Annotated in this window: 43 protein-coding genes and 1 pseudogene; 33 read left to right on the top strand and 11 right to left on the bottom strand. The window is 50.4% G+C overall.

Annotated features, from left to right (window positions below; genetic code table 11):
- Positions 1-111 precede the first annotated feature (111 nt).
- The 5 genes from F4Z13_07195 to F4Z13_07175 all read left to right on the top strand — a co-directional run bounded on the left by F4Z13_07195 (position 112) and on the right by F4Z13_07175 (position 4,954).
- Positions 112-909, top strand: coding sequence for a hypothetical protein (locus F4Z13_07195; protein MXZ49011.1), 798 nt, complete (start codon positions 112-114; stop codon positions 907-909).
- Complete coding sequence (locus F4Z13_07190; protein ID MXZ49010.1) at positions 906-1,829, top strand: nucleotidyl transferase AbiEii/AbiGii toxin family protein; 924 nt, start codon at positions 906-908, stop codon at positions 1,827-1,829. Before F4Z13_07195 ends, F4Z13_07190 begins: the two co-directional genes overlap by 4 nt.
- A 126-nt stretch (positions 1,830-1,955) precedes the next feature.
- On the top strand, positions 1,956-2,957 hold the full coding sequence (locus tag F4Z13_07185; GenBank protein MXZ49009.1) for an ABC transporter permease: 1,002 nt from the start codon (positions 1,956-1,958) through the stop codon (positions 2,955-2,957).
- A complete protein-coding gene (locus tag F4Z13_07180) occupies positions 2,954-3,952 on the top strand; it encodes an ABC transporter permease (protein ID MXZ49008.1) in 999 nt (332 codons plus the stop codon). Before F4Z13_07185 ends, F4Z13_07180 begins: the two co-directional genes overlap by 4 nt.
- A gap of 24 nt (positions 3,953-3,976) precedes the next feature.
- On the top strand, positions 3,977-4,954 hold the full coding sequence (locus F4Z13_07175; protein ID MXZ49007.1) for an ABC transporter ATP-binding protein: 978 nt from the start codon (positions 3,977-3,979) through the stop codon (positions 4,952-4,954).
- A 205-nt stretch (positions 4,955-5,159) separates the two neighbouring features.
- Here F4Z13_07175 and F4Z13_07170 read toward each other — a convergent pair whose 3' ends face one another.
- From F4Z13_07170 to F4Z13_07160, 3 genes are read right to left on the bottom strand one after another with little or no spacing between them, the layout of a single operon-like run.
- Positions 5,160-5,891 (bottom strand): restriction endonuclease, encoded by a 732-nt coding sequence (locus tag F4Z13_07170; protein ID MXZ49006.1) that lies wholly within the window; start codon positions 5,889-5,891, stop codon positions 5,160-5,162.
- On the bottom strand, positions 5,888-6,505 hold the full coding sequence (locus tag F4Z13_07165; GenBank protein MXZ49005.1) for an S-adenosylmethionine-binding protein: 618 nt from the start codon (positions 6,503-6,505) through the stop codon (positions 5,888-5,890). Before F4Z13_07165 ends, F4Z13_07170 begins: the two co-directional genes overlap by 4 nt.
- On the bottom strand, positions 6,502-7,008 hold the full coding sequence (locus F4Z13_07160; protein MXZ49004.1) for a transposase: 507 nt from the start codon (positions 7,006-7,008) through the stop codon (positions 6,502-6,504). The genes F4Z13_07165 and F4Z13_07160 overlap by 4 nt, the downstream gene beginning before the upstream one ends.
- A gap of 569 nt (positions 7,009-7,577) precedes the next feature.
- On the opposite strand from F4Z13_07160, the gene F4Z13_07155 reads away from it, so the two are divergent.
- Entirely contained in the window at positions 7,578-8,465 is an 888-nt protein-coding gene (locus tag F4Z13_07155; protein ID MXZ49003.1) for an IS1595 family transposase, read from the top strand.
- Between the two features lie 2 nt (positions 8,466-8,467).
- Here F4Z13_07155 and F4Z13_07150 read toward each other — a convergent pair whose 3' ends face one another.
- Together F4Z13_07150 and F4Z13_07145 are read right to left on the bottom strand one after the other, a co-directional pair.
- The gene (locus F4Z13_07150; protein MXZ49002.1) at positions 8,468-8,800 is read right to left on the bottom strand and encodes a hypothetical protein; all 333 of its coding nucleotides are present in this window, start codon (positions 8,798-8,800) and stop codon (positions 8,468-8,470) included.
- Positions 8,801-8,805: 5 nt separating this feature from the next.
- On the bottom strand, positions 8,806-9,177 hold the full coding sequence (locus F4Z13_07145) for a hypothetical protein (protein ID MXZ49001.1): 372 nt from the start codon (positions 9,175-9,177) through the stop codon (positions 8,806-8,808).
- Between the two features lie 119 nt (positions 9,178-9,296).
- Between F4Z13_07145 and F4Z13_07140 the strand changes: the two genes are divergently transcribed.
- The 11 genes from F4Z13_07140 (at position 9,297) to fabF (ending at position 17,675) form a co-directional block, all read left to right on the top strand.
- Positions 9,297-9,950, top strand: a complete 654-nt coding sequence (locus F4Z13_07140) for a restriction endonuclease (GenBank protein MXZ49000.1) — start codon at positions 9,297-9,299, stop codon at positions 9,948-9,950.
- Between the two features lie 155 nt (positions 9,951-10,105).
- Complete coding sequence (locus tag F4Z13_07135) at positions 10,106-10,393, top strand: HigA family addiction module antidote protein (protein MXZ48999.1); 288 nt, start codon at positions 10,106-10,108, stop codon at positions 10,391-10,393.
- A 34-nt stretch (positions 10,394-10,427) separates the two neighbouring features.
- Positions 10,428-11,402: an ATP-binding cassette domain-containing protein gene (locus F4Z13_07130; protein MXZ48998.1), complete on the top strand. Its 975-nt coding sequence runs from the start codon at positions 10,428-10,430 to the stop codon at positions 11,400-11,402.
- Between the two features lie 69 nt (positions 11,403-11,471).
- Positions 11,472-12,536 carry a methyltransferase domain-containing protein gene (locus F4Z13_07125; protein ID MXZ48997.1) on the top strand — a complete coding sequence of 355 codons (1,065 nt, stop codon included), beginning with the start codon at positions 11,472-11,474 and terminating at the stop codon, positions 12,534-12,536.
- Positions 12,537-12,815: 279 nt separating this feature from the next.
- Positions 12,816-13,643: a hypothetical protein gene (locus tag F4Z13_07120; protein MXZ48996.1), complete on the top strand. Its 828-nt coding sequence runs from the start codon at positions 12,816-12,818 to the stop codon at positions 13,641-13,643.
- 91 nt (positions 13,644-13,734) lie between these two features.
- Complete coding sequence (locus F4Z13_07115; protein ID MXZ48995.1) at positions 13,735-14,244, top strand: DUF177 domain-containing protein; 510 nt, start codon at positions 13,735-13,737, stop codon at positions 14,242-14,244.
- Between the two features lie 19 nt (positions 14,245-14,263).
- Positions 14,264-14,467: a 50S ribosomal protein L32 gene (locus F4Z13_07110; protein MXZ48994.1), complete on the top strand. Its 204-nt coding sequence runs from the start codon at positions 14,264-14,266 to the stop codon at positions 14,465-14,467.
- A gap of 15 nt (positions 14,468-14,482) precedes the next feature.
- Complete coding sequence (gene fabD / locus F4Z13_07105) at positions 14,483-15,418, top strand: ACP S-malonyltransferase (GenBank protein MXZ48993.1); 936 nt, start codon at positions 14,483-14,485, stop codon at positions 15,416-15,418.
- Positions 15,405-16,148 carry a 3-oxoacyl-[acyl-carrier-protein] reductase gene (fabG, locus tag F4Z13_07100; protein MXZ48992.1) on the top strand — a complete coding sequence of 248 codons (744 nt, stop codon included), beginning with the start codon at positions 15,405-15,407 and terminating at the stop codon, positions 16,146-16,148. Before fabD ends, fabG begins: the two co-directional genes overlap by 14 nt.
- A gap of 21 nt (positions 16,149-16,169) precedes the next feature.
- On the top strand, positions 16,170-16,436 hold the full coding sequence (acpP, locus tag F4Z13_07095) for an acyl carrier protein (GenBank protein MXZ48991.1): 267 nt from the start codon (positions 16,170-16,172) through the stop codon (positions 16,434-16,436).
- A gap of 6 nt (positions 16,437-16,442) precedes the next feature.
- Positions 16,443-17,675: a beta-ketoacyl-ACP synthase II gene (fabF, locus tag F4Z13_07090; GenBank protein MXZ48990.1), complete on the top strand. Its 1,233-nt coding sequence runs from the start codon at positions 16,443-16,445 to the stop codon at positions 17,673-17,675.
- A gap of 163 nt (positions 17,676-17,838) precedes the next feature.
- Here the strand turns inward: fabF and F4Z13_07085 are convergent, their stop codons facing one another.
- Positions 17,839-19,059 carry a type II toxin-antitoxin system HipA family toxin gene (locus F4Z13_07085; protein ID MXZ48989.1) on the bottom strand — a complete coding sequence of 407 codons (1,221 nt, stop codon included), beginning with the start codon at positions 19,057-19,059 and terminating at the stop codon, positions 17,839-17,841.
- Positions 19,052-19,366, bottom strand: coding sequence for a helix-turn-helix transcriptional regulator (locus F4Z13_07080; GenBank protein ID MXZ48988.1), 315 nt, complete (start codon positions 19,364-19,366; stop codon positions 19,052-19,054). Before F4Z13_07080 ends, F4Z13_07085 begins: the two co-directional genes overlap by 8 nt.
- A 732-nt stretch (positions 19,367-20,098) precedes the next feature.
- Here F4Z13_07080 and acnA point away from each other — a divergent pair.
- The 11 genes and pseudogenes from acnA to F4Z13_07025 all read left to right on the top strand — a co-directional run bounded on the left by acnA (position 20,099) and on the right by F4Z13_07025 (position 37,439).
- Positions 20,099-22,765 (top strand): aconitate hydratase AcnA, encoded by a 2,667-nt coding sequence (gene acnA / locus F4Z13_07075; GenBank protein MXZ48987.1) that lies wholly within the window; start codon positions 20,099-20,101, stop codon positions 22,763-22,765.
- 86 nt (positions 22,766-22,851) lie between these two features.
- On the top strand, positions 22,852-24,096 hold the full coding sequence (icd, locus tag F4Z13_07070) for an isocitrate dehydrogenase (NADP(+)) (GenBank protein ID MXZ48986.1): 1,245 nt from the start codon (positions 22,852-22,854) through the stop codon (positions 24,094-24,096).
- Between the two features lie 39 nt (positions 24,097-24,135).
- Positions 24,136-25,086, top strand: a complete 951-nt coding sequence (mdh, locus tag F4Z13_07065; GenBank protein ID MXZ48985.1) for a malate dehydrogenase — start codon at positions 24,136-24,138, stop codon at positions 25,084-25,086.
- A 115-nt stretch (positions 25,087-25,201) separates the two neighbouring features.
- Entirely contained in the window at positions 25,202-25,900 is a 699-nt protein-coding gene (locus F4Z13_07060) for a succinate dehydrogenase (GenBank protein MXZ48984.1), read from the top strand.
- Positions 25,897-27,621 carry an FAD-binding protein gene (locus F4Z13_07055; GenBank protein ID MXZ48983.1) on the top strand — a complete coding sequence of 575 codons (1,725 nt, stop codon included), beginning with the start codon at positions 25,897-25,899 and terminating at the stop codon, positions 27,619-27,621. Before F4Z13_07060 ends, F4Z13_07055 begins: the two co-directional genes overlap by 4 nt.
- Entirely contained in the window at positions 27,621-28,352 is a 732-nt protein-coding gene (locus tag F4Z13_07050) for a succinate dehydrogenase/fumarate reductase iron-sulfur subunit (GenBank protein MXZ48982.1), read from the top strand. The genes F4Z13_07055 and F4Z13_07050 overlap by 1 nt, the downstream gene beginning before the upstream one ends.
- Positions 28,353-28,366: 14 nt before the next feature.
- Positions 28,367-29,533 carry an ADP-forming succinate--CoA ligase subunit beta gene (gene sucC / locus F4Z13_07045; GenBank protein MXZ48981.1) on the top strand — a complete coding sequence of 389 codons (1,167 nt, stop codon included), beginning with the start codon at positions 28,367-28,369 and terminating at the stop codon, positions 29,531-29,533.
- Between the two features lie 238 nt (positions 29,534-29,771).
- Positions 29,772-32,912 (top strand): annotated as a pseudogene (locus F4Z13_07040) (helicase).
- Positions 32,905-34,662, top strand: a complete 1,758-nt coding sequence (locus F4Z13_07035; protein ID MXZ48980.1) for a hypothetical protein — start codon at positions 32,905-32,907, stop codon at positions 34,660-34,662. Before F4Z13_07040 ends, F4Z13_07035 begins: the two are co-directional and overlap by 8 nt.
- A complete protein-coding gene (locus F4Z13_07030; protein ID MXZ48979.1) occupies positions 34,663-35,826 on the top strand; it encodes a hypothetical protein in 1,164 nt (387 codons plus the stop codon).
- A complete protein-coding gene (locus F4Z13_07025; GenBank protein MXZ48978.1) occupies positions 35,823-37,439 on the top strand; it encodes a hypothetical protein in 1,617 nt (538 codons plus the stop codon). The genes F4Z13_07030 and F4Z13_07025 overlap by 4 nt, the downstream gene beginning before the upstream one ends.
- A 370-nt stretch (positions 37,440-37,809) precedes the next feature.
- Here the strand turns inward: F4Z13_07025 and F4Z13_07020 are convergent, their stop codons facing one another.
- Together F4Z13_07020 and F4Z13_07015 are read right to left on the bottom strand one after the other, a co-directional pair.
- Positions 37,810-39,399 (bottom strand): hypothetical protein, encoded by a 1,590-nt coding sequence (locus F4Z13_07020; GenBank protein MXZ48977.1) that lies wholly within the window; start codon positions 39,397-39,399, stop codon positions 37,810-37,812.
- 17 nt (positions 39,400-39,416) lie between these two features.
- Positions 39,417-40,328 carry a patatin-like phospholipase family protein gene (locus tag F4Z13_07015; GenBank protein ID MXZ48976.1) on the bottom strand — a complete coding sequence of 304 codons (912 nt, stop codon included), beginning with the start codon at positions 40,326-40,328 and terminating at the stop codon, positions 39,417-39,419.
- Between the two features lie 140 nt (positions 40,329-40,468).
- Here F4Z13_07015 and F4Z13_07010 point away from each other — a divergent pair, with 140 nt between their 5' ends.
- The 5 genes from F4Z13_07010 to F4Z13_06990 all read left to right on the top strand — a co-directional run bounded on the left by F4Z13_07010 (position 40,469) and on the right by F4Z13_06990 (position 46,657).
- A complete protein-coding gene (locus F4Z13_07010) occupies positions 40,469-40,789 on the top strand; it encodes a helix-turn-helix transcriptional regulator (protein ID MXZ48975.1) in 321 nt (106 codons plus the stop codon).
- On the top strand, positions 40,790-41,698 hold the full coding sequence (locus tag F4Z13_07005) for an ImmA/IrrE family metallo-endopeptidase (protein MXZ48974.1): 909 nt from the start codon (positions 40,790-40,792) through the stop codon (positions 41,696-41,698). It abuts the gene before it with no gap.
- Positions 41,699-41,878: 180 nt separating this feature from the next.
- On the top strand, positions 41,879-42,739 hold the full coding sequence (locus tag F4Z13_07000) for a sigma-70 family RNA polymerase sigma factor (GenBank protein MXZ48973.1): 861 nt from the start codon (positions 41,879-41,881) through the stop codon (positions 42,737-42,739).
- Positions 42,740-42,765: 26 nt separating this feature from the next.
- Complete coding sequence (gene dnaK, locus F4Z13_06995) at positions 42,766-44,685, top strand: molecular chaperone DnaK (protein MXZ48972.1); 1,920 nt, start codon at positions 42,766-42,768, stop codon at positions 44,683-44,685.
- 184 nt (positions 44,686-44,869) lie between these two features.
- The gene (locus F4Z13_06990; protein ID MXZ48971.1) at positions 44,870-46,657 is read left to right on the top strand and encodes an AAA family ATPase; all 1,788 of its coding nucleotides are present in this window, start codon (positions 44,870-44,872) and stop codon (positions 46,655-46,657) included.
- A gap of 299 nt (positions 46,658-46,956) precedes the next feature.
- On the opposite strand, the gene F4Z13_06985 is transcribed toward F4Z13_06990, so the two are convergent.
- Both F4Z13_06985 and F4Z13_06980 read right to left on the bottom strand, forming a co-directional pair.
- Positions 46,957-48,252 carry a hypothetical protein gene (locus tag F4Z13_06985; protein ID MXZ48970.1) on the bottom strand — a complete coding sequence of 432 codons (1,296 nt, stop codon included), beginning with the start codon at positions 48,250-48,252 and terminating at the stop codon, positions 46,957-46,959.
- Between the two features lie 95 nt (positions 48,253-48,347).
- Entirely contained in the window at positions 48,348-49,646 is a 1,299-nt protein-coding gene (locus tag F4Z13_06980; protein MXZ48969.1) for a 26S protease regulatory subunit, read from the bottom strand.
- Positions 49,647-49,978: the final 332 nt, after the last annotated feature.

The raw sequence follows: 49,978 nt of genomic DNA, 5'->3' as shown, positions 1-49,978 counted from the left end.
AAACATTTTCAGTAAACTGTTTTTATATTTTCTTAAAAATATAGTATACTTGTATTTATATTCTAAATAATAAATAAAAACTTTAATCAAAGGCAGGCCGAGAACATTGATATGAGCTACGTAGAAACACAGTATGAAACGCCACGGGGAACCAGAATCAATCGCGTGCTTGCCCAGAATCCCCCGGGTGTTCCCATGACCAGCGGGTGGCTAGCCTTGCAACGGGTTTCCCCCCAGCTGCTGCAGGGCTACAAGAGCAGCGGGTGGCTGAGTCCTATTGGCAGAGGGGCATGGATGAGGGCTGGAACGGAACCTACCTTGTCAGGATCCATCTACGCTTTGCAACGGCAGCGTTCCGTGACCGTTTACCCCGCGGCGTGTACGGCGCTTGGGTATCAGGGGCGACTGCATTACCTGCCGCTTGGAGCAAGCCCCGTTCTACAGCTAGCCGTCGGGTCCGAAAGGAAACTGCCCCAGTGGTTTACGCGTCAGCCGTTTGCCGCAAACCTGTGCATTCTTAACGCCGATGCGCTGTTTGACCCGGTTTCAGCGGGCGTGACCAACTGGCGTGCCGGGGAGTTCTCGCTCGAAATAAGCTCTCCCGAACGGGCCATGCTTGAGTACTGCTACCTGCTGCCGAACCACGCGGATTTCGAGGAAGCCAGGCAGCTTATGGAAGGCCTAGCGACATTGCGCCCTGAGATGGTGCAAAGCATCCTGCTTGCGTGCAGGTCGGTAAAGGCAAAGCGGCTGTTTCTTGCCTTGGCGGAGATTGTCAGTCACGAATGGTACCGTGAACTGAACCTGGGGTCCGTTAATCTCGGTTCAGGGAGCCGACATGTTGTAAGCGGCGGACTCTGGAACTCGAGATTCAAGATAACGGTTCCCGAAATCTGGATGGATTCATGACGGAAGCGTATCGAAGGCAATCGGACTTGCTGCTTGAGACGTTGCGGATTGCCGCCGGACAGGAGGTGTTCGCTCTCAAGGGAGGCACGGCCATCAATTTCTTCTTCCGGAATTGCCCGAGGCTTTCCGTGGACATCGATCTCTGCTACCTGCCGCTTAACGGCCGCGACGAAGCGTTTCGCGATATCCGTGAGAACATGGAAGCGATCGGGTCTGAGATCAGAAAATTCTTGTCCGGGGCGGAAGTGGACATCCAGGAGAATTTTAAGGCCTTGGTAAGAAAAGACGGCATGCTGGTTAAGATCGAAGTTAACGAAGTGGTGCGAGGAACCTTGCTGCCGCCGGTCAGGATGCCCTTGTGTCCGTTGCTTGAAAAAGAGTTCGGCGGGAGCATGAAGATAAACTGCCTCTCGGAGGCGGAGCTTTACGCGGGCAAATTCTGCGCGGCCCTGCAGAGACAGCATCCGCGGGACATATTCGATGTTTGGTTGTTTTTTAAAAGAGGCGGAGAGCTTACTCGTGAGATACTTGACGCTTTTGTCGTTTATCTGGTCAGCCATCGCAAGCCGACTCATGAGGTGCTTGATCCCAGAATTCAGGACATAAGGAACCTTTATCATCATCGTTTTGCGGGGATGGCGAGAATCGATGTGAGCCTTGAGAACCTGCTCGAAACCCAGCTTGCGCTGCCGGGGAGAATTCTAAGTGCCCTCACGGAGCGCCACAGGGCTTTTCTCGTCGGGTTTAATGAAGGGGAGCCGGACTGGAACCTGCTTCCTTTTCCCGATGCGAGGAACTTGCCCGCGATTCTCTGGAAGCGGATCAATCTTGACAGAATGAGTCGTGGTAAACGAGGCGAAGTCGTAAGGAAACTGGTACGGGTACTCAGGGACAATCCATATATCCACGATACCATCTGAGTTCCTGACCGACCCTAAGAGCTTGTTTTTGGAAGCATATGAAGTAAATTTCGGCATGGCGAGTATACTTTCCGTTCGGTTTATAATAAAAAATCCAACTCTTGAAGGATATTCTTTTTTTCCCCAATGAAGGACTATATCCTGAAAAGACTTCTGCTGATGATTCCCACGCTGTTCGGGATCACCCTTATCACTTTCCTGGTGATACAGCTTGCCCCGGGGAGCCCCGTTGAGAGCAGGATGTCGCTTGATCAGGGAATAAAAAGCGATCAGGTGACCAAGGAGATAGTCGAGCAGACCAAAAAGCTCTACGGTCTCGATAAGCCCGTTCACCAGAGGTATTTCATCTGGCTCGGCCAGATCGTGACGCTTGATTTCGGAAATTCCTACAAGGACCACCGCCCGGTAATAGACAAGATAGCGGAAAGACTTCCGATCACTCTCATACTGAACGCTCTTTCGATCTTCCTCGTGTACCTGCTAGCCATACCGATCGGGGCCTGGTCAGCCGTTAGGCAGTGGAGCTTTGCGGAGCGCGCAACGACTTTCGTTCTTTTTCTTCTCTACTCGATTCCGAGCTTCTGGATGGCCGTGGTGCTTATCTATTTCTTCGGCGGCGGGGGAGCTTTTGATATCTTTCCCATATACGGCGTGCACTCGAGGGGCTATGAGGACCTTCCTTTTCTCGAGAGAACCCTCGATTTCCTTTGGCACCTTGTTCTCCCCGTCTTCTGCCTTACCTACGCCTCCCTCGCATCGCTTTCGCGCTACCAGAAGGGAAGCCTTCTTGAGGTGCTCAGGGAGGACTACATAAGGACAGCCAGGGCCAAGGGGCTTGCGCCAAACAGGGTGCTTTTCAAGCACGCCCTAAGGAATTCGCTTATCCCGATAGTTACGATAATCGCCTCGATTCTTCCCGCCATGATAGGGGGAAGCGTTATCATAGAGACCATCTTTTCGATCCCTGGGATAGGAAGGCTGGGATTTGAGTCCGTGCTTTCAAGGGACTACCCAGTCATAATGGCCGTCGCCACCATCTCCGCTCTCCTTACCCTGATCGGCATTCTTATATCGGATTTAACCTACGCCGTGGTTGACCCCAGGATCGGCTTTGAGAGGAAATCATGAAGCAGGGCTCAGGCATCGGGTACTGGGACAGGGTGTGGATCGAGTTCAAGAAGGACTCCCTCGCGTACGTCTCGTTTTTCTTCATAGTTCTCCTCGCGGTGACGGCGCTTTTTGAAAGTTTCCTCGCGGGCAACAGGCCCATAGTGCTCGTTGAGGAGGGCAAGTACTATTTCCCCGTGGTTATCGATTATCCCGAGTTTCGCGGAGAGGACCTTCGGGGCATGTATCTTGACGACCCGGATTCGTTCGCGATTTTCCCCCCCGTGAAGTACAGCCCCACGGAAAGCGATTTCTTCTCCGTTCTCTCGGCTCCCGACGGGAACCATTTTCTTGGCACGGACGACAGGGGAAGGGATGTTCTCAGCAGGATGATTCACGGGGCGAGGATATCGCTTTCAATAGGGGTGGTTGCCGTAGGGATAGCCATGGTGATAGGAATAATACTGGGAGCGATCGCGGGTTATTACGGCGGCTGGATCGATTTTGCGATTTCACGGCTGATAGAGGTGATGATCACCTTTCCCGTTTTCTTTCTGATTCTCACCATCCTCGCCTTTACGGAGCCCAGTATCTATAACATCATGATAGTGATAGGCATAACGGGCTGGACGGGCGTGGCGAGGCTCGTTCGCGGAGAGTTTCTGAAACTTCGCCAGACGAACTACGTCGAGGCGGCGTGGGCCCTTGGAAGCGGCGACCGCAGGATTATACTAAAGCACATGCTTCCAAACGCTCTTGCGCCCGTTCTGGTGAGCGCCACCTTCGGAGTGGCGGGAGCTATACTGGTTGAATCGAGTCTCAGCTTTCTCGGGTTCGGGGTGACGCCCCCGGAACCCAGCTGGGGAGAGATAATCTCGCAGTCCCAGAAGTACGTGGATTTCGCGTGGTGGCTTGTTCTTTTCCCCGGGCTTGCGATTTTCGTGACGGTTACGGCTCTTAATCTGGTGGGGGAAGGATTCAGAAACGCGATAGACCCCAAACTAAAGGAAAGATAATATTACGTGATGGCGAATTCAGAGCTGCTTGAGATAAAAAACCTTAACGTGTCCTTTCCCTCAGAAGGCGGGGAGCTTGAGGTCCTGGGAGACGTGAGCCTCAGTATAGGAGAGGGGAGGATAGTCGGGGTCGTAGGGGAAAGCGGCTGCGGAAAAACCCTCACCGCTCTTTCCGTCATGGGGCTTCTGCCCGTGCCGCCTGCCAGGGTGAACTCGGGGGAAGTTATATACAAGGGAGAAAACCTCCTTTCGCTCACCGAGCGGGAACTCAGGCATTACCGCGGAAACAGGATCTCCATGATATTCCAGGAACCGATGAGTTCCCTTAATCCCGTTTACACCGTGGGGGACCAGATAGGCGAGGTCATAAGGGTTCACGAGAACGTCTCGAGAAAAGAGGAAAAGAGAAGAGTAGTTGATCTGCTCGACACAGTCGGCATTCCCTCTCCCGCGGAGAGATACTCGAGCTACCCGCACGAGCTGAGCGGGGGAATGTGCCAGAGGGTAATGATCGCGATGGCCCTTGCTTGCAGCCCCGAACTGCTGATAGCCGATGAGCCGACGACCGCCCTTGACGTGACCATCCAGGCGGGGATTTTGTCCCTTATAAAAAGTCTTCGGGACAGGATGGGGATGGCGGTCATGCTTATATCCCATGACCTCGGGGTTATCTCAAACGTTGCCGACGACATCTACGTTCTTTACGCGGGGAAGGTGGTTGAGCAGGGAAGCGTTGAGCAGCTTTTTTCCGCCCCCGCGCATCCCTACACCATAGGGCTTATAAATTCGATTCCCGGCCAGTCGGCGGGCGAGGAGCTTCACTCGATCAGGGGTACGATTCCATCTCCGGGCGAGTTCCCCGAAGGGTGCAGGTTCAACAACCGCTGCGAGTATGCGGAAGGAAAATGTTTTGAGGCGCAGCCGGACCTTTACAGCGTTTCTGATTTTCACGGTTCAGCCTGTTTCCGCTACGAGATGTTTTTGGAAAACGGGGTGGAATAATGCGTTGGAAAGATATACTCATCCGAACTCCTATTTCACTTCTCTTTTCTTCCAACTCCAAATTTCCGTGCCTGATTTCGCTTTAGGTAATCCCATTCCTTCTTAGGCTTATTCATCATAATAGCCTTGGCTACGTTCTCTGGTGTGTCAGGTATGGGTGGGATAATTTCCGTCCGCCCGTCAGATTTCTCTTGGTCTTCGCTCACTATAATTCTCCCTCGTATACTACGGATGCCGGAATTCCTATGAGAAGTAGCGGGCATGGATTTCCAACACCTCTTTCAATACGGTCCTGCAGCTTGTCCCAGTGTGTCGTAGCCCTTCCAAATTTATCCCGTACGAAAACAGGCGCCCAATCTTTTATGAAATCATCACCTGTGGTTTTCACCATGTCACGTTGTCGTTTTGTCGGACTTACTCCGAATACGGATAAGTCCTCAAATCCTCTGATGTTGTAGCGTGAAGCGCAGTCAGCCACAATTTTGACCAAGCTATCTTGAAGTGACTTGCCGCGAGTCACTATCACGCCTGCGCTAATCACCCCATCTTTATGTATACGCTGGAAACTTTCGAGATCGCGATCAAAAAACGGGTCTTTGTTATTCCACTCTATTTCAAGAGCGATTGTCCCATTCTCAGTTCTTCTGACATGGTCAATTTCGTGCGTTACTGAAAACTTTTCCAGCTCGTCCACTGTCTTTCTGATAGTGATCCTGCGCTTCTCCCAGTTTTTATTAGTCAGATCTCTGCGTAGTCTCTGAGTGGAACTTGCTTCGCCCCCTCCACCCTGTATCAGTTCCACATCCGCAATCCTTATGCCCGTTAACACTTCACATAATTCTTTAAATGGTACAGGAAAATCCCTAGCAAGAACTGCTAAGGCGTGGTTTTTGTGGATAATATCAAATCCCGCATCCGTCAGTAAAGATAAGCTCACTCGGCACCCGTCGAATTGTATTTGTATGTAGGCCAGTCAGGTTGATAGTCTCCATTAGCCTGATTGCCCCACACTACCCATTTCTCCCTGCCGCCACGTCCAAACAGTTCAAGATACGGTCCCCGGCTACAGCTCTCTATAAGATCATATTGCTCATCAGGTTTACGTGAATGCTCTCTTTTGCGGCTGGCTATCAAATTAACCTGGCTTCTGCCCGGGGCAAGGGTTCTGGCGTTTTTCCCCCTAACGCCGAATAACAGGATTTCTGTCACATTTCGGAAGTAAAATCCTACGCCCCTTCCATCCGACCCGCCGTCTTTACGTATTTTGTGCCAGATCAGGTTTGTTTTGTATTCAAAGCCCCAAGCGTCCAATATGTCTAAACCATAAGGGAGCAACGCATTCGGTATCCATAGATAACAATGAGAAATGTCGGCAACATGGTCCTTTACAGGGAGTGCCGCTATCTCCTCGAATGTCATGGTGTCATATCTCGACAATCTGCGGTGTTCCGGGGCAACCTTGCCGGTTCTGTTATGAAATCTCCAAGGAGGGTCGGCTAGTACAGTTCCGAATTTCCTGCCATTAAGATACCGTGATAATTCTTCATTCATGAGATCAGTCCTTGATAGGGAAGGTGTTGGCTACCCGTAAAGGTTTCATCAAGTTCTAAAGCCCCAGAAAACATGTCTTCATTATCTTTCCAAGTCTCTCTTATGCGGTGAGCCAAGTGCCATGCGCTCTTTTGAGTGATATCCAGACCTCTATGGAGTTTGATGCTGGAAACACCTTTGAGGTTGGTAACAAGAAGATATATGGCTATCGCCCAAACCTGAAGTCCAAGCCTAGAATGATGCATCAGCGTCCCTGTTTTGACGGAGAAATCCTTGCGACAATCACGGCAACGGTAAGGTTGAGGCTTACGGGTTTTTCTTTCCTGGATATTTTTCGCTCCGCAGCACGGGCAGTGTATCCCGTCTGGCCAGCGGTTTTCAACAAACCATTTTTCAGCCGTAGCGTTATCAGGGAACGTCCTCATTATCTCTGTTAGCGATGTTCCCTCAGGAAGTGACTCGACGACCCCGTTTTTCTTGCTCGGTATTATCTTTTCTTCCATTAAACTTCGGGAAGTAATTTACCCAAGAATTAAGGAGATGTCGAGGGTTCCTACGATCTTTTTTGCTAATCCGTTTAGCTCTGGTATGTTCATAAGGCTGATCAAATCTATATATGCATGTTTGCCTCCTTCCTGATTCTTCTCGCCTTCTGATCCGTGGGAGTTGACTAATCAATATGCAACCGAAATGTTTTCTGTATTCTTCCGAAAGGGCGACCTGAATGATCTTCATTCTCTGGGTGCATATTCCAATTCTGATACTGGATTCGCAGAACCGGATCTGGTATTTTCCCATCTCGTATCTGGTTTCTATGCCGCAAAACCGGAGGAGGTTGTCGATGCAGATTAAATCCGTAATTATGCATTTGACAAAGTAGTGTACAACATGTAGAATTATCTACATGAGAAATTCAGTATTAATTTCAAGCTTTTCCTTCGGTTCTTCCGAAGTGATTTTGTCCAGTTCCTTCATTACTCGTTTCCCGAAGATACACTCCATGAGGTATCTATCGCCTCGTTCAAATGCGTCTTTGGGAAGTTTCTTTCTTTTTCCAGGGGATTTTTGAACCATGATCAATCTCGTCTCCTTAATGGATAAGTTTCAAACAGATGATCAGTGCCGTAAGGCACTTGAAAACATCCGCTGGCCGCATGGTATTCACTGCGCCCGTTGCGGGTCTGTCGAAGTTCTTCCACTTCCAAAACAGAAGCGTTTTGAGTGCAAGGGTTGCGGTTACCAGTTCTCGGTAACCAGTGGAACTATTATGCATGATTCCCATTTGCCCCTGAGAAAATGGTTTATCGCCATCTATCTTATGTGTGAGTCCAAGAAAGGAATCTCGGCCAACCAGATAAAACGAACTCTCGGAATTAACTACAGGACAGCATGGTATCTCTGCCACCGGATCCGTGAGGCTATGGGTAATGAACCGTTTGAAGGTCCTACCCTCATAGGAATCGTGGAGGTGGACGAAACACTGATAGGTGGAAAAACAAAGGGCAAAGGCAGGGCTTACAAGGGCAATAAAACATGGGTTGCCGGAGCCATCCAGCGAGGCGGGAAGGTTCGTATTGAACGAATCCCCGACACCAAGCGGGAGACTCTTCACGGATTCATCAAGCGGGCTGTGAAAGACGAAGCTGAAGCCATATATACCGATGAATGGAAAGCCTATCTCGGAATTGAAGATCATAATACCCGCCATGAAACCGTTACCCACTCCGAAGAGGAATGGGTAAGAGGTGATGTTCATATCAACAGCATCGAGGGAGTCTGGAGCCTGTTCAAGCGTTCCATCATTGGAGCATTCCATAAGATGTCCGTCAAGCACATGGACCGCTACATAGAAGAGCTTGAATGGCGGCTTAATAACCGGGATAACCCTCACATCTTCATTGATACGCTTAGGCGCATTATGAACACGGAAACTCTTACTTACAAGAAGTTGACTGCGTAAGCTCACTTGAACTCCTTGCATGTTCCTTTATGGCAGAAAGCAATACGTTGTTTGGTATTACTTGGCATACCTGTATATCTCATATAATATGTCAGATTGTCTTCACATGTAATCTTGTAGGTAATAGCATAGCCGGGAGCGCTGCGGGGGCCGAAATCGAAAGAACCATTGTCTAAACGTTGAATTTCGTTGCATTTCCAGCCGAAGGATTGTATTGCGTAGGCAGAGAATCTAAGAAACTCGCTAAGCTCTGCTTCATGTTCTTCTGCTTCCGCACCCGCTGAAACAGAAGTAAATAAGGTAAGCAACAAACTAAGAACTAGTATCTTTCGCATTTTCTTCAATTCTTATATGCCGCGACTTCGCTAACTAAAAACGAATACCAAGTAATCACCGATTCAGGATTATCCGCAGTGATTAACGGGGGTATTTTTTCTTTTCCGTGACTTTTAACTAATTTAGGTCTTATGTTTAAAGTTTTCTCCATCGCTTCCATTCTTAATTGAAAAAGATCAGGCCCAGATTCAGTTGATGGGAGAATGTTCAAAGTCGGAGAATGCCAAGTTGCCAATAGATTCCTCACGGACGAAAGAACCTCTTCAAGATCCTCAAGATAAACTTTTCTTATCGCTTTTTTTACCGAAAAATAACCGCCGACAAGAGCACAGACACCAAAGAGTAATAAGGTAATAGGGAGAACTTCAAGTGCCATTTGTTTTTTCCTCGTAAAAAAAGCCCCCCATGTTCCAATAGCAGGAATTCCCAAGAAGTAAAAAAGGTGTTCTTCGACAAAAACCCGAAAAGCCCATTTCAAAATTTTCACTATAAGGCATGATTCTATATCTTGTATTTTGCTTTGTCAAATGCATAATTACGATTAAATCTAGTCATTCACACTTAAACGGCGAGGAATGTATGCTGGTTCGCTACGGGGAGCTATGGATGGACATACGGACTGTGATAGAGAGCGTTGACGCCGAGGCTTGCCGAGTCAGGGTCTTTACGGAAAAAGATGGACAGCAGGAAAATCTGCTGGTTTCCCCTGAAGAAATCAGCAAACGGTTCAAAGATGGCTTTGAAAGCAGAGGGTGGCAACAGCGAAGGGCGGCATTCTGGGTAATGCGCAACGGAAATCTTCTTCGCAATGTACGCGAGATGTCTGGAGATGAGAAAGGATGTGGAATCAAAAGATCCGAACATGAAGCGATAAGATATTATAACCGGCCCTGTTTTGCAAAAGGTCGGGTGGCGGTGGAATTGCAGTTTGACGATTACGCTTTTACCTCCCGTGAACTGTTTGCCGAGCATCTCAGTTCCTATGTTTCTGACATGATTGACGTGGGGATTGAGATACTTCCTGTGAAGGATCTGGAGCGGAAAATGTCCTCTGGCGTTCCTTGCTATGAACGAGGAGTGCTGAATCTGCTTAAGCAAGGGCGAGGAGTGCCGCCAGTTCCCCTAGTACTGATCGGCATAGGTTCCTGAGTAATGAGGACCAATCTTCTGGCTTTATTTGTGAGGACGCTGTAAAGATGGAATTATACAACCGTTTTCCCGTATACTGTTCTGGTTAAACCTATTATCGACCCTGCTGTTTGGGGCTAAACAAGGGAGAGCAGAGAATGAACCCTGTAAACGGAATGAGGCCGGTGCATCCGGGTGAGATACTTAGCCAGGAACTTGACGCGCTGGGGCTGTCAATCGACGAGTTATCAAAAAAATTAAGGGTGCCGAAAGACCGGATCACGAAGATTCTTAACAGCCATTGTGACGTGAGAGAGGACATGGCACTACGCTTGTCCGGTTATTTTTGTACGACTCCGAGGCTCTGGCTTAACCTGCAGAGGTCATGGGAACTTAGACGGGCACGGATCAGGTCGGGTTGCGAAACTGCTCAAAGCCTTGGACCTGAAAAGAATGCGGCGTAACGCGGAACTGATTTATGTCTGTTCAGTTATGAAAATGAATGAATCAATATTAAATGTAAGAGAACTTAAAAAGTACTTTCCGATCCGAAAAGGTATTTTATCAAGAATTTCAAGCTATGTACGTGCCGTTGATGAAGTAGAACTTGAAATTGAAAGGGGCAGTACAGTGGGTCTTGTGGGAGAGAGCGGCAGCGGCAAGACGACGCTTGGAAAAACGGTGCTGAGACTTCTTGCTCCCACCGCCGGGAAGATATTCTTTGAGGGAGAGGACATCACCGAACTTGACCCGGCTCGGCTTCGCTCCCTGAGAAGGGAAATGCAGATGATATTCCAGAACCCCTACGGTTCCCTTAACCCCAGGATGAACGTGGGCTCGCTTGTCTCTGAGGGAATAAGCATTCACAACACGGTAAAAAAGGAAGAACGCCACGAGTTCGTGGTCCGGCTTCTCGGCGAGGTAGGTCTTGGAGCCGACGTCATGGGTCGCTATCCTCACGAGTTCAGCGGGGGACAGCGCCAGAGGATAGCAATAGCGCGCGCGATCTCTCTTCGCCCGAAATTTGTTGTCTGCGATGAGCCCGTCTCGGCGCTTGACGTGTCAGTGCAGGCGCAGATAATAAACCTGCTTAAGGATCTTCAGAAAAAACACGGTCTTTCCTACCTTTTCATATCCCATGACCTCCGCGTCGTAAAGCACGTAAGCGACCTTGTGGCCGTAATGTACCTTGGGAAAATAGTCGAAATTGCCTCAAGCGACGATATCTACTCAAACCCCGCGCATCCCTACACCAGGATGCTTATCTCCGCAATCCCCGAGATAAGGACAACCGGGAGCGAAAACGGCAGCGAAGCGTCCGTATCGGGAGAAATAAGGAATCTCGCGGATATTCCCTCGGGCTGCAGTTTTCATCCGAGATGTCCTCTGGCTACGGAGGTATGCTCAAGGGAGACTCCGCGGCTGGAAAAAAAAGGAGCCGACGGACGCAGCGTCGCCTGTCATAACGTCTGAGCCGTCCGTTTCCCCGTCCCCAGTGCGGGATGTTCCTTGAAAGCGGACCGGAGTTTTGATTTTCGGGGCATGGACGGTTATATTCCGGGCGTATCAATCGGGACTTTGATTATGGGATCGAACCTCACCGACATCTTCAAAAGCGGAAAATCAGGCGACGTCGCCACGCGCATCGAGGGTTTCAAAAGTCGCCCTAGCGGCGCGGCGCACGAAGGTACGGGCGAGAGCAAGACGGATTCCCGGAATCCCGTAATAACCTGGTACGACCTCGCCACCGACTTTATCGAGTACGGCTGGGGGCAGTCCATCCATTTCGCTTCGCGGGCGGCTAATGAAAGCTTTGCCGCGTCGATTGCCCGGCACGAACACTATATCGCCCTCAGGCTCGGCCTCAGGCCCGGAATGACGGCTATAGATCTGGGCTGCGGAGTCGGCGGCCCGTTGATCGAGATTGCGCGTTTCTCCGGCGCCCGTATCCTGGGCGTCAACATCAATGCGCTGCAGCTCGAACGGGCCGAGAAGCGCTGCGAGGCGGCGGGTCTTGGCCATCTGGCCGACTGGCTGCATTGCGATTTCATGGAAATCGACGCACCGGACGCATCCTTCGACGCCGCTTATTCCATTGAGGGGACCTGTCACGCACCGGACAGGACTGGGGTTTACGCCGAAATTTTCCGCCTGCTAAAGCCCGGCGGATCTCTGGCGGTCTACGAATGTTGCATGACTGACCTGTTTAACCCTGATGACCCGGATCACCGACGGCTCAAGACCGATATGGAGTATGCCAGCGCTCTTCCGGATATCCCCATGACGCACGAGGTGGACGACATCCTGCGGAAAGTCGGATTCGAACTCGTGGAGGCCCGCGATATAGCGGCCGACGCCCCGCCGGGCATTCCATGGTATCAGCCCATGGTCGGATCGGGCCTTTCATTTGCAAATTTTCGCAGTTCCGCGGTGGGGCGCCGACTGACCCACGGTCTGCTCTGGCTGCTTGAACGGCTGAGAATCGTGCCGCGCGGAACAACCGAGGTTTCCAACCTTCTGAGCTTTACTGCGGCAACCTTCGCCGAAGCGGGGCGCCTCGGGATATTCACCCCGATGTATTTCTTCCACGCCCGCAAGCCGGAATAGGAGGATTCGGACCTGCAATGGGCGGCAATTCTGGCAGGGCGCATTCCCCGTCTTCGGAACAAACCAGAAAGCTTGGAACGAAGACAGCGAAAAAGTCTGATGATTGCGCAATATTGACTACTGGCTACTACCGTAGTATGTTCTAGAACCCAAGAGATGTCCGACAACTATTCAACCTCTTTTGCTTCATGGCCCGATTGTACATTCACTTGGGAACCTGAGGACCAAGATTATCTTCCTGGTTCGCATTGGGATCCGTTTTACGAAAACATTGACAGCTTGGTTGATGAATTGCCCACAATCATCGGGAGCTCGCTAGGCACTGTTTCATATAGCGACGGTCGTCCTGTTCCACGCAAGGTTCCGGCAGAGTGGCCAAAAGGCGTTCACCTTTGCTGGCCAAATAATAATAGAGGTTTAATAACCACGTTCACTGGTATACTTCGGAGTTCAAGTAGTGTAGACAAAGAAGGCGGCGAGTTGCTCAGCTTGTATCCCTTCTTCAGCGAAGGTATTCAAGCTAGTATTGAGATTAGACAGGTTTTTGTCCTGAACCGAGCAGAGACCCTAATTGAGGGAAGCTGGGGCCAATCACACATTTCATTCTTTGATACCCAATTTTTCAGCAACTGTGCATGGTATAAGGCAGGAGAGGCTTACGACTTCATTCTGTCAGGCATCGCCTACGAGGCAAAACCAGCTGAGGTCAGAGAAATTTCCATAACACCTGAGACAAGGCAAATACTGGCTTTAGAAGAGTCGGCACCTCCTGTGATAAGTATGGAAGATGCAGCCATGTTTCTGCCCATTACCGAGTGGAATCAGGATGACTACTGGTTTCACGGTCCCGTGCTTGAGGTAAAACCCTTCTCAAAAGAACGATTTGGCGATATGCTCGGTCAATCCGGCTGGCAGATAAGGGTTATAGTCATGAGGTTTGATGAAGAATATGAAGATGCCGAACTGAAAATTGTTGTGACCCAACGCGCCTGGTCAGGCAGTGAGCCTCCTAAGGTTGGTCAGAATGTTGAAGGCCGGCTCTGGTTACAAGGCTATTTGTGGAACGCACAACCCCAGTTCAACCCTGTGCTCACTCCAGAAACTTAATCCTCCAGAAACTCTTATTTCTCTTGATCACTTGCAATAAAGCGATTGTGGTTTATATTAGAGCAATTTTTGCAGGCGGGGCTTCCGCGCGATGATAGTCAACGTATCGGAAATAAAGGACGGGGGATTGAGTCTTAATCTCACGAGGGGGCCGGGATGGCTCGGCGGTTCCGAGAAATCAGAAGTCGCGAGCGTGGATTCCGATATAGAGTTTCATATTGATCTTTTACGCACGGCGGGCGAGATAAGCGTGCGGGGAAAAATCGGATTCCTGGCGGTCGCCCGGTGTTCCCGTTGCTTAAGCGACGTAAGCGTTGATACGAATCTTGGGGTAAACCTCATTCTTTCGCCTTCTGAGACAGAAAAGAAGGAGGAAGCAGGCGGAGACATAGATTATGAAACTTACCGGGGTAGGACGATAGACCTTAACGATTACATGAGAGAGCAGGTTAATCTTTCGCTTCCCTACAAGGTGGTTTGCACAGAGGACTGCAGGGGACTTTGCAGCGGGTGCGGACAGAATCTTAACGAACAGCAGTGCGGCTGCGAGACCCGCCAAGAGGACTCGCGCTTTGCGGTGCTTAAAGATATAAAGATATAGTTTCAACCAGGAGACTGAGATGGCATTACCCAAAAGAAAGACTTCCAGATCGAAATCAAGAAAAAGAAGAACCCATTATTCCGTTGCGTTGCCTGGGGCTTCCTTTTGTCCCGAGTGCAACGAGATGAAACCTCCCCACAGGGCCTGTCCCAGTTGCGGCTACTACAAGGGAAGGAATTTCTTCAGACAGGCTCCCGATACGGAAGTCGTTGCGGAAGACTAAACACACACTGAATCCATGATAGCTTTCCTTTTTCCAGGTCAGGGCTCCCAGTACATTGGCATGGGCGCTGATTTCTGCGCCGAGTTCGCAGTTGCGAGGCAGACTTTTGAAGAAGCAAATGACGCTCTGGGAATCGACCTGGCGAAGCTTTGCTTTGAGGGCGAGGCGGCGACCCTTGCTCTTACCGCGAATGCCCAGCCGGCGATACTTACAACGAGCGTGGCCGCGTTGAGGGTGGTTCTTGAGGAGACGGAAATAAGGCCAGACCTGGTTGCCGGACACAGCCTCGGGGAATTTACAGCCCTTGTCGCCTCCGGGTGCCTCGAGTTTGGTGACGCCGTGCGTACCGTGAGAAAAAGAGGGGAGTTCATGCAGGAAGCGGTTCCCCCGGGAGTTGGCAAAATGGCTGCCGTGCTGGGCCTCACGTCCGAGGAAGTAAGCGAGCTTTGCGCCGAGGTTGCGGGGGAAGAAAACGTGGTCTCCCCGGCTAATTTCAATTCACCCACACAGACCGTTATCTCAGGAGAAGCCGGGGCCGTTTCGGCCGCGTCGGAGCTTGCTAAGGAAAAAGGGGCAAGACGGGTTGTCGAGCTCGAGGTGAGCGCGCCTTTTCACTGCTCCCTTATGGAGCCCGCGGCCGCGCGCCTCAGAGACGTTCTCGGGGAAATAGATTTTCACCCTGTTAAGTGTCCTGTAGTCACCAATACCGGGGCGGAGGCCAATTCCGATTCCGCCAAGGTGGCGGATATACTGGTGGAGCAGGTGGTGAGCCCGGTGAGATGGGCTGAGTCCCTTGAGTTTCTAAAGGACTCCGGGGTTTCTGAGTTTCTTGAGATCGGTCCCTCCAAGGTTCTAAGCGGTCTTGTGAAAAGAACCCTTAAAGGCGTTCGTTGCGCCGGTATTGAAAAAATTGAGGAGTTAAATCATATTAAGACAGATGGAATTCAGTAATCAGGTTGCACTTATAACCGGCGGGTCGCGCGGGATAGGAAAGGACATTGCGAAGAAACTCGCTTCGCGCGGGGCGTATGTTCTGATTAACTACATCAGCAACCGCCAGGCGGCCGATGAGACCCTCGAGGAGATAGAGCAGGAAGGGGGCAAGGGCAGGGCGGTCGGCTTTGACGTCTCCGATTTCGACGAGGTTCAGCGGTGCGTGGGGGAACTCTCGGGTGAACTGGGCGGAATACATATACTTGTTAACAACGCGGGAATAAGGAATGACGGGCTTTTGATGAGAATGGGGGAGGAGGACTGGGACCGTGTCATGGACATAAACCTCAAGGGAGCGTTTAACTGTACCAAGGCGGTTTCAAGGGGTATGTTCAAGAACCGTTACGGAAGAATAATAAATATCACCTCGACTGCCGGTGAGGCCGGAAACCCGGGGCAGGCGAATTACGCCGCTTCAAAGGCCGGGGTAGTAGGTCTCACGAAAGCAACCGCCAAGGAATTCAGTTCAAGGGGAATAACCGTGAACGCCGTAAGTCCCGGTTTTGTTGAGACTGATATTATCGCGGACCTTAACGAGGAGATGAGAAAAAAATATCTGGAAGCTATACCTCTCGGCAGATTCGGGCGCGTTGAGGACATCTCAAACGTGGTGTGTTTTCTGGTTTCCGAAGGCGCGTCGTACATAACCGGGGAGGTTATAAAAGTTAACGGCGGAATTTACATGTAAAATTTAGGAGGTTTGACTCACATGGCAAAGGATAATGCTGAAATTTTAGCTAAGGTAAAGGAGATGATCGCGAGCCATCTCGGCAAAGCCGAGGATGAGATAACTCCCGATTCTTCCTTTATAGAGGATCTCGGAGCCGACTCGCTTGACCTCGTGGAACTTATAATGTCCATGGAGGATGAGTTCGGGCTTGAGATCTCGGATGAAGACGCGGAGAACATAATAACCGTTCAGGACGCGATCAACTTTATCCAGAGTTCAGTTGAAGCCGCTTCGGAGGATGAATAAGGGGAAATGGGAAGAAGGGTAGCGGTTACAGGTATAGGGCTTATAACGCCCGTCGGGGTGGGGAACGACGCCACATGGTCTTCGATCTGCGAAGGGGTTCCGGGAGTGAGCAGGGTTTCGTCCTTTGATCCCTCGGATCTTAAAACGCAGATCGCGGGGCAGGTGAAGGATTTCGAACCGACGCTCTACATGGAGCCGAAAGATGCGAAGAGAAACGACAGGTTCATTCAGCTCTCCATCGCGGCTACCAAGCTGGCGCTTGAGGATGCCGGGCTTGAGGTTACCGATGATATCTCCGGGCGCACGGGGACTTTTATCGGATCGGGAATCGGCGGGATGAAAACCTTCTACGACACCGTCCTCACGATGGAGAACAAGGGTCCTAACCGCGTTTCCCCGTTTTTCATACCGAACATAGTGACCAACATGGCTTCGGGATACGTCTCGATAAGGTTCAACGCCAAGGGTCCCAACTGTTCTTCGACGACCGCGTGTTCCGCAAGCGGTCACTCGCTCGCGCTTTCCGCCAAGATAATACAGGACGGCAAGGCGGACGTTATGATAGCCGGCGGAGCCGAAGCTCCGCTAATCCCCCTTACCTTCGCGGCTTTTAACGCCATGAAGGCGCTTTCGACCAGAAACGACGAGCCGGAGACCGCGTCGAGGCCGTTTGAGATGGGGCGCGACGGGTTTATCCTCTCGGAAGGGGCGGGAGTGCTGATCCTTGAAGAGCTCGAGTTCGCGAAAAAAAGGGGTGCCAGCATATACGCCGAGGTGCTCGGCTCAGGAATGAGCGCCGACGCCTTTCACATCACGGCGCCTTCGCTTGAGGGACCGTCAAGCTGCATGAACGCGGCTCTGGAGGATTCGGGCCTTAATCCCGGGGACGTGGATTACATAAACGCCCACGGAACCTCGACGCGTCTTAACGACGTTAACGAAACCAACGCGATCAAGGAAGTGTTCGGCGAGGACGCCCGGCGAATTCCGGTGAGTTCCACGAAATCCATGACCGGCCATCTGCTCGGCGCGGCGGGGGCGGTGGAAGCGGCAATCTGCGTGCTTGCGCTTCGAGACGGCGTTTTGCCGCCGACTATAAACCTTTTTGAGAGCGATCCCGAATGCGATCTGGATTACATTCCGCACACCGCGAGAGACAGTAAGATAAAAGTGGCTCTCAGCAATTCCTACGGTTTCGGTGGAACGAACGTAAGTGTCGCGCTACGCAAGTTCGACTGACCTCCCGGAGTCGGGGAAATCCCCGGCGGTCTCCCGATCACCTCGCCTGAGCAGGTAGCTTTGGAGACTGTTGTTAATAATTGCAGCAGAGCATGTTGACTGTCCGGTTTGCTACGGGGAGATGGACTATGCTGCTTGCTATCGAGGGGAAGACATGCAGGTGTCATATCGCCAAGGGGATAATCTTAAGATGATTCTCTATGGCCTTGACGGCATTGTCCGGCAACGGAAGATTTGCCTTCTCCGCATTCCAGTACTGGTAAAACAACGCGACGGTTTCACGCACAGTGTCCAGAACGAGCTTCTCCGGCAGCAGGGCCTTGGCGGCAAGATGGGAAAGCTCATCCTCTGAATAGCGATCAAAGCGTTTGGTCCGGCTGAATTTCAAAGCGGCCTCGTTGTCCTCTATATAGGCAATCGTGGAAACAAAATCATAGGCCGGTGCCAGTGCCGCATTGCGCCTGTCGGGATAAATGAGGGACCAGTTCTTAAGGTGCATGTCGGCATTGCCGATAAGCGTGTTGAAGGTCAGGCGGCGGATAAACTCGGCAATGTCATCCTCGCCGCATTCGGCCCCGATCACTGTGGCAATGTTACGCGCGCTGGCCTTTTTATACTTCTCCTCCGGATAGATGCCGAAAACCTGAGCAAAGTCCTCGACGTGAACCGCGCCGCCGTCATCTGACCGATCAAAGCGCCTGACGGCAAGCGCCTGTCCGCTTAAGCGACCGATGTCTTCGGGCAGGTTTTCGATCGAGTCAACGCTGATGAGGCGCACCTCCGGCACGTTTATGCCCAGGAGCCGGGCAAGTGTCATCATCGAGAACTCGTTCTCGGGCACTCCCGCAAAATGAAGAGAAGGCAGCTTGACTATCCATGAACCGCCGACGCCTCTGGCCGGGAGGGTAAGACCGCCGCGAGCCTTCTCAACGGCTGAGAACTTAAGCTGTACGCCGGCCAGAGAAAATCGCAGGGCATTCTCACGCCGACCGCTGCCGCGGTCGCTGTCGTCGGAGACATCCGACGGCCATAATTCACCGCCCGAGGGGGTAACGGTAACCGCTCCCGAAAGGTCCGCGCCAAGCGCCCAGAGCAGGAAGAACTCACGGACGGGTTTTACCCCCGCACGATCCGCAAGGTAGGTGCGCATGGGGTCTTCGGGAAGCAGGTTTGAAAAAAACGGTATCAGCCGCGTCTGCGTGGGCGGAAACCCGGTAATCAGTTCTCCGAACCGGTCCTTGAACCCCAGACCGAGCGTGGGCTTTGCAGAGTCCCCGATATAGGAGTCATTGAAGGCGAATAAGGCGCGGTCGTCCCCTACGCGGGTAAGCGTGCCTATGGGGTCGCCGTAAAGCAGGACATCCAGAACATGTACGTCAGTCATCTCCTTCCTCATCAAGACTGTAGAGCGGCTGCGGGGTTACCCTTTCCCGCAGTGCGTCCGTGGCGCTGCTACGCACAAGCGATTTCAAGGCGGGAACAATCTTGCGCGGGGCGAGCGCGAGTTCCAGGTCAAGAGTGCGGGCTAGCGCTACCAGACTTGAAACTCTGAGGTCGACCGCGCCGTTCTCAATCTTTGAGATATGGCCCTGCGGAACGCCTGCTTTTTTGCCGAGTTCACGCTGGCTGAGCCCCTTTGCCTCGCGGGCCTTCCTCAGCGCGCTGGCTATATGTTCAATCGCATAGCTCATTTTGATATCCAATTCTATATTGAAAACGATTTTTAATATAGCTTAATATATTACATCGAGAGGGATAGTCAAGAGTTAATATGCTAATCTATATAAAATATTATATTTAATATATTATTAGATATCAATATCGGACCGCTGCCGGAAAGACCAGGACAGGAAATATTCTTCCAGAGGTGATTCTCCGGCATAAGCTAAAACTGTTTCCTTTTCCTGACACACTAGTTATAGTATTTTTTATGACTAGTATCACAATATCTGGCTTCAGCTTCAACCCTATCGGTCTTATATTGATATTTATTCTTATGTTTAATCTTTCTTTACCCATGAGAGTGCTAGGAGCCGTTGCGAGTATAATCACTGCTGCAAATAGAGCGGAAGTGGTAAAGCCTGAATTGGATTACTTTGATTATAACCCCTCTGTTGTGGATACCACCGAGCATCTTAATAAACGATTAGAATATCTTGAACAACGGCTAGAGCAACACGAACTTTCTAAAGAACAAAGAGTAATTTCAGACCAAGCCAGAACAAAGCTGTCAAACGGGTTCATTCAATAAATTCCCCAACAATGCAGACAAGGTAATCACAGGAGTATTTTTAAGGAGTCCGGTTACTTAAAAACGTAAATTCCTTACTAATCGGCGTCAGAAACTGTTTTATTTTTTCTCCCTCTTTGGTAAAATACCCCGCTGACTTCCAAAATATGAAACTGTGTAAAAGAGGTGCCATATGGCTTTGACTGACAATCTCGATACTCTTTCCGACCTTTCGGTCGGGGACAAAACCTACAAGATATATTCCCTCGCAAAACTTGAAGAGCGCTACGGCGTATCGATTTCAAGACTGCCTTTTTCAATAAGAATACTGCTTGAGAACGTGCTCAGGAATTTTGACGGAAAAACCGTGACTGAGCAGCACGTGGAGTCCCTCGCCAAGTGGGACCCTTCAAATACCGAGGCGAGAGAAATTCCATACAACCCCGCGAGGGTGATACTTCAGGATTTCACGGGAGTTCCCTGCGTGGTCGACCTTGCCGCGATGAGGTCGGTTGTCGAGAAAAAAGGGGGAGACCCCTCGCTTGTGAATCCCATAGTTCCCGTTGATCTGGTAATAGACCACTCCGTTCAGGTCGATTATTTCGCAAGCGGCGACGCTTTCGGCAAGAACGTGGAAGTCGAGTACGAAAGAAACAGGGAAAGATACACCTTCTTGAAATGGGCCCAGGGGTCCTTTGACAATTTCAGGGTCGTGCCCCCGGGAACCGGAATAGTGCACCAGGTCAATCTTGAGTGTCTTGCGAGCGTAGTCGTCTCAAAGCAGACAGGCTCCGAGTCGGTTGCTTACCCAGACACCCTAGTGGGAACGGATTCCCACACGACCATGATAAACGGTCTTAGCGTCATGGGCTGGGGGGTAGGGGGAATAGAGGCAGAAGCCTGCATGCTGGGGCAGCCGCTTTACATGCTGATACCCGACGTCATCGGATTCAGGCTCACCGGCCGCCTCTCACAGGGTGTTACCGCAACGGACCTGGTTTTAACGGTGACCGAGATGCTTAGGAAAAAGGGCGTTGTCGGCAAGTTCGTCGAGTTTTTCGGGCCCGGAGTGAGCAACCTCGCGCTCTCTGACCAGGCCACGATAGCGAACATGGCTCCCGAGTACGGAGCCACCATGGGATTTTTCCCGGTAGACGCCGAAACACTTAGATACCTCGGGACGACTGGCAGGGACGACGCTGCCACGCTTGTCGAGGCCTACACGAAGGAACAGAAAATGTTCAGAACCGACGATGCGGAAGACCCGGTTTACACCGATACGCTGGAACTTGACATATCAACCGTCGAGCCGTCTCTTGCCGGCCCGAGCCGCCCGCAGGACAGAATATCGCTCGGGGACATGAAAAGCTCCTACCACGAGAATCTTCAGGCGAGGGGACTTGCCGCGAACGGAGACGCATCGCGCGCGGCGAACGGAATTTCAGACGGTTCGGTCGTAATAGCCGCCATCACGAGCTGTACGAATACCTCGAATCCCTCCGTTATGGTAGGGGCGGGGCTTTTCGCCAAGAAGGCCGTTGAGAGGGGGCTTTCCGTTAATCCTTACGTGAAAACGAGTTTGGCGCCGGGGTCGAGGGTGGTAACGGATTACCTGAACGCCGCGGGACTTACCCCGTATCTTGAGGAACTGGGTTTCGGTCTGGTCGGATACGGATGCACGACCTGCATAGGAAACAGCGGTCCGCTTCCAGAAGACGTGGACGCGGCCATAAGGGAAAACGACCTTACCTGCGCCGCGGTTCTAAGCGGAAACAGGAATTTTGAGGGCAGGGTGCACCCGCTTGTGAAATTCGCTTACCTGGCGTCGCCTCCGCTTGTCGTGGCGTTCGCCATAGCCGGCAAGGTCGGAATCGACCTCTACAGCGAACCCCTCGGGGTTGGAAGCGACGGGGACGAAGTGTTCCTCAGGGACATCTGGCCGACGCAGCAGGAGATAATCGATACGGTAGCGGAGTCAATCACCCCCGAAATATTCAACACCCAGTACTCAAGGGTTTTTGAAGGCGATGAGACCTGGAAATCTCTTGAGGCTCCGAGGTCAGACATTTATGAGTGGGATACGGAATCCACCTACATACAGGAGCCCCCGTTTTTCGATGATTTCCCGCTTGAGCCCGAAGACCCAGAAGACATAGAAGGGGCGAACGTGCTTGCGCTACTTGGAGACTCGATAACGACGGATCATATTTCCCCCGCGGGCTCAATCCCCAAGGACGGCCCCGCAGGCGGCTATCTTATCTCGAAAGGCGTTACCCCGAGGAGCTTTAACAGCTTCGGTTCAAGGAGGGGGAATCACGAGGTTATGATCCGTGGATCGTTTGCTAACATCAGGATAAGAAACAAGATGGTCGGAGGAAAGGAAGGAGGGTGGACGGTTCACGTTCCCACGGGAGAGGAAATGTCGATTTACGAAGCGTCCTCAAGGTACATGAGCGACGGGACGGACCTTGTCGTAATCGGCGGGAAGGAATACGGGACGGGAAGCTCCCGGGACTGGGCGGCAAAGGGAACCGCTCTTCTGGGCGCGAGGTGCGTCATAGCGGAGAGTTTCGAGCGGATTCACAGGAGCAACCTGGTGGGAATGGGGGTTCTGCCCCTTCAGTTCGAGGAGGGGGAGAGTGCCGAATCTCTCGGCATCACGGGCTTTGAGACCTTCGGTGTAAGCGGGATTTCAGAGGACCTTTATCCGGGCAAGCGGATGACCGTAACCGTGACGGACTCTGATGGCGGGCAGAGAGAATTTCACGCCACGTGCAGGCTAGATACGCCGGTTGAGGTCGAATATTACCGCAACGGCGGGATACTTCAGACCGTCCTGCGTCAGATGATATCAGGGTAGGTGGAGAGATCGATTTGAAAAGGGTGGTTTTTTTCATTATATTGTAAGATTTAAATTTTTGTTTAGCTCAAAAGGAGAGGTGTTCAATGACAGTCCCAAGCGGAGAAAAAATACAGATTGATGAGGAAAGCAGAAAGCTTGTAATTCCCGACAACCCGATAATTCCCTTCATAGAAGGCGACGGGATAGGCCCCGACATCTGGCACGCATCCCAGATAGTGTTCGACGCCGCGGTCGAGAAGGCTTACGGAGGAAAGAAGAAGATAGCGTGGCTTGAGGTGCTGGCCGGAGAGAAAGCGTATGAAGAGACCGGCGAATGGCTTCCCGAGGAAACCACCGAAACGATAAAAGAATATATTGTTGCCATCAAGGGCCCGCTTACCACTCCAGTTGGAGGAGGAATAAGGAGCCTTAACGTTGCGCTCCGCCAGATACTTGATCTATACGCCTGCGTAAGGCCCGTAAGATGGATCAAGGGAACCCCCAACCCTCTTCTGGTTCCCGGCAAGCTAGACGTCGTGATATTCAGGGAGAACACCGAGGACGTGTATGCGGGAATCGAGTGGGAGAGCGGCACCGAGGAAGCGGCTGCCGTAAGAGAGTATCTCGTTGAGAATTACGGGGTGAACATCCGCGAGCTGAGCGGGATAGGAATAAAGCCCATAAGTCCTTTCGGAACCAAGAGGCTTGTTAGAAAGGCGATCGAATACGCAATAGAATATAAAAGAAAGAGCGTCACCCTCGTCCACAAGGGCAACATAATGAAGTTCACCGAGGGTGCCTTCCGCGAATGGGGCTACGAGCTTGCGAAAGAGGAGTTCCCGGAGATCACATTAACCGAGGATGAACTCTGGGACGATTACGGCGGCAAGCAGCCCGACGGCAAGATCGTCATAAAGGACCGCATAGCCGACAGCATGTTCCAGCAGGTTCTCACGAGACCCAGTGAATACGACGTGATGGCCATGCCTAATCTTAACGGCGACTACATGTCCGATGCCTGCGCCGCGCAGGTAGGAGGTCTCGGAGTTGCTCCGGGCGGCAACATAGGCGATTACCTGGCGGTTTTCGAAGCCACCCACGGAACCGCTCCCAAGTACACCGGGCAGGACAAGGTAAACCCGGGTTCCGTAATACTCTCGGGAGTCATGATGTTCCAGTACCTGGGATGGCACGAGGCTGCGGAGCTTGTTTTCAGGGCGATGGAGGAGACTGTTTTGCAGAAAACGGTTACCTATGACCTCGAGAGACAGATGGAGGGGGCGACCCTTCTTAAGTGTTCCGAGTACGGAGAGGCCATCGTGTCAAACATGGACAAGGTAATGGACTAGAGGGGCTCGCGGCACGCAAATCTTTTCAGAAGGAGTGGGATCTTGAAGAACGGCAGAGCGAAAATTTCTGTGATAGGTGCGGGAAACGTCGGCGCGTCGGCGGCGTTTCGGATTGCACAGCTTGAACTTGCCGACGTGGCTTTGATTGACATAGTGGAGGGAATTCCCGAGGGAAAGGCGCTTGACCTTGCCCAGATGTGCCCGATTACCGGAAGCGACGTAAATCTCGTCGGTTCAACCAACTACGAAGACACGGCGAACTCAGACGTGGTGATAATCACCTCGGGCATTCCGAGAAAGCCCGGGATGAGCCGTGATGACCTTATCTCGACAAACACCAAGGTGGTAAAGAGCGTTACGGAGCAGGTGGTTGCTCATTCCCCGGACGCGATACTCATACTGGTTACCAACCCGCTTGACGCCATGGTTTACGTGGCGCACAGGGTAAGCGGCCTTTCAGACAACAAGGTGATGGGGATGGCGGGGGTGCTTGATTCCGCGCGTTTCCGCGCGTTTATCGCGATGGAACTCGGGGTATCGGTTGAGAACATAAACGCCTCAGTTCTCGGCGGACACGGGGACACGATGGTTCCGCTTCTAAGCAACACCACGGTGTCGGGTATTCCCATAGCGCAGCTTGTCCCGGCCGACAGGCTTGAGGAGATGGTCGACCGCACCAGGAAGGGAGGCGCCGAGATAGTAGCGCTTCTTAAGACCGGAAGTGCTTTTTACGCCCCAGCGGTAGCTGCGGTGGAAATGGCTGAGGCAATCATAAAGGATAAGAAGAAAGTACTTCCCTGCTGCGTGTACGCGGACGGACATTACGGAGTGGAAGATACCTTCGTGGGTCTTCCCGTAAGGCTCGGCACAGAAGGGGTTGAGGAGATAATAGGGGTTGAGATTTCCAGTGAGGAGATGGAGGCTCTGCATGTCTCGGCGGGCAAGGTGAAAGAGCTTTGCGAAATAATTGACGGAATGGGAATCCTCTAGGGTTCCGTTTACATTCCGCCCCCCGGCGCCGTTTATAATCTCGGACGGACGCTCCGGAAATATTTTTGGAGGTTTCTACAATATGGCTAACGGTACGGCGAGCAAGGCGCTCACCATGAGAAAGGATGTGTGGTGGATAGAGCCTCTCATAACCGGGGTGGTACTTGGGGCTTTTGGAATCTACTCCACGTGGAGGGCTCTTTCGAACCAGTTTTTCTACACCGAGCCCTACCTCTCGCCTTTTTATTCCCCGCTTCTGCTCTTTGACTGGTGGCCAGCTTCCCCGGCAATACTTATTCTCTGGGCGCCGCTTGGATTCCGAGCGACCTGCTATTACTACAGAAAAGCATACTACCGAGCGTACTTCTTCTCGCCTCCGGGCTGCGCGGTAAAACCGGTCGGTAAAAGGGGCTCCTACACAGGAGAGTCGAGCTTTCCGTTCATCCTGCAGAACATCCACAGGTTTTTTCTCTACGCCTCTATCGTCATTCTGCTGTTTTTGTGGATTGACTCGTACGAAGCCTTTTTCTTCCATGACGGGGTCGGAGTGGGCGTCGGGACCATAGTTCTTACCGCAAACGCGTTCCTGCTTACCATGTATTCGTTTTCCTGCCACTCGTTTCGCCATCTGATGGGAGGGAATCTTGACGTGTTCTCAAAGTGTCCGACCCGCTTTCGTCTCTGGGGCGCCATAAGCGTCCAGAACGAAGTACATATGAAATGGGCGTGGACAAGCCTTGTTTTCGTGGCTCTCACGGACCTTTACGTGTTCCTGGTAGCGAACGGAACAATTACCGACCTGAGGTTGATATAGACGTGGAAAAATACGAAACACACACTCATGACGTTATAGTTATCGGCGCAGGCGGGGCAGGGCTTCGGGCCGCCATCGAATCTTCCGCCCAGGGCGCCTCGACAGCACTTATATGCAAATCCCTGCTCGGCAAGGCCCACACCGTGATGGCCGAGGGCGGCGTTGCGGCCGCCTTGGCAAACGTCGACACGAAAGACAACTGGGAAACCCACTTCAAGGACACCATGAAGGGCGGGAAGATGCTTAACAACTGGCAGATGGCCCTTTACCACGCGCAGGAGGCTCCCGAGAGGGTGAGAGAGCTTGAATACTGGGGAGCGCTTTTTGACAGAACAAAAGAAGGAAGAATAAATCAGAGGGCATTCGGCGGGCACACCTGGAAGAGGCTTGCCCACGTGGGCGACAGAACCGGTCTTGAGATGATAAGGACCCTCCAGGAAAAGGGGATACACTCGGGCATAGACGTCTACATGGAATGCACGATAACCCATCTCGTAAAGGACGGAGACAGGGTTGTGGGAGCCTTCGGCTACTGGAGAGAGAGCGGAAAGTTCGTTCTTTTCCGCGCAAACGCCATTGTTCTCGCGACGGGCGGGGTAGGAAAGGCCTACAAGTACACCTCTAATTCCTGGGAATACACCGGCGACGGCCACGCGATGGCGTATGAGGCGGGAGCCGAGCTTATAGACATGGAATTCATACAGTTCCATCCCACGGGGATGGTCTGGCCCCCGAGCGTAAGGGGAATCCTGGTTACCGAGGCGGTGCGCGGAGAGGGAGGCATTCTCACAAACAGCGAGGGCGAGCGCTTTATGGAGAGATACGACCCCGAGCGCATGGAGCTATCGACCCGCGACGTGGTCGCAAGATCCATATACACCGAGGTTGAGCAGGGCCGCGGTTCTCCCCACGGCGGAGCGTTCCTAGACGTCTCGCACAGGGGAGCCGATTACGTGAAGCGAAAGCTCCCGAGCATGTACCACCAGTTCATGGAATTTGCCGATATAGACATAACGAAAGGCCCTATGGAAGTATTCCCGACCACCCATTACGTGATGGGCGGAGTCAAGGTTGAAGGAGATACCTGCTCTAGCACCGTTCCGGGGCTCTTCGCCGCAGGCGAGGTCGCGGGAGGAATGCACGGGGCGAACCGTCTAGGCGGAAACTCTCTCTCTGATCTTCTCGTTTTCGGGAAAAGGGCGGGCGAGGGAGCCGCGGCTTACGCGAGCGGTAAATCCCACGCACAGATACCCGCCGAGCTCGTTGAGGGATACGCAAACGAGCTCAGGGAGCCTTTTAACAACACCCAGGGAGAGAACCCCTACACGATCCATCAGGATATCCAGGACGCGATGCAGCTCTACATAGGGGTGTTCCGCACGGAAGAGAACATACAGAAGGGCATAGACGAGATAGAGGGACTGAAGGAGAGGGCGAAAGTACTCAAGATAGAGGGCTCGGTAATGTTTAACCCGGGATGGCATCTCTGCAGGGACCTCAAGTCGATGCTGATCGTCTCAGAGGCGCTTGCGAGATGCGCGCTTGCGAGAGAAGAGAGCAGGGGAGCTCACAGCCGGGTCGATTATCCTGAGAGCGACGACGAGAAATGGGGCAAGCTCAATTTCATTGTCTCCATTAAAGACGAGGCTATGGACGTCGCAACGCGGCCGATCATAGAGATGCCCGAGGAGCTTTCGAAACTGTTTACGGAGGATAAGTGATGTCGGTAGCCAAGCTAAGAGTTTTTCGCGGTGACGCGCAGGGTGGAGAGGAAAAGGAGTACGAGGTCCCGGTAGATGAGGGGATGGTGGTCCTCGACGCGCTTTTCTACATACAGGCCAACTACAACGGCGACCTGGCGATAAGATGGAACTGCAAGGCGGCCAAGTGCGGCTCCTGCAGCACCGAGATAAACGGAAAACCGAAGCTTGCCTGCAAGACCCGCATGGACAGTTTCGCCGAGGGCGAAACGATCACCGTCTACCCGATCAAGGCGTTTCCCGTGATAAAGGACCTCGTGACCGACGTTTCTTGGAACTACGAAGTAAGCAAAAAGATTCCTCCGTTTACCCCCGCAGAAGATACCGAGTGGGTCATGTACCAGGAGGACGTCGAGAGGGGACAGGAATTCCGAAAATGCATAGAGTGCTTTCTCTGCCAGAACGTCTGTCACATACTTCGCGACCACAACAGAAAAGACGCGTTTGCGGGACCCAGGTTCATGATAAAGATCGCCGAGCGGGAGATGCATCCCCTGGATGTCCTTGACAGAAGGGAATTCGCGCGCGAGGAAGCTGGAGTCGGCTTCTGCAACATCACGAAATGCTGCACGGAAGTGTGCCCCGAGGACATACACATAACCGACAACGGAATCATTCCGCTTAAAGAGAGGGTGGTTGACAAGTATTATGATCCGCTTTCCTGGCTTTTAAGGAAGATTAAGGGGAAATAGGGGAGGTTACTGGATTGAACGTACACGAATACCAGGCCAAGAAGCTTCTTTCGGATTTCGGAGTCAGGGTTCCGGGCGGACAGGTGGTTTTCAGCGCGGATGAGGTGTCGGAGGTTCTCGACACCCTTAACTCTGCAAAATACGTGGTAAAAGCCCAGATTCACGCCGGCGGCCGGGGCAAGGGAGGCGGAATAAAGGTAGTTGACAATTCCCACGACGCTATGGAGGCCGCGGATGAGATAATCGGCATGAACCTGGTCACCCACCAGACGGGCCCCGAGGGCAAAACCGTGGGAAGCGTTCTCATCGAGGAAGCCTCAAGCATAGAAAAAGAGTTCTATCTCGGCATGGTTATTGACCGCTCCCGGGAAAAGGTGGTCATTATGGGAAGCCCTGAGGGCGGGGTTGAGATCGAGGAAGTGGCGGCCAAGTCTCCCGAGAAGATAATAAAGGAGCACGTCGATATCTCGCTTGGCATCCAGCCTTACCAGTGCCGGAAAATCGCTTATTTCATGGGTCTTGAGGGCGGTGCCGTGAGGCAGGCCGTATCGTTTATTACCTCCCTTTACCGTGTGTTTATCGAGAAGGACTGTTCCCTAGCGGAGATAAACCCGCTTGTTCTTACCTCGGACGGAAATATAGTTGCTCTTGACGCGAAGATTAACTTCGATGACAACGCTCTTTTCCGCCACCGTGACATCGCGGGGTTAAGGGACAGGGACGAAGAGGACCCGCTTGAGCTTGAAGCAAGCGACGCGGGGATAAGCTTTGTCAAGCTCGACGGAAACATCGGGTGTCTGGTTAACGGCGCGGGACTTGCCATGGCGACCATGGACATTATCAAGCACCACGGCGGAGAACCCGCGAACTTCCTTGACGTCGGCGGAGGAGCCACCACTGAGCAGGTTACAAAGGCCTTTAAGATGATCCTGAGCGACGAGAACGTGAAGGCTATATTCGTTAATATTTTCGGCGGCATCATGAAGTGCGACACCATCGCCGATGGTATCGTTGAGGCCGCGGGAGAGGTTGGGATAAATGTTCCTTTAGTGGTCAGGCTTGAAGGAACCAATGTTGAAGCCGGAAGGGAGATTCTTTCAGCTTCTGGTCTTGACATCCAGACCGGAGCCGATATGAAAGAGGCCGCGTCCAAAGTAGTTGAGGCCGCTAAAAGTAGCTGATTTTAGCAAGTTGCAACTACTATTTAATTTGTTTTCTATAGATACTTATCCCGCTTGATAAAACGTACATGCTGTAGGGGGAGGTAGAGGAACTTCGGTGTAGCAGCAGAGACAATTCCCAATACATTATTGTGTATTCCGATGAAAATGGACACTAATCCATCGAAATCCACACTATTCATCGGGCATAATATATGAAGAAGGAAGATGGTTATGGTAAAGTAGTACTGAACCGATCATGCCTTATGTAGAAGCTAGACAAAGACTCGTTTCTTGGGTGCGTCAACAACTTATAGGCCCGGCTACTGAAGGAAAAAACCTGTCAATGTCTCCGTTAGATAGATATCCGACAGGAGTTTTGCATCCCGTGGTGCCCGACCTATCTAGCATTGACCTGGAGCAGGAAGAAACAGTTCCAGCCTTACTTGAAGATCAAGAGGAATTAAAAATTGAAGACGATGAGGAGGAAAGTCGGAAGCTTGCCTGGACAGCACGTAGGCGACGCTTTGCACCACCATCTTCTGTTGGCTTTTCCTTTTATCTTCGAGGCGAAGATAAGCGTCTTTCCATAACTGCTAGTGCTTCTGTTTATAAAAACAGAAATCTGGAGAAACCAGAACTGGGTTATGAGCGAACCTGCCTCCAAGAGCATACTCTCATTAAATCATTACCGCTCCCAAGAGCGAGCGAGATAATTTGGGATGGGCGCGCGGAAATCAATATTAATGCAAGATCATATGCAGATGGCCTAATTGTGACGGTTTCGCTTTGCAATAGATGTGAACTGAACTCAAGAAATAAGTCCCTTGACCTAATAGAAAAATCATTGTTTGAAGCACATATTGAGTGTTCTATAGAAAGCGGTGAACTGATTGAATATCCACGCGTTGATGCAAGTTTGCTTAACGAAGAAGAGCAGGAACTTGAACTTCAGTATAAGAAAAAGCGGATTTACGCTATAGGGCATGGAGCGGCTGTGGATTGGGAGGTGTGCCTCGGCAATCGGGATAAGCCACGGATCTGGTCCGAATTCATGCCGATTACCGAGGTTCCCGCAGTAACGGTCAATACAGGGGGTGAAGATTCGGTTCTTGAAATCGCATCTCTCGCCGATAAGCCAATGTATAAAGAGCTCGAGCGTTTTGTAGATGGGTATTCCGACTGGATTGACGAACAGCAACAAATCGCCATTGATTCCAAGACGTTAAGTGCTAGCGAGCAGGCTACGGCAAAGCGTATCTGTGACAGGATGGTCACGGCGTTGGAACGGATGCGAAGATGCGTTGAAACGCTTCGAACTGATCGACTCGCAAGTGAGTCCTTTCAGTTAGCGAATCAGGCAATGCTTGACCAGATGCGCCAAGCCGACCTTATTAAAGGCAAGAAGATTGAACTGAGGTGCTATCGCTGGCGCCCTTTCCAGCTAGCTTTCTTGCTTACGGTTATGGTGTCTGTAATCCACGAAGACGATGATTATCGAGACATACTTGATCTAATATGGTTTCCTACCGGTGGTGGTAAAACCGAGGCGTATTTGGGACTGGTTGCTTTTCTAATCGTCTGGCGACGCCTGAAATATGATGGGGGTTCAGGTGGGGGAACCGTGGCTTTTATGCGCTACACCTTGCGCCTCCTGACCAAACAACAGTTTGAACGTGCGGCTCGAATGATATGTGCCCTGGAGTTGATTCGTAGAAAAAATCCTGACAAACTGGGCAAAAACCCGTTTGATATAGGTATATGGGTGGGGAGAAAGGTTGGTCCCAACACATTCAGCCAAGCCAAGGACATAGTAGATGAGATCAAGGCTGGCAAGACCGAGATGCGGCACAAGTTGATATTGGAATCTTGTCCGCGTTGTGGAACACAGTTTGACGCTATGCGTGGTTACCATGCTACGGAAAAAAAGTTTCAATTTCTTTGCGTCAATAATAAATGCGAATTTGGGAAAGATGACGGTTCTTTGCCGTGCAATGTTCTGGACGAATTTCTTTATGAACATCCACCGTCTCTGCTAATTGCAACCGTTGACAAATTCGCGCGTCTTACTTGGGAGGAACGTGCCGGTGCATTTTTCGGTGTTGGCACGAATTTTCGTCCACCGGAATTGGTCATACAAGATGAATTGCATCTTATCACTGGTCCTCTGGGGTCGGTAGCGGGGCTCTATGAAGCGGGGTTTGACACGTTGCTCTTATGCCGTGGCGTTCGCCCCAAATACGTTGCGTCAACTGCGACTACCTGTATGACGCGGGAACAAGTGCGACGCTTGTACGCAAGAAATCTTGAAGTGTTCCCACCGCCTGGTTTGTCCTATGATGATTCTTACTTCGCGCGTGTGGATGAGGAGCGTCCGGGACGTCTCTATATTGGTTATCTGTCCCCTTTTATTGGTCAGCAGCGTTGCTTGGTTCCACTTGCCGCCGCACTACTTGCAGGTCCATGTGTTGTGTTTGACGGAGCCGTCAATCGGGAGAATTTTCTTGAAGCTTGGTGGACTCAGGTCGTTTACCATGGCAGCCTGAAGGCCGTCAGGGACAGCCACAACTCCTTGGTGACAGAGGTGCGGGATTTTGGTCAACTACTTGTCAACGGACTTCAGACCGAGCGATTTCAGCACACGCGTATTGCTCAGATTACGGGAATGCAGACAGCCGAGGAAAACGCCGGAACGTTCCAACGGTTAATGAAATCCAGAGGAGATGCTGATTGTCTTGATGCCGTTCTGGCTACCAATATGATATCAGTTGGCCTTGATGTAACGCGCCTCGCTTTGATGATTGTCAACGGACAACCACTGACCACGGCCGAGTATATACAGGCAACCAGTCGAGTTGGGCGCGCTGAAGTTCCGGGATTGGTTTTCGTGAACTACTACCGGCATCAAGCTCGCAGCCTATCGCACTATGAGAGCTTCCGACCTTACCACGAATCTTTCTACCGCTTCGTGGAACCAAGCAGCGTCACGCCTTATACCTACCAAGTTCGGTCTCGTGCGCTCCACGCAGCTCTAGTCGTCACGCTTTGATATGTCTGTGAAGATCTTCACCACAACACATCAGCGGGGAAGTTTGATCGGGATTCCCCAAAAGTAAGAGCAGTAGTTGAAAAATTCAAGGAGCGTTGCGAGCGAGCCATTTCCGAAACCGGACAATATAGTGATACGGTTGCCCATATAAAGCATCTTGTGGACCAATGGCACGACAAAGCGCAACGTTGTAAAAAAAACCATCGCCAGCTTAATTATCAGACAAGTGACGATGAATGGAACTCCGACCGTTTATTGTACACCCACGGCGATTTACGTACTGGACTGTGGCCGACCATGCACTCAATGAGGAATGTTGAAAATAAGGGGATGCTGAAAATTCATGACTGAAGAATACATTGAAGTTCGTCTCTCGGACCTGTTACGCTACTGCTCCGTAGGTGCCATTGTACGCACTCAGAAGGGAGTCATGGTCGTCAACGATATACGCAGATGGATTTCTCCGGGCCGCAATCTTGAGGATCAGCAAATCCGCCATGTGGATCGCATATGCAAAGCGCTAGGCATTGCTAACATGAGGCTTTGCACACCGCCGCATGTGACAGAACAGGAGGATGACGGGGCGGTAAGTGGATGGATTCCGGCCTCAAGGTTTCCGAAGTGGACACGTTGTCTGAAGTGCGGATTGATGCATTGGGAACCTTGGAAGGAGAAGCGGGGCGACAATGAGTGGTCCTGTGGGGGAACCGAAACAGAAACTGGAGATATCTGCAGTGGTGAATTGGAGCAGGTGCCATGGGTTCTGGTTCACGGAAAAGGCTATCTGACCGATGTTCCTTGGCATGATCTGGTTCACGATAATGCCAGCGATACAAATGAGTGTAACCCGGACTGGGAAGAGCCCTATTTAAAGATGCAAAGGTCCGGAATCGGGATCGGCCAATCCATACTCTGCACTCGTTGCCAATGCCGGTCGGACGAACGGCTGCCGTTGCGGTTTTATTTCCCGCGCAACTGTTGGCAGCAACCATGGATTAACGAGTATCCCGATAGTGCTCTGGAGGAACCCGCTTGGATTCTGCAGATTAACGATGCTCGAATTCACTCCGCATCGAACAATGCGGCACTTGTTATTCCGCCGGAGTCGCGAGTCCGTCAAGGAACCATTACGGATCGCCTGTATAACGACTTAAACAGTCAGGAGAAGATACGGAATGCGAAGAACGAATTAGCACGAAAAAGTGCGGTGAGGCAGGTCGCGGATGACTACGACTGTGAGACTGGCGAAATAGAAAATTCTATCAGGGATATTGACGGAGGTTATCCTCTGTATGGCCAGGAGATTAAAACGGGTGATCTTTTTGCGGACGAATACGAGGTTCTGGTTCGAGAAATCCATGATTTCAAAGAAGACGAGGATTTTGTTACCAAGCACTGGACGCGGGAGTGGAAAGCGCTTGCTCAGAATCTCGGGTCAGGTGTTCCGCGCCGTGTGGTGAACATTGTCTCAAATCTGGTTGCCGTCAACAAGCTGAAGGAAATCATGGTTCTCAAGGGGTTCCGGCGCGCTGGGGGTAGGGAACTAGTACCACCGGATATCGTAGGCGAGAGTCGCTGGCTTCCAGCACTGGAACTTTACGGAGAAGGAATTTTTGTTACCCTTGATGAAGCGATACTGCAACGCTGGGAAAGTGTCAGCAAGGTTCTGTGGGAGAGAGCGGATACTTTTTCAAAGCGATTCGCAAAAAAGGAATTCTCTTTCGAATTTGAGATTAATCCTTCGCCACGTTTTCTACTGTGCCACACGCTTGCTCATCTCATGATCAGGCAACTTGACGCAGTTGCGGACGAGGAAGGTTCCCTGGGTGGCTTGATGGAGATGGCGAAGCCCGAGCGGTTTCTCCGTTTGCTGACCAGCGTGTTTGAGACTGCGACTTGGTGTTCTTTGGATCCGGTATGCTCAGAGCAAGACGGACAAGGGCCCGATTTGCTGAATCGTGCCGCTTGTCACGCTTGTGCGCTTGTGCCGGAACCGAGTTGCTCTTATGGTAATATCCTTTTGGATAGAACATTTATTAATGGTTGTGCCTCGCAATTCCCTGGACTCCTTGACTGTGTGGACGGAGGATTAGAGGATTAACTGGTGCCAAAACGAAAATTTGAGTTGCCGGGTATTCAAGACCTCAGCAAGGAACAGGAGGAGGCTCGCGCCTTACCCAAAGAGGGTCAGCATTTGATCGTTGGTGGACCTGGGACTGGAAAATCGGTGCTAGCTCTGATTCGCGCGAGACGCTATTTCCGAGAAAAGGAAGACTATTTGTTTCTGGTCTATAATCGTCTTCTGGACACAGCTAGCGGACAATTGTTCGGAGGTTTGGCTAGTCAAACTTATATCGGATGGTTCCTTAAAGAATTTCCGAAAATCACGGGTAAGTCTGTTCCTCGGCTCAACAGCGATAGTGAGTGGAAACCTATTGACTGGCCGGGTGTCGAAAAGATTGTCGAAGCATTACCCGAAATAGAAAATAAGCAGAGATTTCTCATAATTGACGAGGGGCAGGATATGCCCCAAGAATTTTACAACGCCCTTGTGAATCTTGGTTTTAATCGATTTTTTGTCGTTGCCGACCAGAATCAGCAGATCGGAGAAAGGAACAGTAGCCGAAGGGCTATAGAGAATTGCTTGGCTATTGATGCGGATGAAGTGATTGAACTCAAGCAGAATTACCGCAATCATTACCAAGTGGCAAAACTGGCGCGGAAATTTTACACCGGGGACCCGGCAAGCCCGCCCCCTGAACTTCCCGAACCTGCCAGAGGGCGCGTTCCAATGCTTTACCGTTACAATGGAAGCGATCTCAACAAGGTCGTGCGACATATCCTGCTTCTGAGCGACCGAGATCCGAGGCAGCTTATCGGAATTATCACACCAAACAACGCAATCCGAAAACGCTACCTGGATGCTCTTCAGTCATTGCAAGTTCCATTGGACAATCCTCGACCTGCAATAAGGACTTACTATGCTAATATGAAGAGAGTCGGGGTCGCTTTTAACGAGGGCGGTATCTTGGTCATTAACGCACAATCGTGCAAGGGGCTTGAGTTTGATGTGGCGATTCTTGCGGATATTGATGAGCACCGTTTCCAGAAGCAAAACCCGGATGCCGCACGGCGCCTTTTCTACGTAATGGTTGCCCGAGCGAGAGATCAGGTATTTATGTTTATGAAGCGCAATGGGCGTCAGGATATTGAAGAAATTTTGCCCGAGGACAATAATGTGTTACGGCGAGAGGAATTAAAATGACAGAAGAACTTCCACTTTTGAAAAGCGGGAAAACTGCCGGAGATGCGCCAACCCGGACTAAAACTCCCGATTCGTGGCTTTTCGTCACGAATCATCTGAACATGATGTATATGCTCTCAACGGGACTCGTGATGCCTCCGCACGGATTCGCTGACAAATACTACGAAGATACTCTTAGCAGCTTTCCGGGTTGGATTCCTTTGTTTATTGACCAAGTACCGTGGGAGACGATTGAATTATCTACGAGAGAAGCAAAGTATTTAAAGCCGACCGTTATTGATTTTGACCTGTCCAAACTCTCGGGACAATTAATATTTCTCGGTAAAGATAATATCCGGGAAGCTCGCTTCCCGGATCAGTTAGATGGGAACGATTATGCAATTCTGGTTCCCGCACCATTGCCTATGTCTTGGATCAAAACGGTTGTTTTTGAATCGGATGAGGATATAAAAGCATGCAACGAGGGAGCCAAAGACTTTGACAATGTGCCTCTTGAGGATGTCAGGTGCGGATCAAAAAGAAAAGCTCTTTTTACTGCTAAGTCATCTACCGTCTCTTGGCCTCCAAAGGAAGGACCTACAGAGCGCTATGTTCCGCTGCAAGAGCCACTCGCTGCGGGGGGCATCATGGCAATGACTCTTCTTGTTGCCAACATGGGTGACGTAGCGGTTCGTACATGTCGGTATGCTTTTGACCCAGACGATTCTACGAAGGAACAAGCAGGCGGCCATCCTATATTTTCAGGACTCCAGACTTGGATGCGTACTGGGGTCGCATCGTTGCCACCGGAAGTAGAGAAAAATCGCGTGAAAGACAGAGATGTTTTTCAGACATGGTTTTTTTGGAAAGCTGTTGAAGGACTGGTGGAGTGGAGAAAAACCGGACAAGCTGGTGGAAGCACTGGAGCTGAAGACATATTGATTAACAATCTTGAAGAGGTTTCCGCGGAACTTAGACCACAACTACGCAAAGGCATAAAGAAGCTTCAAGATACCCTTACATCCCTTAGGGGGTTGGCTGATGCAACGATCAGCGAATTGTTTGAACGTCATAACGCACCTCTAGCTCGCGCTATGACGTTGTTCTTTCTGCGTGAGAAATGTGCGGACCTTCTCAATATCAGCAATGACAAGCTAGATGAACCTGATTGGCTGGCGGCTGCGATCTTATTTGGTGTCCGTGACGGGTGGCAAAAACTTTCTCTGGGGTTACGGTCTCATCCCAGACTTCGGTCGGCGGTTTCCCATCGTATGGCTCAGATGTCTCATAGGATTGCCGGAACAGATATTGACCTTGGTAAATCTCCCGACAGGATTCGCCCCTTGCTTGAGTTGCTCGGTGATGGGTCAACTTGGAAATCCAGTGAGAAAAAAGCGGCCCTCACTCTCGCTCGAGAGTTAAAATGGGACTGTATCCACACACGCATTAGCCTAGACCAAGGTGAATATGGAATTACAGTTCAGGAAAATTCTGTAAATATTGATTTGAGAGGCGAACCCAAAATAAATTCTGAAGTCGAACTGAACCAATTTTTAAACTATCTATCCAAGGCGTGTATGGATCCCGAAGTTGAAGCAAATATCCGCAAAGCATTTGGCAAAACGCTTGAGTGACCGCCACGCAGAAACAGTATTGAAGGAGACTTTTTACAGATGGGTAAAACTGTTTTCACTAAAGTTGACTATGATCTGAACCAACTAATCACGGACATTGAATTGGGTGAAATCGACCTTGAAGAGATTGTTGCGTCCGCGGTTGGCCGGGACTGGCTATTCTTCGGGAAATCGGCGGGGCATTCCGTCTGAATCGGGCAACCCGACTGTCAGATTGCCGGAATACGGGCTGCCGCTCTAATTCTGGAAACCTGAACCCCGAAAATCGTTACATAGCAAACTCCTCATTGCTGTAGGCCACTTGTCCCATTTTTAATCGCCATGCCGACCATCGAAGCTATCTAAATTTTGGAATAGGACTCTTAATAAGTCAAAATTGAGAATTGCCTCTGAGTTTCTTTTTCCCTTTTGTCTTTGAGTGACAACAGATTTTAAATTTTAGCCCACTTCCACAAGGGCATGGATCATTTCGCCCTATATCGGAAACATGTTTCAGAAACTCTCGTTTACCTTGTTCTCCATGCGAATATTCTCCACAAGGAGGAGTTTTCCCGAACTTTTCAAAATAAGCTTGCCAAACAAAGTACGGGTATACTTTGTTAATGACAAAGTTGCTTAAGGTTTCCCTTTCATTTATCAAAAAGATCCCTAAGCAGCAACTCTCATCCTCAGGAAATAAATGCAAGTCAACAATCGGGCGGCCGAGTTTCTCCGCTAGCTTTTTAATCCTGCCTCCAACCTCAAAGACTTTTGGTTGTCCGTTGAGGAGTATTTTAATTTCGTAGACATCCTGAATGCAGTTTTTCCCCGAAGAGCAGTTCGTTATTATCCATTTTTTCTTTTTCTTCCTGCCCGAGAGTTCGTACCTTGCACTGAAACTGATCTCTCCCCTTACGGCACCTTTATCGTAATACAAACCGGGAAAACGGCACCGTATTTTCTCCATTTCTGCAGGAGTGTATTCAATCGTGGGTAAGATAGGGGTTTCATGGCTAGCATATGGTTTAGTAGGATATATGGGCGTAAGGCCGCCGGCAGCCGCCCCCGAGCTAGGCTTCTTCTGTAATTTACCGAAATCATCGCCAAACACCTCCCTCCAGAGCTTCACACTCTCGTTGTGGTCTTTCTCTTCAAAGGCTTTGTCAATTTTAGTGTTATATAAATTGAACTTTTCGCGAAAATTCTTGTACTTGGTCTCATCCCAATTTCTATTGAAGTTTTCCCCGGGTAAGACCGGGTTTTCAATGATCGGCATTTGCGGATTATTTTTCAGGAAATCATTAATCCTGTTGGACAGAGTTTTTAACGCCTGTGGCAGATCACTGAACGCTGACGAATCCTCATCAGAAATATAAACATGATTCCCAAGAAGGGTCGTCAGCAGAATCGATTTTATAGAATAGTTGCTCTTGTGGTCACGCAGGAACTTAAGAAGGCGAGTTACCTTTCTCAAGAGATTGTTGCCGGTAATTCTGTTCTTCTCGGCAAACCATCTTCTGTACCCATCACCGTCCGTCTGTTCGTACTTCTTCTCTACTCTGTTACATACATAGAATTTCCCTTGGTACTCGACGCATGGAACCACGTCGAGGTGAAAATCCCCAGCATAATCGATGGTAACGCATCTGGTGCTTAAGTGAACGATGTCTTTGTAGTTTCCGTTATCCTTAAAAACGTCATATACCTTCCTTACGTAATCCTCCTGAAACTCATCGGGTTTAAAGTCCTCATCCTTTATAAAAATCAGGATGTCGGCATCAAACTCATCGTTCTCCGCAACGGGTTTTATGATGGTTTTATGCGCGTAGGACCCTTGGGGACTGTATTTCCTGTATCCAGCCAGTTTGGATTTAAGCAGATTCGTAACAGCTTCAACCTTCTGATCCAAAGTGTCCAGTCTGGATTGGTTTAGATTGACTTTTTCCTTCAAAAAATCGTCGAAATACTTAACGTGCTTCACTTCAATACCTCCTATAATTATTGTAAAAATTCCTTAATCAACTCCCCGCGATTAGTTACCTCTCGCGAGGCTAAACTCTTTAATGTTGGCAGAACCTTGTAGTCATCAAGGTCCCAGTTCTCAATCTCCGGATTTATTCTTAGAACATTCTCAGGCATGATCAGGCTCAGACAATTCTCAGCGTATTGAGTCTGGCTAAGCATGGCAAAATTCACGATTTTTTCTTTTTTCCAGCCCGTTACCAACCCCCACATATACGAGGGGAGATAGAACTGTCTGGTGTTTCCAGTTCCTATAGACAGTATTCTCGTGTTCGCCGGAGCCTTGTTGAAATTCCTTACTGCGTCAACATATCCAACAAGCGCCGGATTATTCGCCCACAGCCCACCATCGCAGACAAGGTCCCCCGAAATCTCCACGGGGTCGAAATAGACCGGTGCCGAACATGACGCTAAAACAGCTTTGTAAAGGGGCACATCCCCATCACGGGAATAGTCGCCACCACGCCTCTCCTCTTGGTAGGAAGACTTGAAAACATGCACCTTCCCGGTGCTGACATTCGTGGCGTTAATTATCAAGGGCGTTTTTATGTCGCCTAGAGTAATTTCTCCAAAGCTTTCATGCAGAAGGTTCTCCAGAATTTCGTTGTCATACCTGCTTCTCAAGAAACCACATAGGGGAAACCTCTTTTTGAATATCCGGGGAGCATGACACTCGTAGTCTTGGACGAGTTTCGATAAGTTATATCTCGTCGCGACGGCAGCAGCAACGATACTTCCCGTACTTGTACCTACGAGAAGGTCGAAGGTATTATAGGTGTTGATGCCCAGTTTATCGTTCATTAGGTCGAGAACTCGAGCCGAGAAAATTCCTCTGATTCCACCCCCGTCAAGGGACAATATTCTGAAGAATCTGGTTTTCTGTTCCATGGGTATCTATTATACCTATTTTCTATTTCTTTTCAAGCAATGAATGTTCGATACTCCGAACTTATTATTCCCTATTGAATTTCTGAAGTCAAGTAATTAAAATACTTCTATAGTGAACTGCCAAAAAACTGGAAAAATCTATGTCAAGTACTCTAGGCGCTAAGATTCAAAAGATCAGAAAACAGAAGGGCTTAACCCTTGAGGAACTTGCTAAACGAACAGATTCCAGCAAAAGCTATATCTGGGAGCTTGAGAACAGAAACCTTCCACGACCATCCGCTACGAAAATAGCCAGGATCGCCAAGGAACTTGAGGTGGAAATAGAATATCTGCTGGACAATGAGGCAGCCGTCAGCGAAGAGGAGGCGGTTGACGCCAAATTTTATCGACAATATAAAAAAATGCCCCCTGAAACCCGTAAGAAAATTCGAGATATAGCAAAATTGATTGGGAAAAAATAAATGACCAAAGAACTGTCTCCTGAGCGCTGGGCTACCGATCTTACCCTAATACTCAATGCTACTTATAAAGCCGACCGGTTTCCGGTGAAAGTAAAACAACTTGCGCTTGACTTTTCCCAGCATAAGTTTCCCGGCGATCCAATCACAGATGTACTAGACGGTTCCCTACGTGGCTTCGAAGGTGCGTTGCATCCCGCGCAGAATGGTAAAAAGGGCTGGGGGATTATCTATAACAACGCCATAAGTTCATCAGGCAGAATAAATTTTACTATAGCGCATGAATTCGGTCATTACCTTCTACACAGGTTGAAGTATCCGGGGGGTATCCAGTGTACGGAAGAAGACATGGCGATATGGGACTCCAACTATAACCAAATCGAAAGCCAAGCCAACAGTTTCGCGGCAAATTTGCTTATGCCCCTTGATGACTTCAGAAAACAAATTGGACCGCGCATAAAACCCGATCTGAGAATGATTGGAATATGTTCCGATCGATATCAAACTTCCCTGACAGCTTCAATATTGCGCTGGTTACATTATACTGAGCGGCGGTCTATTCTTGTCGTCTCAAGAGATGAGTTCATTCTGTGGTCGAGGTCGAGCGGACCTGCGTTTAAAACCGGTGCGTTTTTCAAGACAGTAGACATGCCGCCCATTCAAATCCCTGATAAATCACTTGCCGCTCAGAGAAAAGTTGCCGAAAAGAACAATGGAGTCCTTGAGATTGATGCTGGAGTATGGCTTAAAGAGCCTTGTGAAGAAATGGTTCTCTTTGCGGATCGGTATAATTTCACAATCTCACTCCTGCATCTGGACGAAGCGACTTCGGGTTTCGAGTCAAACAAAGAAAATGAACCAGACGCTTACGATAAAATAGCGTATCGCACACTTGGATCATCCTCTGTATAATAAAACTCCTTTCGCTTTAATCTGAAAATAATCATTGGGACAATAGAGGCAATTATCTGAACAGGTTAGAATCAATACTTAAATTATTTTCTATTGTTTTTTCCCTTCTCTTTTATTTTGCTCTGAAACCTTGACATGCCCCTTTTGATGATTAGTTTGAGAAGTGGAGGTACATGCTAGATGCAAACGGCAGTTGCAACGTGCGATTCTCTTTCGGTTTTCATGCGGGAGATGGAAAAACATCCACTTCTCTCAAAAGAGGAAGAGTACGCGCTTTCGGTCAGATATTACGAAAACGAAGATCTTGAAGCGGCCAACAAGCTTGTGGTGTCAAACCTAAGGTTTGTGGTGAGAATCGCTTCTGAATACAAGTCTTACGGTTTTCCAATGATGGACCTTGTTCAGGAAGGTTCAATAGGACTGATGCGCGCCGTTCAGAAATTCAACCCCTACAAGGGGTACAGGCTCATATCCTACGCGGTGTGGTGGATCAGGGTAAGGATCCAGAACCATATAATGAAGTTCTGGAGCAACGTGAAGATCGGAACAACGCAGTCCCAGAGAAAGCTTTTCCAGAGAATAGAAGGGGCGAAGCGCAAACTCGGGATAACCGCTGTTAGCATGGAAGATGACGACATAAGCCGCCTGGCGGACCATTTCGGCGTCAAGGAAGAGGAAATCTCCGAGATGCAGGTCCGTGCTTCCAAAAGAGATCTTTCCCTCTCGGAGCGTCCCGCAGGAGATGACTCCTCGGCCACTTACGGTGAGTTGCTCCCTGATCCGTCGGATAATCAAGAGCAGGTGCTCGGCGAACTCGGGTTCGACAGCCTTGCCAGGGAGAATCTGCGCGAAGCTCTCGAGATGCTCTCAGAGAGGCAGAAAAAGGTGATAAACGAGAGGTATTTCAGTGAACCTCCAAGAAAACTCCATGAAATAGCCCGTGACCTCGGGATTTCCCAGGAGAGGGTAAGGCAGATACAGGCCGAATCCATAGGGAAACTCAGGGGATACATGGCCGAGAAACTTGAAATTCATCCCTAATAAGAAGAAAACCCAGGAGGAATTAAATGGCTTCTAAGATAATAGGAATAGACCTTGGAACAACCAATTCATGCGTAGCCATCGTTGAGGGCGGCGAGCCGAAAGTGATAATCAACGAGGAAGGCACGAGAACGACCCCTTCGGTGGTCGCGTTTCTAAAGGACGGAGAAGAGGTTCTGGTCGGCGGACCGGCGAAGCGCCAGGCCGTGGCCAATCCCGAGAACACCGTCTACTCCACGAAAAGGCTTATGGGCAGAAGGTTCGAGGAGATATCGAGCGAAGCTGACAGCCTTGCCTACAAGGTAGTAAAATCAGGCAAATCGGACGCCTGGGTCGAGGTAGAGGGAAAAGAGTACTCTCCCCCGCAGGTCTCAGCGCACGTGCTCATGAAGCTTAAGAAGGCTGCAGAGGATTACCTGGGTTCCGAAGTCACTGAAGCCGTTATCACTGTTCCAGCTTATTTTAACGACAGCCAGCGCCAGGCTACGAAAGACGCCGGAAAGATAGCCGGTCTTGACGTAAAGCGCATAATAAACGAGCCGACCGCGGCAGCTTTGGCCTACGGTTTTGACAAGAAAAAAGAGGGTATGATTGTTGTTTACGACCTTGGGGGCGGAACTTTCGACGTGTCGGTGCTTGAAGTCGGAAACAACGTCATAGAGGTAAAGTCTACAAACGGCGACACTCATCTCGGCGGAGACGATTTTGACAAGAGGGTCATCGATTACATTATCTCCGAGTTCAAAAAGGATTCCGGTATAGACCTCGGGGCGGACAAGATGGCCGTGCAGAGGTTAAGAGAAGCCGCCGAGAAGGCCAAGATCGAGCTTTCAAACACCGTCGAGACGGAAGTAAACCTGCCGTTTATAACGGCCGACGCGAGCGGTCCCAAGCACCTTGTGCTGAAGATAACGCGCTCAAAGTTCGAGCAGCTGATCGAGGATCTCATAAAAGGCACCTTAAAGCCCTGCGAGCAGGCCCTTAAGGACGCCGGGCTTCGCCCGGGCGAAATAGCAGAGGTAATACTGGTCGGCGGATCGACCAGGATCCCGCTTGTACAAAAGGTCGTTACAGACTTTTTCGGAAAGGACCCTAGCAGGGGGATAAACCCCGACGAGGTGGTTGCCATGGGGGCTGCCATACAGGCGGGCGTGCTGGGGGGGGACGTGACAGATATGCTCCTTCTCGACGTGGTACCGCTCTCACTGGGCATAGAAACCCTCGGAGGGGTCATGACCACCATTATCGAAAGAAACACGACCATTCCCACCAAGAAAAGCCAGATCTTCACCACGGCGGAGGACAACCAGAACTCGGTTGAGATCCATGTGCTGCAGGGAGAGCGGCAGATGGCTGCCGATAACAGGACGCTTGCGAGGTTCATTCTGTCGGGCATTCCCGCTGCGGCTAGGGGCATTCCTCAGATAGAAGTCACTTTCGACACCGACGCTGACGGAATACTCCACGTATCCGCGAAGGACAATGCGACCCAGAAGGAGCAGAAAGTGAAAGTTGAGGCTTCAAGCGGGCTCAGCAGCGACGAGATCGACTCCATGGTAGAGGAAGCCGAGAAGATGTCCGAGAAGGACAAGGAAAAAAGCGAGCAGGTTCAAAAGAGAAACCAGCTTGACGAGCTTGTCTACAGGACCGACAAGAGTTTCCAGGAACTCGGCGATGGCCTCTCTGAGGATGAGAAAAAAGAGCTTGAGCAGGCACTTGAGGAAGGAAGGGAAGCCCTTAAATCGGATGACTTGGGTAAAATTGATCTCGCTACGGAAAAAATAACCGCTGTCTCTCACAAGCTTGCGGAACTGATGTACAAGAAGCAGCAGGAAGAAGCCTCTGCGGGTGCCGGGGAGGGTGGGACTGAGGATCAAGCCCCCGAGCAGGGAAATTCCACTTCGGGCGACGACGTTATAGACGCCGAATTTACCGAGCAGAAGTAGTCGTTGGGAAGAGCTTGGAAGAGAACCCCAGAAACTGTACTTAGTAATTACGCTGAGATAAGTTCCTCTGAGTTTTCAGTTTTCAGTGAAAGGTGATAGTCGCCGATTCCTTCAAAAAGTTGTTTGCCCATGTGAATAAGTTAGTTTTTCCCTATATCTTAGCGCGGCAAAAAAGGGTTTTTACATGGTTGAAACAGACACCTTCGATAGATTCACCCGTATCGAATTCAAGCGATTTAAAGCCTTTAGGACTTTCAGAATCGACCTGAAGCATTTTAACATACTGGTCGGTCCGAATAACTGTGGCAAATCGACCGTGCTCACGGCATTTCGTATTCTGGCTTCCGCTATGCGTATCGCTAACGCGCGAAAGCCGATGCATAGTGGTGAACTGGGTTTCGGTTATACGGTTGATTTGTCAGACATTTCCATAGCGGAAGAAAACATCTTCTTCAATTATGAGGACGAGCAGGGCGCCGAAATAAAATTCACTCTGTCAAACGGAAATACTTTGACGCTTCATTTTCTGGCGCCGGGTTCCTGCGTACTCACACTGGACACTCCAAGAGGTTCTCCAAGGACTCCGTCAAGCGTAAAGAGGGAATTTAAATGCAGGATTGGTTTCGTGCCGATTCTCGGACCGGTGGAACACCATGAACCTTTGTATCAGATGGAGGCAGCGCGCCGGGCGTTGTTTAACTACAGGGCCGCACGGAATTTTCGCAATATCTGGCATTATTACCCCGAACAGTTTGAAAAATTTCGCAAGGTTTTGGCCGAGACATGGCCTGGGATGGATATTCAGAGACCCGATGTTGATATGACACATAAACCGACGCGACTACACATGTTCTGCCTTGAAGATCGGGTTATGCGGGAGTTGTTTTGGTCGGGCTTCGGGTTTCAGGTCTGGTGTCAGATGTTAACGCATTTGATACAATCAGCTGATTCATCGCTGTTCTTGATTGATGAACCCGACATTTATTTGCACTCGGAGTTGCAACGTCAGTTGCTCTTACTCCTGCGCGACCTAGGTCCAGATATTCTGATCGCGACTCACTCGACGGAAATAATCGCCGAGGCCGAAACCACAGATATCGTTTTTATCGACAAACGCTTAAGTTCCGCTCGTCGATTGAAAAACCCGTCTCAACTGGTTGAAGTGTTTGCGGCATTAGGCTCGACTACCAACCCGACCCTTACGCAATTGGCGAAAACGCGGAAAGCCGTTTTCGTGGAGGGCAAGGACTTCCATATTCTCGGTGCGTTCGCGCGAAAATTAAAAAAAGAAAGTGTAAGCAATCGACACGGCTTCGCAGTAGTTCCGGTTGGTGGTTTTAATCCGGACCGCATTAGGTCTCTAAAGGAGGGTATGGAAACTACCTTGGAAAGCGGTATCCTTGCCGCCGCTATACTTGATCGGGATTACCGGTCGGATGAGGAGTGCGAGGAAATAGAAAACAAGTGCCGGGATTTTTGTGAGTATGTGGAGATTCTTGACCGTAAGGAAATCGAGAATTTTGTGCTGGTGCCATCCGCTATAGACCGGGCGGCAAGAAGAAGGATCTCGGATCAGGTGCGGCGAACGAGAAAGGAGATTGAATATGTGTCCGAGGCGGCGGTGATGTTAGACGAGTTTGCGGCGGATAAAAAAAGTTCAGTGGAAGCTCAATTTCTGTCTCACCATAGAAGATTTGCTCGCTCTCGAGGGACTAAAGTTGATGATGCACGGATAGATGTCGAAAGTTTGGAAAAATTCGAGGGGTTGTGGAGTGATCCGGTCGAACGTTACAAGCTTATCCCAGGCAAAGAGGCGATTAGTACCGTTAATGAATACTTGCAGGGTAGTTATGGTGTCAGCGTCACTCCGGCCGCAATTATTGACGCCATGCACGTTGATGAGATTCCCTCGGAAATGCGAGAACTCATAGAAGAACTGGTTTTGTTTGCTTCTTTGCGAAAGAGCGGGTAATCGATACCCTCTATAGCCTAAAGATTGGAACTTATATACATAACTAGACAAATAGCATAACTAGCTAAACGACACTCTCCTTGGTGTTTTTTGTATAATAGATTACAGCATCAAGATTGAACCTGAGCACCAACATGGCCAATCCCGATATCCCTCTCCTATAAGAGAGTAATTCACAGTATGCGCTATGTGCGCCCCCGTTAACTTAGCGCTCCGCAACCTCTTCACCCCTCTATGCTGTTTCTACGGAGCATTCTTGCACCGCTGCCTACACTGGATACTCATATCTCACCGCACGATTACCAATAGATCGCTATGATTTCGGTGTCTAGGAACCTTTCATGGCCACTAGGAACCGGCGCAGCATCGTATTCTCTGCCGCTCGACGCCTGAGGAACCCGCACACCCGCGAGGCCGACATTGCGCGTGGCAGCATCCCTGATCTCGTAAGCAACTTCGCCCGATATCTTTACTCCTAATGCCTTTTCGACCCGTTGCATCACTTTGTAAAACACGTCTCGTCGTCCATCTACACTGCTCAGCCAGTCACGTTCGGGCGAGATCCCTTGAATCATGTCGTCAATCATGTCAGGGTTGAGGGTGCTACCTTGGTGGGTTAAGAGTAATTCGGCGTACGCTTTGATCATGTCCGTAGCTGAATGCTCGTCTTCGCCTATCGATGTTGTTGAAGCGTCGGCTGTAGCAGTCATGGCTCGGCTTGCTATTTCGCTGAATTCTCTAATCAATTCATCAAATTGTGGGACAATCCCCGCAAGAACACCCGCTACCTTGACTGGATGCCACTTCTCCACCAAACCGCTTATTGCGAGCCGACAGAAAACAGTGTACTGAGCCTGAGAGAATAGTACGCGTCTAATATCCTTCCAAAACAAATCATGCTGAGCAACACCGACCACAAACGCAGGGTAGGTTTTGGGCTGGGTGGCGGGTGGTATCTGTTCAAGAAGCAATCGGTGCACTAAGATATCACGATCACCAATTTTGGCTGACTTGTAATCTACAAGGCGTCCTCGGATAGGAACGAGGCCAACGAGCAAACTCTCCAGTAACTGCGCCATCGAACGCATCTGAGGCAGTTGGGCGGAAATCTCATTCCCGAACAGATGCTCGTTGTCCTCCATGAGTTCTTGAAGAGTTGTAATGATTGAAGCCATGCGAAAAATCGGATCAGCTTCCAGATCTACTTCCACTTCTAAGAGTTCGCCTCGACATAGGGTGCTCGGATCGATAAGCCAAGCATCTTTGACAGATAGATCGAGTCTCTTCTCAAGATCGTCGACTGTATGAACTGTGGGCACACAATCGGCGTCAGGCGGACTCAACGCGAGCGAATACTGTTCAATATCGTACAGTTCTTTGAAGCTCGTCTGAATGATCGCCTTGCGCAGCACCTGAGAACTCTGAACATGGCTACTCTGCCGCTTAGAGCCCAGCTTTGCCTTCGTCGCATTAAACCCAACGCTAAGTGAACCCTCGACATCTGTGTTCAGAGAGGCCGTCTGGCTCTCAGTGAATTCGGCGGCGATTCCATCCTTTCGTGAGGCTAGGATGCTATAGACAGACACTTCGTCCAAATAGACGAACTCCCGCAACAGCCCGGTGGAGTTCTGCGTGATCCGTCGGGGCTTTGCGCATCGCAGCCAATCTCGTATGCGAGATGCGACACTCATCAATTGCCTCCAGTCCGCCTGACACCTCCCGCCCGATTCCGGTTGCGGGAGACACGCTCGAACCCGCCAATATAGTCCTCTTCATAAATTTGCTTTCGCTGGTCTTGAACGGCCAGTAATGCAGCCTCACTCCAAATCTGTGCTAGTTCTGCTGCCGACCACCCGGCAGACCTCTCTGCGATCATAGCGTGGGGAAGCGGCTCTCTAGTGCAGAGTCGGCGCGCTGTCTTTATCAGGATATCTTTTCTGTCACGCTCGTCCGGGTAGGGAAACTCGATTTCCCAGTCAAAGCGACCCGGCCTTCGAAGGGCGACATCGAGGTCCTGAGGTCGGTTGGTCGCAGCAATAACAATAATGCTAGTGTCGGAAGCGAACCCGTCCATGAGCGTAAGCAATTGAGCGACAACGCGTTTTGATGCCTCATGTGATTCGTCTCCACGCTGAGCGGCTATACTATCGATCTCGTCAAAGAAGATGATCGCTTTCTTCTCTTCCCCCGCCTTTTCAAACAGTTTCCTGAGCAACTCCTCGCTCTGCCCATACCACTTGCTGAATATCACTGGGCCAGAAATCTCGTAGAAAGTTGCCTCAGATTGCGAGGCAATTATACGAGCCAACATCGTCTTCCCGGTGCCTGGCTCCCCGGTGAAAAGTACACCCTTAATCGGACGTGCTCCAATCGCCGACAGAGATTTGCTGTTCGCTAGTGGTACCTCAATCAATTCCCGCGCCCTAGCCACAACCCTTGGGAGACCTCCGAAATCATCAAATCCGAGGTCGGACTCATTGGGATGTTCTGAGCGGAACTGATCAATAACCGAATCATCCACCTCCGGCAAATCAATGTACTTGATCGGTGTCTCGGAAAGTACCCTAGTGACTCCCTGCACATCCCCGGCCTGAACTGTGTTTCCGATATCGTAACTAGGCGTGGTTACTGTCGGGACCACCCGAAACCTTCCGCCTGAATCGATTACCGTGATGTCTGAAAGCTTAATCTTCACGATTCCGACCCACAGTGCATCAGGCCAAGCGCTATTAGGCGCTTTTTCAATTTTCAAGCCGGAGTTATCCGTATTATCAGCTATGAGTAGAACTTCACCGATGGAATATTCTTGGTCTGCATTGCGAAAGGAGCCTGTGTTACCATTGCGGAGGTCAAAATAAACACGGGAACCGTCTTCACTAATTGCCGTGATCTTTACAAGGTATCCTGTCGACCCAAACTCGATGCTTATCTCTTTTACACTTCGCCTATATTCTTCTAATAGAAAAGCCGTTGCTTGTGGTATAAGTATGAGTGATCACAATACGTTATAACACAGGAGAACAACGGCCTTATAAGCACACAGTGTAGCATAAACCAACTCGAATTCCTACCCTTTAAAGACCTTCAAATCACTTCTAACAACTCCAAAACCCTAAGAACGTACAAAATTGTTGCTCAGTTTGACGCAGACAAAACCTGCTTGCGACTGCCGAGGAAAACCTTGGATCCCAAAAGTTCCGTAGGAGGAGATGCAGATCTCCTTGCATACTCCGGGGGTGACTAGGCGACGCCTCAAATTTCTTTTCTGAGCATTTTTATTCTTTTTTCCTAAAGCTTTTTTAGAGTGTTTTAGATAGAAGA

The organism is Candidatus Dadabacteria bacterium (assembly GCA_009837205.1).
GTDB lineage: Bacteria > Desulfobacterota_D > UBA1144 > Nemesobacterales > Nemesobacteraceae > Nemesobacter.
Note: the sequence above shows the minus strand (reverse complement) of the source record. Positions and strands in the feature narration are given on the sequence as shown.

Coding starts and splice junctions, on each gene's coding strand:
- acpP (MXZ48991.1), top strand. CDS start 16,170: ATGGCAAAGGATAATGCTGAAATTTTAGCTAAGGTAAAGGAGATGATC.
- F4Z13_07000 (MXZ48973.1), top strand. CDS start 41,879: ATGCAAACGGCAGTTGCAACGTGCGATTCTCTTTCGGTTTTCATGCGG.
- F4Z13_07060 (MXZ48984.1), top strand. CDS start 25,202: ATGAGAAAGGATGTGTGGTGGATAGAGCCTCTCATAACCGGGGTGGTA.
- F4Z13_07005 (MXZ48974.1), top strand. CDS start 40,790: ATGACCAAAGAACTGTCTCCTGAGCGCTGGGCTACCGATCTTACCCTA.
- acnA (MXZ48987.1), top strand. CDS start 20,099: ATGGCTTTGACTGACAATCTCGATACTCTTTCCGACCTTTCGGTCGGG.
- icd (MXZ48986.1), top strand. CDS start 22,852: ATGACAGTCCCAAGCGGAGAAAAAATACAGATTGATGAGGAAAGCAGA.
- F4Z13_07145 (MXZ49001.1), bottom strand. CDS start 9,177: ATGGCACTTGAAGTTCTCCCTATTACCTTATTACTCTTTGGTGTCTGT.
- F4Z13_07195 (MXZ49011.1), top strand. CDS start 112: ATGAGCTACGTAGAAACACAGTATGAAACGCCACGGGGAACCAGAATC.
- F4Z13_07010 (MXZ48975.1), top strand. CDS start 40,469: ATGTCAAGTACTCTAGGCGCTAAGATTCAAAAGATCAGAAAACAGAAG.
- F4Z13_07015 (MXZ48976.1), bottom strand. CDS start 40,328: ATGGAACAGAAAACCAGATTCTTCAGAATATTGTCCCTTGACGGGGGT.
- F4Z13_07115 (MXZ48995.1), top strand. CDS start 13,735: ATGATAGTCAACGTATCGGAAATAAAGGACGGGGGATTGAGTCTTAAT.
- F4Z13_07135 (MXZ48999.1), top strand. CDS start 10,106: ATGAGGCCGGTGCATCCGGGTGAGATACTTAGCCAGGAACTTGACGCG.
- F4Z13_07185 (MXZ49009.1), top strand. CDS start 1,956: ATGAAGGACTATATCCTGAAAAGACTTCTGCTGATGATTCCCACGCTG.
- F4Z13_07085 (MXZ48989.1), bottom strand. CDS start 19,059: ATGACTGACGTACATGTTCTGGATGTCCTGCTTTACGGCGACCCCATA.
- F4Z13_07165 (MXZ49005.1), bottom strand. CDS start 6,505: ATGAATGAAGAATTATCACGGTATCTTAATGGCAGGAAATTCGGAACT.
- F4Z13_07110 (MXZ48994.1), top strand. CDS start 14,264: ATGGCATTACCCAAAAGAAAGACTTCCAGATCGAAATCAAGAAAAAGA.
- F4Z13_07050 (MXZ48982.1), top strand. CDS start 27,621: ATGTCGGTAGCCAAGCTAAGAGTTTTTCGCGGTGACGCGCAGGGTGGA.
- F4Z13_07130 (MXZ48998.1), top strand. CDS start 10,428: ATGAATGAATCAATATTAAATGTAAGAGAACTTAAAAAGTACTTTCCG.
- F4Z13_06990 (MXZ48971.1), top strand. CDS start 44,870: ATGGTTGAAACAGACACCTTCGATAGATTCACCCGTATCGAATTCAAG.
- F4Z13_07035 (MXZ48980.1), top strand. CDS start 32,905: ATGACTGAAGAATACATTGAAGTTCGTCTCTCGGACCTGTTACGCTAC.
- F4Z13_07155 (MXZ49003.1), top strand. CDS start 7,578: ATGATCAATCTCGTCTCCTTAATGGATAAGTTTCAAACAGATGATCAG.
- F4Z13_07080 (MXZ48988.1), bottom strand. CDS start 19,366: ATGAGCTATGCGATTGAACATATAGCCAGCGCGCTGAGGAAGGCCCGC.
- F4Z13_07160 (MXZ49004.1), bottom strand. CDS start 7,008: ATGGAAGAAAAGATAATACCGAGCAAGAAAAACGGGGTCGTCGAGTCA.
- F4Z13_07140 (MXZ49000.1), top strand. CDS start 9,297: ATGATTCTATATCTTGTATTTTGCTTTGTCAAATGCATAATTACGATT.
- F4Z13_07025 (MXZ48978.1), top strand. CDS start 35,823: ATGACAGAAGAACTTCCACTTTTGAAAAGCGGGAAAACTGCCGGAGAT.
- dnaK (MXZ48972.1), top strand. CDS start 42,766: ATGGCTTCTAAGATAATAGGAATAGACCTTGGAACAACCAATTCATGC.
- F4Z13_07125 (MXZ48997.1), top strand. CDS start 11,472: ATGGACGGTTATATTCCGGGCGTATCAATCGGGACTTTGATTATGGGA.
- F4Z13_07150 (MXZ49002.1), bottom strand. CDS start 8,800: ATGCGAAAGATACTAGTTCTTAGTTTGTTGCTTACCTTATTTACTTCT.
- F4Z13_07180 (MXZ49008.1), top strand. CDS start 2,954: ATGAAGCAGGGCTCAGGCATCGGGTACTGGGACAGGGTGTGGATCGAG.
- fabF (MXZ48990.1), top strand. CDS start 16,443: ATGGGAAGAAGGGTAGCGGTTACAGGTATAGGGCTTATAACGCCCGTC.
- fabD (MXZ48993.1), top strand. CDS start 14,483: ATGATAGCTTTCCTTTTTCCAGGTCAGGGCTCCCAGTACATTGGCATG.
- F4Z13_07190 (MXZ49010.1), top strand. CDS start 906: ATGACGGAAGCGTATCGAAGGCAATCGGACTTGCTGCTTGAGACGTTG.
- fabG (MXZ48992.1), top strand. CDS start 15,405: ATGGAATTCAGTAATCAGGTTGCACTTATAACCGGCGGGTCGCGCGGG.